The sequence below is a fragment of the Streptomyces odontomachicola genome (assembly GCF_039605595.1).
Classification (GTDB): Bacteria; Actinomycetota; Actinomycetes; order Streptomycetales; family Streptomycetaceae; genus Streptomyces.
On sequence record NZ_JBCFOK010000028.1, the window covers coordinates 1 to 57,394 of the forward strand.

General features: G+C 73.1%; 46 protein-coding genes (1 of these 46 cut by a window edge). 23 read left to right on the forward strand and 23 right to left on the reverse strand.

Features of this window, described 5'->3' with window-relative positions:
• Positions 1–1,501: serine/threonine-protein kinase (locus ABEE00_RS33920; RefSeq protein ID WP_345749640.1), on the reverse strand; the 1,501-nt coding region annotated here is incomplete at its 3' end.
• Between the two features lie 70 nt (positions 1,502–1,571).
• Between ABEE00_RS33920 and ABEE00_RS33925 the strand changes: the two genes are divergently transcribed.
• Positions 1,572–2,633, forward strand: coding sequence for an ATP-dependent DNA ligase (locus ABEE00_RS33925; RefSeq protein ID WP_345749641.1), 1,062 nt, complete (start codon positions 1,572–1,574; stop codon positions 2,631–2,633).
• A gap of 330 nt (positions 2,634–2,963) precedes the next feature.
• Here the strand turns inward: ABEE00_RS33925 and ABEE00_RS33930 are convergent, their stop codons facing one another.
• The 3 genes from ABEE00_RS33930 to ABEE00_RS33940 all read right to left on the reverse strand — a co-directional run bounded on the left by ABEE00_RS33930 (position 2,964) and on the right by ABEE00_RS33940 (position 5,986).
• Positions 2,964–4,445 (reverse strand): FGGY-family carbohydrate kinase, encoded by a 1,482-nt coding sequence (locus ABEE00_RS33930; protein ID WP_345749642.1) that lies wholly within the window; start codon positions 4,443–4,445, stop codon positions 2,964–2,966.
• Between the two features lie 84 nt (positions 4,446–4,529).
• Complete coding sequence (locus ABEE00_RS33935; RefSeq protein WP_345749643.1) at positions 4,530–5,354, reverse strand: DeoR/GlpR family DNA-binding transcription regulator; 825 nt, start codon at positions 5,352–5,354, stop codon at positions 4,530–4,532.
• Positions 5,351–5,986, reverse strand: coding sequence for a histidine phosphatase family protein (locus ABEE00_RS33940; protein WP_345749644.1), 636 nt, complete (start codon positions 5,984–5,986; stop codon positions 5,351–5,353). Before ABEE00_RS33940 ends, ABEE00_RS33935 begins: the two co-directional genes overlap by 4 nt.
• A 158-nt stretch (positions 5,987–6,144) precedes the next feature.
• Between ABEE00_RS33940 and ABEE00_RS33945 the strand changes: the two genes are divergently transcribed.
• From ABEE00_RS33945 to ABEE00_RS33955, 3 genes are all read left to right on the forward strand, one after another.
• Positions 6,145–7,611, forward strand: a complete 1,467-nt coding sequence (locus tag ABEE00_RS33945) for an FGGY-family carbohydrate kinase (RefSeq protein WP_345749645.1) — start codon at positions 6,145–6,147, stop codon at positions 7,609–7,611.
• A 484-nt stretch (positions 7,612–8,095) separates the two neighbouring features.
• On the forward strand, positions 8,096–8,611 hold the full coding sequence (locus ABEE00_RS33950; RefSeq protein WP_345749646.1) for a lytic polysaccharide monooxygenase auxiliary activity family 9 protein: 516 nt from the start codon (positions 8,096–8,098) through the stop codon (positions 8,609–8,611).
• Between the two features lie 254 nt (positions 8,612–8,865).
• A complete protein-coding gene (locus ABEE00_RS33955; RefSeq protein WP_345749647.1) occupies positions 8,866–11,517 on the forward strand; it encodes a PA14 domain-containing protein in 2,652 nt (883 codons plus the stop codon).
• A gap of 152 nt (positions 11,518–11,669) precedes the next feature.
• Here the strand turns inward: ABEE00_RS33955 and ABEE00_RS33960 are convergent, their stop codons facing one another.
• Positions 11,670–12,758: a S1 family peptidase gene (locus ABEE00_RS33960; protein WP_345749648.1), complete on the reverse strand. Its 1,089-nt coding sequence runs from the start codon at positions 12,756–12,758 to the stop codon at positions 11,670–11,672.
• Between the two features lie 524 nt (positions 12,759–13,282).
• Here ABEE00_RS33960 and ABEE00_RS33965 point away from each other — a divergent pair.
• Positions 13,283–14,491 (forward strand): threonine synthase, encoded by a 1,209-nt coding sequence (locus tag ABEE00_RS33965; RefSeq protein ID WP_345749649.1) that lies wholly within the window; start codon positions 13,283–13,285, stop codon positions 14,489–14,491.
• Positions 14,492–14,507: 16 nt separating this feature from the next.
• On the opposite strand, the gene ABEE00_RS33970 is transcribed toward ABEE00_RS33965, so the two are convergent.
• Positions 14,508–14,876 (reverse strand): VOC family protein, encoded by a 369-nt coding sequence (locus ABEE00_RS33970; protein ID WP_345749650.1) that lies wholly within the window; start codon positions 14,874–14,876, stop codon positions 14,508–14,510.
• 222 nt (positions 14,877–15,098) lie between these two features.
• Between ABEE00_RS33970 and ABEE00_RS33975 the strand changes: the two genes are divergently transcribed.
• Positions 15,099–16,271: a CaiB/BaiF CoA transferase family protein gene (locus ABEE00_RS33975; RefSeq protein ID WP_345749651.1), complete on the forward strand. Its 1,173-nt coding sequence runs from the start codon at positions 15,099–15,101 to the stop codon at positions 16,269–16,271.
• On the opposite strand, the gene ABEE00_RS33980 is transcribed toward ABEE00_RS33975, so the two are convergent.
• Both ABEE00_RS33980 and ABEE00_RS33985 read right to left on the reverse strand, forming a co-directional pair.
• Positions 16,268–17,479 carry an acetyl-CoA C-acetyltransferase gene (locus tag ABEE00_RS33980; RefSeq protein ID WP_345749652.1) on the reverse strand — a complete coding sequence of 404 codons (1,212 nt, stop codon included), beginning with the start codon at positions 17,477–17,479 and terminating at the stop codon, positions 16,268–16,270. The genes ABEE00_RS33975 and ABEE00_RS33980 overlap by 4 nt on opposite strands.
• 270 nt (positions 17,480–17,749) lie before the next feature.
• Entirely contained in the window at positions 17,750–18,640 is an 891-nt protein-coding gene (locus tag ABEE00_RS33985; protein ID WP_345749653.1) for a LysR family transcriptional regulator, read from the reverse strand.
• Positions 18,641–18,776: 136 nt separating this feature from the next.
• Between ABEE00_RS33985 and ABEE00_RS33990 the strand changes: the two genes are divergently transcribed.
• The 4 genes from ABEE00_RS33990 to ABEE00_RS34005 all read left to right on the forward strand — a co-directional run bounded on the left by ABEE00_RS33990 (position 18,777) and on the right by ABEE00_RS34005 (position 23,372).
• The gene (locus ABEE00_RS33990; protein ID WP_451918739.1) at positions 18,777–19,694 is read left to right on the forward strand and encodes a CoA transferase subunit A; all 918 of its coding nucleotides are present in this window, start codon (positions 18,777–18,779) and stop codon (positions 19,692–19,694) included.
• The gene (locus ABEE00_RS33995) at positions 19,691–20,458 is read left to right on the forward strand and encodes a CoA-transferase subunit beta (RefSeq protein WP_345749655.1); all 768 of its coding nucleotides are present in this window, start codon (positions 19,691–19,693) and stop codon (positions 20,456–20,458) included. Before ABEE00_RS33990 ends, ABEE00_RS33995 begins: the two co-directional genes overlap by 4 nt.
• A gap of 54 nt (positions 20,459–20,512) precedes the next feature.
• Positions 20,513–22,000: a 3-hydroxyacyl-CoA dehydrogenase gene (locus ABEE00_RS34000; protein WP_345749656.1), complete on the forward strand. Its 1,488-nt coding sequence runs from the start codon at positions 20,513–20,515 to the stop codon at positions 21,998–22,000.
• 199 nt (positions 22,001–22,199) lie between these two features.
• Positions 22,200–23,372, forward strand: a complete 1,173-nt coding sequence (locus ABEE00_RS34005) for an acyl-CoA dehydrogenase family protein (RefSeq protein WP_345749657.1) — start codon at positions 22,200–22,202, stop codon at positions 23,370–23,372.
• A gap of 42 nt (positions 23,373–23,414) precedes the next feature.
• On the opposite strand, the gene ABEE00_RS34010 is transcribed toward ABEE00_RS34005, so the two are convergent.
• A complete protein-coding gene (locus ABEE00_RS34010) occupies positions 23,415–25,055 on the reverse strand; it encodes an IclR family transcriptional regulator domain-containing protein (protein WP_345749658.1) in 1,641 nt (546 codons plus the stop codon).
• Positions 25,056–25,197: 142 nt separating this feature from the next.
• Between ABEE00_RS34010 and ABEE00_RS34015 the strand changes: the two genes are divergently transcribed.
• A complete protein-coding gene (locus ABEE00_RS34015) occupies positions 25,198–26,400 on the forward strand; it encodes a 4-hydroxybenzoate 3-monooxygenase (protein WP_345749659.1) in 1,203 nt (400 codons plus the stop codon).
• A gap of 83 nt (positions 26,401–26,483) precedes the next feature.
• Positions 26,484–27,947, forward strand: coding sequence for an aldehyde dehydrogenase family protein (locus ABEE00_RS34020; protein WP_345749660.1), 1,464 nt, complete (start codon positions 26,484–26,486; stop codon positions 27,945–27,947).
• Positions 27,948–28,002: 55 nt separating this feature from the next.
• Here the strand turns inward: ABEE00_RS34020 and ABEE00_RS34025 are convergent, their stop codons facing one another.
• The 4 genes from ABEE00_RS34025 to ABEE00_RS34040 form a co-directional block, all read right to left on the reverse strand.
• On the reverse strand, positions 28,003–29,781 hold the full coding sequence (locus tag ABEE00_RS34025; protein ID WP_345749661.1) for a GMC family oxidoreductase: 1,779 nt from the start codon (positions 29,779–29,781) through the stop codon (positions 28,003–28,005).
• A gap of 34 nt (positions 29,782–29,815) precedes the next feature.
• On the reverse strand, positions 29,816–31,732 hold the full coding sequence (locus ABEE00_RS34030; RefSeq protein WP_345749662.1) for an AMP-dependent synthetase/ligase: 1,917 nt from the start codon (positions 31,730–31,732) through the stop codon (positions 29,816–29,818).
• A 65-nt stretch (positions 31,733–31,797) separates the two neighbouring features.
• Positions 31,798–33,117 (reverse strand): acetyl-CoA C-acetyltransferase, encoded by a 1,320-nt coding sequence (locus ABEE00_RS34035; protein ID WP_345749663.1) that lies wholly within the window; start codon positions 33,115–33,117, stop codon positions 31,798–31,800.
• 499 nt (positions 33,118–33,616) lie between these two features.
• A complete protein-coding gene (locus ABEE00_RS34040) occupies positions 33,617–34,234 on the reverse strand; it encodes a TetR/AcrR family transcriptional regulator (protein ID WP_345749664.1) in 618 nt (205 codons plus the stop codon).
• A 159-nt stretch (positions 34,235–34,393) separates the two neighbouring features.
• Between ABEE00_RS34040 and ABEE00_RS34045 the strand changes: the two genes are divergently transcribed.
• The 4 genes from ABEE00_RS34045 (at position 34,394) to ABEE00_RS34060 (ending at position 37,228) form a co-directional block, all read left to right on the forward strand.
• Entirely contained in the window at positions 34,394–34,852 is a 459-nt protein-coding gene (locus ABEE00_RS34045) for an SCP2 sterol-binding domain-containing protein (RefSeq protein WP_345749665.1), read from the forward strand.
• A 12-nt stretch (positions 34,853–34,864) separates the two neighbouring features.
• Positions 34,865–36,079: an acyl-CoA dehydrogenase family protein gene (locus tag ABEE00_RS34050; protein WP_345749666.1), complete on the forward strand. Its 1,215-nt coding sequence runs from the start codon at positions 34,865–34,867 to the stop codon at positions 36,077–36,079.
• A 66-nt stretch (positions 36,080–36,145) separates the two neighbouring features.
• Positions 36,146–36,565: a hypothetical protein gene (locus ABEE00_RS34055; protein WP_345749667.1), complete on the forward strand. Its 420-nt coding sequence runs from the start codon at positions 36,146–36,148 to the stop codon at positions 36,563–36,565.
• 72 nt (positions 36,566–36,637) lie between these two features.
• A complete protein-coding gene (locus ABEE00_RS34060; protein ID WP_345749668.1) occupies positions 36,638–37,228 on the forward strand; it encodes a dihydrofolate reductase family protein in 591 nt (196 codons plus the stop codon).
• A gap of 27 nt (positions 37,229–37,255) precedes the next feature.
• Here the strand turns inward: ABEE00_RS34060 and ABEE00_RS34065 are convergent, their stop codons facing one another.
• Both ABEE00_RS34065 and ABEE00_RS34070 read right to left on the reverse strand, forming a co-directional pair.
• Entirely contained in the window at positions 37,256–38,014 is a 759-nt protein-coding gene (locus ABEE00_RS34065) for an IclR family transcriptional regulator (protein WP_345749669.1), read from the reverse strand.
• Entirely contained in the window at positions 38,011–39,543 is a 1,533-nt protein-coding gene (locus ABEE00_RS34070; protein ID WP_345749670.1) for an MFS transporter, read from the reverse strand. Before ABEE00_RS34070 ends, ABEE00_RS34065 begins: the two co-directional genes overlap by 4 nt.
• Positions 39,544–39,666: 123 nt before the next feature.
• Here ABEE00_RS34070 and ABEE00_RS34075 point away from each other — a divergent pair, with 123 nt between their 5' ends.
• The 3 genes from ABEE00_RS34075 to ABEE00_RS34085 all read left to right on the forward strand — a co-directional run bounded on the left by ABEE00_RS34075 (position 39,667) and on the right by ABEE00_RS34085 (position 42,299).
• A complete protein-coding gene (locus tag ABEE00_RS34075) occupies positions 39,667–40,620 on the forward strand; it encodes a 2-hydroxyacid dehydrogenase (protein ID WP_345749671.1) in 954 nt (317 codons plus the stop codon).
• 32 nt (positions 40,621–40,652) lie between these two features.
• Positions 40,653–41,069: a cupin domain-containing protein gene (locus ABEE00_RS34080; protein ID WP_345749672.1), complete on the forward strand. Its 417-nt coding sequence runs from the start codon at positions 40,653–40,655 to the stop codon at positions 41,067–41,069.
• A 147-nt stretch (positions 41,070–41,216) separates the two neighbouring features.
• Positions 41,217–42,299 (forward strand): Acg family FMN-binding oxidoreductase, encoded by a 1,083-nt coding sequence (locus tag ABEE00_RS34085; protein ID WP_345749673.1) that lies wholly within the window; start codon positions 41,217–41,219, stop codon positions 42,297–42,299.
• A 38-nt stretch (positions 42,300–42,337) separates the two neighbouring features.
• Here ABEE00_RS34085 and ABEE00_RS34090 read toward each other — a convergent pair whose 3' ends face one another.
• Positions 42,338–43,003: a TetR/AcrR family transcriptional regulator gene (locus ABEE00_RS34090; RefSeq protein WP_345749674.1), complete on the reverse strand. Its 666-nt coding sequence runs from the start codon at positions 43,001–43,003 to the stop codon at positions 42,338–42,340.
• A gap of 134 nt (positions 43,004–43,137) precedes the next feature.
• On the opposite strand from ABEE00_RS34090, the gene ABEE00_RS34095 reads away from it, so the two are divergent.
• From ABEE00_RS34095 to ABEE00_RS34105, 3 genes are all read left to right on the forward strand, one after another.
• Positions 43,138–44,622: a cytochrome P450 gene (locus ABEE00_RS34095; protein ID WP_345749675.1), complete on the forward strand. Its 1,485-nt coding sequence runs from the start codon at positions 43,138–43,140 to the stop codon at positions 44,620–44,622.
• Between the two features lie 149 nt (positions 44,623–44,771).
• Positions 44,772–45,518: a FadR/GntR family transcriptional regulator gene (locus tag ABEE00_RS34100; protein WP_345749676.1), complete on the forward strand. Its 747-nt coding sequence runs from the start codon at positions 44,772–44,774 to the stop codon at positions 45,516–45,518.
• Positions 45,515–46,795: a CynX/NimT family MFS transporter gene (locus ABEE00_RS34105; protein WP_345749677.1), complete on the forward strand. Its 1,281-nt coding sequence runs from the start codon at positions 45,515–45,517 to the stop codon at positions 46,793–46,795. Before ABEE00_RS34100 ends, ABEE00_RS34105 begins: the two co-directional genes overlap by 4 nt.
• 357 nt (positions 46,796–47,152) lie before the next feature.
• Here ABEE00_RS34105 and ABEE00_RS34110 read toward each other — a convergent pair whose 3' ends face one another.
• The 5 genes from ABEE00_RS34110 to ABEE00_RS34130 form a co-directional block, all read right to left on the reverse strand.
• Positions 47,153–48,544, reverse strand: coding sequence for an NADP-dependent succinic semialdehyde dehydrogenase (locus tag ABEE00_RS34110; RefSeq protein WP_345749678.1), 1,392 nt, complete (start codon positions 48,542–48,544; stop codon positions 47,153–47,155).
• 67 nt (positions 48,545–48,611) lie between these two features.
• Positions 48,612–50,567 carry an aconitate hydratase gene (locus ABEE00_RS34115; RefSeq protein WP_345749679.1) on the reverse strand — a complete coding sequence of 652 codons (1,956 nt, stop codon included), beginning with the start codon at positions 50,565–50,567 and terminating at the stop codon, positions 48,612–48,614.
• 210 nt (positions 50,568–50,777) lie between these two features.
• The gene (locus ABEE00_RS34120; RefSeq protein ID WP_345749680.1) at positions 50,778–52,109 is read right to left on the reverse strand and encodes a cytochrome P450; all 1,332 of its coding nucleotides are present in this window, start codon (positions 52,107–52,109) and stop codon (positions 50,778–50,780) included.
• Between the two features lie 236 nt (positions 52,110–52,345).
• Positions 52,346–53,287, reverse strand: a complete 942-nt coding sequence (locus tag ABEE00_RS34125) for an ATP-grasp domain-containing protein (RefSeq protein WP_345749681.1) — start codon at positions 53,285–53,287, stop codon at positions 52,346–52,348.
• Between the two features lie 73 nt (positions 53,288–53,360).
• Positions 53,361–54,461 carry an NADH:flavin oxidoreductase/NADH oxidase gene (locus ABEE00_RS34130; protein WP_345749682.1) on the reverse strand — a complete coding sequence of 367 codons (1,101 nt, stop codon included), beginning with the start codon at positions 54,459–54,461 and terminating at the stop codon, positions 53,361–53,363.
• Between the two features lie 223 nt (positions 54,462–54,684).
• Between ABEE00_RS34130 and ABEE00_RS34135 the strand changes: the two genes are divergently transcribed.
• Positions 54,685–55,053, forward strand: a complete 369-nt coding sequence (locus tag ABEE00_RS34135) for an ArsR/SmtB family transcription factor (RefSeq protein WP_345749683.1) — start codon at positions 54,685–54,687, stop codon at positions 55,051–55,053.
• 116 nt (positions 55,054–55,169) lie between these two features.
• Here the strand turns inward: ABEE00_RS34135 and ABEE00_RS34140 are convergent, their stop codons facing one another.
• Positions 55,170–56,783, reverse strand: a complete 1,614-nt coding sequence (locus ABEE00_RS34140; protein WP_345749684.1) for an amidohydrolase — start codon at positions 56,781–56,783, stop codon at positions 55,170–55,172.
• A 366-nt stretch (positions 56,784–57,149) separates the two neighbouring features.
• Positions 57,150–57,394: the final stretch of an APC family permease gene (locus ABEE00_RS34145; RefSeq protein ID WP_345749685.1), read on the reverse strand. 1,228 nt of this gene lie beyond the right edge of the window; 245 of the gene's 1,473 nt are visible here — the last part of the coding sequence; its start codon lies beyond the right edge, outside the window; the stop codon is at positions 57,150–57,152.

Genomic DNA, 57,394 nt, shown 5'->3' on the forward strand with positions numbered 1-57,394 from the left:
TGGGGGTGGTGGGCGGCTCGGGGGGGCGGTGTCCGTGGCGTGCCACCATCCCGCCGCGGGGGGCGGGGGCCCCCCCCACCACCGCGACGGCGGCCGACCAGGCGAGCACGCGCGCGCCGCGGCGCCGCGGCTTCCCGGGCGGCCGCACCACGGTCCCGTGGGGGTCGCCCGCCACCGCCGAACCGCCCGTCGCCGAGCCGTCGTCGAGCACGGGCACGGGGCCGGCGCCGTACCCGGGGCCGGAGTTGTGCGAAGGCTGCGAAGGTTGCGCGCCGGGTGTGTGACGCGTGTAGCCCGGGCCCGTGTGGGTGCCCGCATGGGCCGGATCGCCGGGGTTGCCCGGGGTGCTTCCGTGCCCGTGCCCCGTGGCGCTTCCGTGTCCCGTGGTGCTTCCGTGCGCGGTGACCGGCTCCTCGACGGAGGTGCCCGCCGCTGCGGGAGAGGGCGCGGACACGGCGGAGTTCCGGCCGTGGTGCTCCCCGCGGCCGTACGTGGTCGTGGCCTCCGAACCCGTCGCGGAACCGGTCGCGGAGCCGGCCGCCGTACCTGGCGCCGCGCCCGCAGCGGAACCGGCCGTCGCACCTGCCGCCGCGCCCGTCGCCGATTCCGGCGCGGGGGCCGGGACCTGGGTGTGTTCCTCGGTGCGCCTGCCGCCTCCGTACGCGTCGCGCAGCAGCCGTTCGGCCTCCTCCAGCGCGGGGCGCTCCTCGGGGTCCTTGGCCAGCAGCCGTTCCAGCACCGGGGCGAGGACGCCCGCGCGCTGCATGGGGTGCGGCTCCTCGGTGGCCGCCGCGTACGCGGTCTCCAGCCAGGTGTCCCGCTCGAACGGCGTGCGCCCCTCCACCGCCTCGTACAGCGTGGCGCCCAGCGCCCACACATCGGCGGCGGGAGTCGAGTCGGCGCCGTGGAAGCGCTCCGGCGCGGTGTACGCCATGGAGCCCACGAACTCACCGGTCCGGGTGAGCGTCGCCGTCCCGGAGGCCGCGGCGATCCCGAAGTCGGTGAGCACGGGCCGCGCGCCCTCCTCGGAGAGCAGCACGTTCGCGGGCTTCACATCGCGGTGCAGCACCCCGGCGGCGTGCGCGGCGCGCAGGGCCGAGGTCATGGCCAGCGCCGTGCGCACGGCCGCGTCGGGGGAGAGCGGGCCCTGCTCCTTGAGCGCGTCGCCGAGGGAGCGGGCGGGCACGTACTCCATGACGATGCACGGCAGTCCCGAGTCCTCGACGACGTCGTGCACCACGATCACGTTCGGGTGGCTGATGCGCGCGGCGCTGCGCGCCTCGCGCCGGGTGCGCTCCAGCAGGCGCGCCCGCTCGTCGTCGTCCAACTGCGGTGGCAGCCGCAGCCGCTTGACCGCGACCCGGCGGCCCAGCAGACCGTCCTCGGCCAGCCAGACGGTGCCCATGCCGCCGTGCCCGATCCGGTCCGTGAGGCGGTACCTGCCCGCTATCTCCGGCTCGCCGTCACTCTCCACGTAACTCAGCTTCCCCCAGTGGCACATGCGTACCCCGGTACCTTAACGGCCCCTCCCCGGCAGGCGGCCTCCGGGCGCCCGGCGCAGAATCGCGGATATGGATCTTCCGGTCATGCCGCCCGTGAAACCGATGCTGGCCCGCGCCGCCGAGCGCATTCCCGAGGGGATGCAGTACGAGGCGAAGTGGGACGGCTATCGCGGTCTGGTGTTCAGGGACGGCGACGAGGTGGAGATCGGCAGCCGCAGCACCAAGTCGCTGTCCCGCTACTTCCCCGAATTGCTCGCGGCATTCCGCGCCCGGCTGCCCGAACGGTGCGTGCTGGACGGCGAGATCGTCGTCGCGCGCGACGGGCGGCTGGACTTCGACGCGCTCCAGGAGCGTGTGCATCCCGCGGCCTCCCGTGTACGGAAGCTGGCCGTCGAACTCCCCGCCGCCTACGTGGCCTTCGATCTGCTGGCCCTGGACGGCGAACGGTGGCTGGAGCGGCCGCTGAGCGAGCGGCGCACCGCGCTGGAGGAGGCGTTGGACGGGGTGGAGGACCCGGTGTTCCTCGCGCCGGCGACGTACGACATCGCGGTGGCGCGGGACTGGTTCGGGCAGTTCGAGGGCGCGGGTCTGGACGGGATCGTGGCGAAGCGGCCGACGCTGCCGTACCGGCCGGGGGAGCGGGCGATGACCAAGGTCAAGCACGAGCGCACGGCGGACTGCGTGGTGGCGGGGATGAGGGCGCACGCTTCGGGGGAGGGGCTCGGGTCGCTGCTGCTCGGGCTGTACGACGACGGGGGAACGCTTCACTACGTGGGCGCGTGCGGGGCGTTCAGCGCGCGTGAGCGGGTGCGGCTGTGGGGCGAGCTGCGGCCGCTCGCCGTTGATCTCGACGGGCATCCGTGGGCGGCCTGGCAGAACGCGGCGGCGCACGAGACGGCGCGGCTGCCGGGGGCGCCGAACCGGTGGAGCGGCGGCAAGGACCAGTCGTGGGTCCCTTTGGAGCCTTCGCTCGTGTGCGAGGTCGCCTTTGACCATGTGCAGGGAATGCGGTTCCGGCATACGGCCGTCTTCCGGCGGTGGCGGTCCGACCGTTCGCCGGAGAGCTGCGGGTTCGGGCAGGTTCGGGAGCCCGTGCGGTATGACTTGGCGGCGGTTTTGGGCGCTTCTTGATTTGACCGCCGGTCGGGTCCGCTTCTTGTTGCTTTCCGCTGCGGCGGGATGTGGGTGGGTGGTTGCGCCCGACTTCTGAGTTACGGCCCGCCCTACGACGCTCCGCGCCTCCGGTCGGGCCTTGCTCTGGTCTGCGGCGTCCGCGGGTTGCGTACGAACGAGCAGTCGCGACTCGCTGTGGGGTTGCCGCGCCGCGGGCTCCGCACTCGCCCCCCCCGTACGAGCTGTGGGCAATCGTTCCGCAGGGGCGGAACGGGTGGGCACAGCGGACGTAAGACCCCGCTCCCGCGCCACCCCGCTCCCAACGGGGCCCGGGGCGAAGCCCCGCGTTCAGAGCCAGTTGCGAGTGCTCAGCTCCCGTACGAAGTGGGCGTAGGACTCCTCCAACGCCGCCCCCTCCCGGGGATCCGGGTCCACCACGGTGCCGGGCGCCGTCATCGCCGCGGCCGCCTCGGCCAGCGAGCCGTGGAGGGTGCCGGTTGCGGCCAACAGGGCCGCTCCCAGTGCCGTTTCGGCGCGGGGCGCCACCCGCAACGGCATGCCCAGTACGGACGCCCGGATCCGCGTCCACAGCTCGCTGCGACTCCCGCCCCCGGCCGCGTACAACGGCCCCTCGACCGCCGTACCGAGCCCCCGTACCCGCTCGACCGCCAGCCGTTCCAAGAAGGCGACCCCCTCCAGCGCCGCCCGGTGCCGGTCCGCCTCGTCCTCCGCCGAACCCACGGCGAACCCCCGCGCCGCCCCGCTGAGGAACGGGAAGCGCTCGCCCTCGCGCCGCAGCGGATAGCGGACGTGCGAGGCCGGCCCCCGTGCGGCGGCGGCCGCGTCCAGCGCGGCGAGGCGGTCGCGCGGAACGTCGGCCAGCGCCTCACCGCCCGTGTTGGACGCCCCGCCGGGCAGCCACCACCCGTCCGGGTGCCGGTGGCTGTAGACCGCGCCGGCCGGGTCGGTGAGCAGCTCACGGGTGACGCCCTTGAGCACGTACGTCGTCCCCAGCACCCCCACGAACTCCCCCGGCCGCACAGCCCCCGTGGCCAACTGCCCGGCACACCCGTCCGTCATCCCGAGGCGCACCGCGCAGCCCTCGGGCAGCCCCGTCTCGGCCGCGGCCTCGGCGCACACCCGTCCTGCGCCGGTCGCGGGCGGCCGCACAGCGGGCAGCCACCCGGCGGGAACGCCGAGCGCGTCGAGCACCTCGGCGGGCCACTCGCCGCGCAGCGGGTCGTAGCCGGTCTTGAGCGCGTGGCTCCAGTCGGCGGGAACGGGCCCGCCGGTGAGCGCCCGGCCCAGCACCTCGGGGGTGTGGAGGATGAGGCGCGGGGTGTGTTCGGCCTCGGGCCGCGCGTACCAGGCGACGCGGCCGAGCGCCGCCGTCGGCCCGACGGTGAGCCCGAGCGCGGACCAGCGTTCGGCGCCCGACTCCTGTGCGCGGGCGTTGAGTTCGGCCCCGCGGCGGTCGTCGTACATCAGCGCCGGGCCGAGCGGTACGCCGTCCGCGTCAGCCGCGACGAACGTGCCGGAGGTGGCGGAGACCGCGACCGCCCGCACCTCGCGGCCGCGCCCGGGCAGCGCCGAGGTCGCCTGGCGCAGCGCCTCGGCCGTGGCGGGCCACCACGCGCGCGCGTCCTGTTCGCTGCGGCCTCCCTCGCGTACCGGTGCCGGCAGCGGCGCCCCGCCCTCCGCGACGATCCGGCCCTCCGCGTCGGCGCAGACCACCCGCACGTTCGCGGTGGCCACGTCGACGCCCGCGACGACGGGTGCGCCAACGGGGCCGCCGGAGGCGGGAGTTCGGGTTGCTGAGCCTTCGGTCACGGCGGAGATCCAATCGTGGGGGAGCGGGGGTGTTACCACGTGTGTGAAATTAACGCGGGTGGCTTTACATCGGCGTCGGCGGATTCACCGCGCGCTCGCCACCCGTACGTCCGTCTGCTTGCGCAGCTCCGCGAGCAGCGTGCCGTCCACGCCCCCGTCGACGATGACGTGGTCGAAGTCCCCTACGGGGCACAGCCGGTGGAGCGCGGTGCGCGCCGTCTTGGAGTGGTCCATCAGCAGGGCCGTACGCGTCCCCGCACCCAGCATCGCGCGCTTGACCAGCACCACGTCCTGCTCCTGGTGGTAGGTCATGCGGCCGTTCATGGCGGAGGTGCTCACCAGGACGAGGTCCACCGCCATCGCCTGGACCGCCTCCACGCAGGGCACCCCGAGATAGGAGTCGTGGGTGTGCGAGTACTCGCCGCCCAGCGCGATCAGCCGCACGTCCTCCTGCCCGGCGAACACGTCCACCACCCGGCGCGCGTTCGTCAGCACCGTCAGCGGGCCCGTGCCGGGCAGCAGCCGCGCCAGCGCGAGCGCCGTCGTGGAGTCGTCGAGCATCACCGACATACCGGGTCCGACCAGCGCCGACGCCTCCCGCGCGATGGCCTCCTTCTCGGCGGTGTGCACGCCGAGGCGGTAGTCGAGGTTGCTCTCGAAGACGCTGGAGGGCAGCGCCGAGACGCCGCCGCGGAAGCGGCGCAGGACGCCGCGCCTGGCGAGTTCCTCCAGGTCGCGGTGGACCGTCATCACGCTGACGCCGGTCAGTTCGGCGAGCTCGGCGACGGTCACCGTGCCGTGCTCCAGCACATGGTCCGAGACCACCCTGCGGCGCTGCTCCTGCGAACGGGCCGACCCCGCGGGCGCGCGACCGCTCGTGCCGCGAGCAGCCATTTCGCGATCACTCATGCCGCCGCTCCCGTCGGCAGGTTGAGGGCGCGCAGCGCCGCGCGCCCGCACTCGGCGCCGTCGAGCTCGATCTCCGTCACCGCCGCGTTGTCCAGCCGCGGCAGCACCAGCCTGTAGCGGCCCAGCGGGATGCCCAGCAGCGAGCAGAGCGCGATGCGCAACGCCGTGTTGTGCGCCACCACCAGCACCGTGCGCCGCTGGTCAGGGGGTGTTTCGGCCGCGAGCCCGCGCAGCGCGCCGCACACCCGCGCCGCCACCTCGTCCACCGGCTCCGAACCGGGGAACGCGCCCTCCCGCGCGTCCTCCCTGAACGCCCGCAGCCGCTCCGGCGACTCGGCCTCCATCTCCCCGACCGTGCGCCCCTCGCCCCAGCCGAAGTCCATCTCCCGCAGCCCGTCCAGCACATGGGGCTCAAGGCCCAGCGCCTCGGCCGCCGGCCGCGCCGTCTCCCTGGCGCGGCTCATGGGGGAGCAGGCCAGCGCGTCCACGCCGCGCCGCGCCGCCCACGCGCCGAGGCCGCGCGCCTGGCGCTCCCCCTCCTCGGTCAGCGGGACATCGGTGATCCCCGCATAGCGGTTCTCCGCGTGCCAGGTCGTCTGGCCATGGCGTACGAGCAGCAGCCGGGCGGTCATACGGCCCGTCCTTCCCTGGGTGCGGGGGCCGCCGACCGGTGTCCGCGCTGGTGCGGGCGGTCCGACCCTTGCCTACTTCACGTCGTCCGCGTTAAATCTAACAGCACCTGTGTGGCGAAGGAGCCCCCAGGGCGCACGGCGGAACGGAGAAGCGGGACATGGGCCACATCATCGGCGTCGACATCGGCACGTCCGTCACCAAGGCCGTGGCCTTCGACCGCGACGGGCGCTCCGTGTGCACGGCGTCCCGCCGCTCCACGGTCGAGCGGGCGCCGGGCGGGATCGTCGAGCAGGATCTCGACCAGGTGCTGGGCTCGGTGGGCGAGGTCGTACGGGAGGTCGCGGCTCAACTTCCCGCCCTCCCCGACGCGTTGGCGCTCACCGGGCAGGGCGACGGGCTCTGGCTGCGGGACGCCGAGGGGCGGCCGGTGCGGCCGATGATCTCCTGGATGGACGGCCGCGCGGCCGGTACGGTCGCCCGCTGGCAGGCGGACGGCACGGTGCGGGAGGTGTACGGGCACACCGGTTCCGGAATGTTCCCCGGCTGCCATGCGCCGCTGCTCGGCTGGCTGGCGGAGCACGAACCGGAGAGCCTGGAGCGGGCCGCGGTCGCCGGGTACTGCGTGGACGCCGTCGCCCAGCACCTCACCGGCGTGATCAGCGTGGACGCCTCCGATGCGACGCTTCCCTTCCTCGACCCGGTGAGCCGTACGTACTCCCGCGCGGCCCTCGAGGCGTGCGGCGTCGCCGGCGCGGCCCGGCTGCTGCCGGAGCCCGCCGCGCCCGGCACGGTGCTGGAGCTGGGGCGGCGCGGTTCCGAACTGCTGGGGCTGCCGCGGGGGTTGCCGGTCACCTCGGGCCCGTACGACCTGCCCGCCTGCGCGATCGGGAGCGGGGTGCGGGGCGTCGGCGAGGGGCTGCTGACTGTGGGCACCACGCTGGCCTGCCAGGTGATGGCCGACCGCGCGGAGCCGCGCGCGGGGGACGAGCCGGCCGGGATGTGGCTGTGCACGCCCGACGAGGGGCGATGGCTGCGGGCCATGCCGGCGATGACGGGGACGGCGGGCATCGACTGGGCGCTGGCGACGGTGGGCGCCGACACCTCGGACCTGGAGGGGATGCTGCGGTCGAGCCCCGCGGGGGCGGCGGGGGTCACGGCGCTGCCGTTCCTGTCCGAGGCGGGGGAGCGGGCGCCGTTCGTCGCGCCGGGTGCGCGGGCGGGCTTCGCCGGGCTGAGCCTCGCGCATGGGCCGGCTGATCTGGTGCGGGCCATGTGCGAGGGGGTGGGGTACGCGGCGCGGCACTGTCTGGAGGCGGCCGGGTTGTCCGGGGAGCTCGCCGCGTGTGGTGGGGGTACGCGGTCGCGGGGGTGGATGCGGGTGTTCGCGGGGATTCTGGGGAGGCCTGTGCGGGTGCCGTTGGAGGCCGAGGTGGGGGCGAAGGGGGCGGTCGTGGTGGCCCGCCGGGCCCTCGGCGACCCCGTGGACGAGGCCGTGTGGCACGCCGACTACGAGGTGATCGAGCCGGAGTCCGCCAACGTGGCGTTGTACGAGGCGGGTTACGCGCGCTACCGCGAGGCGATAGACCGCGAGCGGCCGTCGTGGGGCGCGGCCCCCGCGGCGTAACCGGGGCTTCGCCCCGGGCCCCGTTGGCAACGGGGTTGCGTGGGAGCAGGGGGTGCAAGTCCGGTTGTGCCCACCCGTTCCGCCCCGACGGAACGAATGCCCACAACCTCGTACGGGCACCGGAGCGGAAGCGGAGGCCCGCAGCGAGACGCGGGGCGCGGCGACCAGCAGCGCGGCGCGGCGGCTCGTTCTTTCGTCACCCGCGGACGCCGCAGACCGGAGCAAGGCCCGACCGGAGGCGCGGAGCGTCGTAGGGCGGGCCGTCACTCAGAAGTCGGGCGCAACCACTCACCCAACTTCCGCCGCAGCGGAAAGCAACCACACGCCAAGCGGCCGGCGGTCAAAAAGTGAAGTACATGCAACGCGTGGTCTTGACCAATTAAGGGCGGGCGCTAAAGTCTAGACCTATCGCGACACCGGGGGCGCCAGCCCCCAACGCATGCGGAACCACCCCATGGAACTCCCCTCCCGTGAAGGAGTTGGCATGCACAAGAAGCGCAAGCTCGCGGCCCTGCTCGGGGCCGGGATCGCACCGGTGCTCGTGCTCACCCTCCCCGTCGGCCAGGCCAGCGCGCACGGCTGGGTGACCTCCCCGCCCAGCCGGCAGGACCAGTGCGCCAAGGGCACGGTCTCCTGCGGGCCCATCAAGTGGGAGCCGCAGAGCGTGGAGGGCCCCAAGGGCCTGAAGAGCTGCAGCGGCGGCAACTCCCAGTTCAAGGAGCTGGACGACGACAGCAAGGGCTGGAAGGTGACCCCGGTCGGCCAGACCACGAGCTTCACGTGGAAGCTGACGGCGCGTCACGCGACCAGCACCTGGCAGTACTACGCAGGCGGCAAGAAGATCGCCGAGTTCAACGACGGCGGCAAGCGCCCCGGCGAGACCGTGACGCACCAGGTCAACTTCGGCGGCCTGACCGGCAAGCAGAAGGTGCTCGCCGTGTGGAACATCGCCGACACCGCGAACGCCTTCTACGCCTGCACGGACGTGAAGGTCGGCTGACGCGCCGACGGAACCAGCGCACATCTGGCCCTCCCACAGAGCGCTTCCCTCTCGCCGCTCGCGCGCGTCCCCGGTGCCGCCGGACCCTCCCCGGTCCGGCGGCACCGTCGTATGCCCGGACACGCAACTCCCCCTCGCAGCCTGTTACTTCACGTTGATTTCTGACGTTCGGTCTTGACGCCTTCTGTTTGCGGTGCCTGAATGTGCACGCAGCTTTGCGAGCACCTTCCGTTTCACCCGTTTCAGGAGGACGTGTGCGCAGATCCCCACACCCGGGCCGGAGAGCCCCCGGCCGCAGACTCCTCGGCCCCGTACTGGCATGCGCGCTGGTCGCGGGGCTGCCCGCGGTCACGGCCGCCGCACCGCAGCCGCAGAAGCACGAGACCCGCAGCGCCCAGGCGAAGACCCAGGGCCTCAAGGCCGACTACTTCACCCACAGCGCCCCCGGCGCCTTCGACTTCGCCTCGTACAAGGCCACAGGCGTGGACCGGAACCTCGACCTCAAGGACCTGGAGCCGCGGCTCGGCGCGGCCACGGGGCAGACCGACCACGTCAGCGTGCGCTGGACGGGCCGCATCGACGCGCCGCGCTCGGAGGCGTACACCTTCACGATGACCGGCGACAACGGCTTCCGGATGTGGATCGACGGCAAGCAGGTCATCGACCACTGGGTGGACGACTGGGACAAGCCGCAGACCAGCGAGCCGGTGAAGCTGGACGCGGGGAAGCACGACATCAGGGTCGACTACTTCGAGCACGAGGGCGGCTCCAACCTGCACCTGGACTGGCAGAGCCCGGGTCAGCAGCGGCAGCCCGTGCCGGCCGACGCCTTCTCGCTGCCGGAGGGCTACACCGACGACCGTCCGGACAGCGCCTCCGTACGCGCCGACGGCCGCACCCTCGCCATGGACTTCCCCCGCGAACTCCGCGCCCCCGGCAAGGAGTTGACCCGTCACCTGCGTGCCGTCATCGGAGGCGCCGAGTGGCCGCTCGGCGGCGTACGGGCCGACCCCCGCGACCCGCGCAGGCTGCTGCTCACGCTCAAGGAGCCGGTGGTCGGGCGCGGTGGCACCGCGGAGATCTTCTACGACGGCAAGGGCGGGCTCGCGGAGAAGGACGGCAGGGCGCTGGACGCGTTCTGGGCGAGCGGTTCCAACAAGTCCGAACACCAGCTACGGACGAAGTGGGCGGCGAAGGTCGACAAGAACAACCCGCACCCCGAATACCCGCGCCCGCAGCTCGCCAGGAAGCAGTGGAAGTCGCTGAACGGGCAGTGGCAGTTCGCGGGCGCGCGGGAGGGCGAGCGGCCCCCCTTCGGCCGGAACCTGAAGGAGCGGATCACCGTCCCGTACCCGGTCGAATCGGAGCTCTCCGGCGTCGGCCGGCACGAGGAACGCATGTGGTACCGCCGCGACTTCACCGTCCCCCGCGACTGGAAGCCCGGTGACGGGCAGCGGCTGCGGCTCAACTTCGAGGCCGTGGACTGGCAGTCCGAGGTGTACGTGAACGGGAAGCGGATCACCGCGCACAAGGGCGGCTACGACCACTTCTCCGCCGACGTCACCGACGCTCTCAAGCCCGGCGCGAAGAAGCAGGAGCTGGTCGTGGGCGTGTACGACCCCACCGACGCGAAGAACGGCCCCAACCCGCCGGCCGGCAAGCAGCGCCTCGACCCCAGCGGCATCTTCTACACGCCGAGTTCGGGCATCTGGCAGTCGGTGTGGATGGAGCCGGTCGCCGAGTCCGGGTACGCGGAGGACCTGAAGCTCACGCCGGATGTGCAGGGCGAGAAGCTGAGCGCGGAGGTACGGGGCAACCGCGCGGGACTGCCGGTGACGGCCACCGCGTACGACGGCGGGCGCAAGGTCGGCGAGGCGCGCGGGCGCACGGGCGAGGGCGCGCTGTCGGTGCCCGTGCCGAAGCCGCACCTGTGGTCGCCGGACGATCCGCACCTGTACAAGCTGAAGGTACGGGTCGGAAGCGGGGCCCGGGCAGACGCGGTGAACAGCTACTTCGGTATGCGCAGCGTCGGCGTGAAGGAGATCGCCGGGCACAAGCGCACCGTGCTCAACGGCAAGCCGATCTTCAACATGGGCACCCTCGACCAGGGCTTCTGGCCCGACGGCCTGCACACGGCTCCCACCGACGAGGCGCTGGCGTACGACCTCAAGATGCACAAGAAGCTCGGCTACAACACCGTGCGCAAGCACATCAAGGTCGAGCCCGCGCGGTGGTTCTACTGGGCCGACAAGCTGGGGCTGATGGTCTGGCAGGACATGCCCGCGATGGCCAACGACCGCACGCCGTCGGCCGCTTCCCGTACCCAGTACGAGAAGGAGATGCGGACCATGGTCGAGCAGCACCACAACAGCCCGTCGGTGACCACGTATGTGCCGTTCAACGAGGGCTGGGGGCAGTACGACCAGGCGCGCATCGCCGACCAGGTCAAGGCGTGGGACCCGACGCGGCTCGTGGACAACATGAGCGGGCACAACTGCTGCGGCGCGGTCGACGGCGGCAACGGCGACCTCTCCGACATCCACGCCTACCCGGGGCCCGGCGACCAGAAGGCCGGGGAACAGCGCGCCAAGGTCACCGGCGAGTACGGCGGCCTCGGGCTCGCGGTGCCGGGGCATGCGTGGCCGGTGCAGCACACGTACGTCGGGGTGAAGCCGGAGGAGTACACCGGCGAGTATCTGAAGCTGCTCGCCGCGGTGAAGAAGCGGGCCGTGTGCGACGGGGTGACCGGGGCCATCTACACGCAGATCAGCGATGTGGAGGGCGAGTTGAACGGGCTGATGACCTACGACCGGCGCACCCTCAAGGCGGACCCGGAGCGGCTCCGCGCCGCGCACCGGGAGCTGCTGCGGGAGGGGGCGTCGCCGGGGCAGTGCGCCCGGCGGTGAACTGCCTGTGGTCTACGCCTCGTTGAGGTGCGGGGCCCGGTCCGGGTGACCGGGCCCCGCACCGTGTGCCCCGTGCGCGGGCGGGGGCGCGGGGAAGCGTCCGCGTTCCGGGGCGTAGGGGTGGGCCCTTGCGGCCCTCGGTGGCCTGTGGGTCAGCCGAGTCGGGAGCCCGTCGCCTTGAGGGCGGTCGTGACCGGCTGGAAGAACGTCTGGCCGCCCTGCGTGCAGTCGCCGCTGCCGCCCGAGGTGAGGCCGACCGCCGCGTCGCCCGCGAAGAGGGAACCGCCGCTGTCGCCCGGTTCGGCGCACACGTCGGTCTGGATGAGGCCCGAGACGACCTCGCCGTCGCCGTAGTTGACCGTCGCGTCCAGGCCGGTCACCGTGCCGCCGGTCACGCCCGTCGTACTGCCGCTGCGCTGGACCTCCATGCCGACGGATGCGTTCGCCGCGTGCGTGATGGGCTGCGTCCTGCCGCCGCCGAGTGCGACTTCGCTGGGCGGTCGCGCCGCCTGGTCCGCGTACGAGACGAGGGCGAAGTCGGTCCTCGGGAACGCGGATTCCGCGACCGTGCCGAGGGGCGCGCGGCTTTGCTGGTCGGCGCTCCAGGTGCGGGAGGCGTTGCCGCAGTGGCCCGCGGTGAGGAAGGCGGGGGCGCCGGCGCGGGTCACGTTGAAGCCGAGGGAGCAGCGGGCGCCGGCGCCGAAGATGGGGTCGCCACCGCGTGCTGTGCTGCCATGCGTGCCGGTCGCCTTGGTTGTGCCCTTGTACGGGCGGAAGGCGCCCTTGGAGCGCTGCACTGTCATCGTGCGCTGCCGCTGTGCGGCGGCCCTGTTGAGGGTTTCCATGCCTGTGCGGGTGACCGTGCGGTCGGCGCTGACCACGACCTTGTTGGTTCTGGGGTCTATGGACCAGGCCGTTCCGGGGACGGCTGCTTCGTGGCGTAAGTAGGCCGCTGTGCTGCGGAGTTCGGCACCGCTGTTGGCCACTATGCGTGCTGCGCCGCCGTGCTTCCGTACGGTGGCGGCGGTGTGCGGGTCCAGGACGTTCATCACGAGCTGCTTGCTGTCGGCGTCGAAGTACCAGCCGGCTTGTCTGGCGCCGAGTTCGGAGGCGAGGCCCGTGCCGAGCCGCGCCGCGTCGGGCGCGCTGAGTCGGTGGGCGACGTCCGGTGTTCCGGCGTTGGCGTACGGGAGCAGGGCCGCCGCGGCGGCGAGTGCGGCTGCTGCGGCTGTGCCGATCACGTACGGGCGTTTGCTCCTCCGGCGGTGGCCCACTGCGGACACCTCTTCCCTGTGGGGCGGGTCGGGTGAACAGGGTCACCGGCTGGGGAGGTGGGTGGTGAGTCACGCTCACGTTATGCGTGCCACTGCGTGGGGCTGGGGCCGCTCGTGTATGGTTCCGCCGCGATGTGACCGCCGACGGCCGCCGAACGTGGTTGCTTTCCGCTGCGGCGGGATGTGGGTGTGTGGTTGCGCCCGACTTGTGAGTTACGGGCCGGGCTACGACGCTCCGCGCCTCCGCCCGCCCCTCGCCCGGTCTGCGGCGTCCCCGGGTGACGAATGAACGAGCGTCGCGCCCCGCTGCCGGCCGCCGCGCCCCGCGATTCGCTGCGGGGTTCGCTTCCGCTCCGGTGTCTGTACGAGGTTGTGGGCATTCGTTCCGCTGGGGCGGAACGGGTGGGCACAACCGGACTCGCGCCCCCTGCTCCCGCGCAACCCCGTTGCCAACGGGGCCGGGGCGGAGCCCCGCCTCGTACGCTTCCCGGATGACCCAGGAACGCTCGCTCGCCACCGACCAGCTCTCCCTCGGCGACCCGGGGATCCGCTATCCCCTGTGGCCCCCGCTGACCAGCGGCTGCCCCCGTACCAGCACGGACGACCTCGCCTACCCGGTCGAGGTCGACTACGCGTACGACGACGTGGACCGCGACGCCCTGCGTCGCACACAGAACGGCCCCGGCCTGGACCGGTGGGCCCCACTGCTGCCGCCCCTGACCGCCCCGGGCCTCGGCGAAGGCGGGACGCCGCTGATCGACATCGGCCACGACACGTACATCAAGGACGAGTCCCGCAACCCCACCTGGAGCCACAAGGACCGGCTCAACCGTGTCACGGTGAGCGCCGCCGCCGGCGTGGGCGCGCCCGGCGTGGTCGTCGCCTCCTCCGGCAACCACGCCGCCTCGGCCGCCGCCTACGCGGCCCGCGCCGGACTGCGCTGCGTCGTGCTCGCCTCGGCCGGCATGCCCCCGGCGGTCGCCTCGTTCGTCGCGGCGTACGGGGCCGTGCTGCTGCCCGTACCGGCGGAGTCACGGTGGCCGCTGATGCGGCGGATCGTGGAGCGCTGCGGGCTGCACCCGGTCAGCAACCTCACCGCGACGCACACGGGCCACGGCTTCGGGCCCGAGGGGTACAAGACGGTCGCGTACGAGATCTTCGCCGAACTGGGCGCCCCGGCGGCCGTGTTCGCCCCCGTCGGCTACGGCGAACTCCTCTTCGGGATCTGGAAGGGCTTCGCCGAGCTGCGCCGCCTCGGCCTCGCCGACCGCGTGCCGCGCGTCTTCGGCTGCGAGCCCGCCGTGGGCGGACCGCTCGCCGCCGCGCTGCGGCAGGGCCGCCCCGCGGCGCGGGTGGAGGTGGGCGAGACCGACGCGTACGCCATCGACACCCCGGTCGGCGGCTACCGCGCGGTGCGCGCCGTCAAGGAGAGCGGCGGCGAGGCGCTGCTGGTCGGCGACGGCCAGATGCGCGCCGCACAGCGGGAGTTGGCCGGTCAGGGCATGTGGGCCGAGCTGTCGTCGGCGGCGGGGCTCGCCGGGCTCAGGGCGTACGGGGAGGTGGAAGGGCCCGTGGTGTGCGTCTCCACCTCCAGCGGCTTCAAGGACCGCGGCGTGGCCTCCGGGTCGCCGGAGGCCCTGGACCCGTCGTGGGAGGCGGTGCTCCCGAGGCTGCGGGAAGCGGGCATCCCCGGCGCCTGAGCCCCGCCCCTGCCCCTCACTCCGTATGGCAGACGGCCTCCACGTTGTTGCCGTCGGGGTCGCGTACGAAGGCCCCGTAATAGTGGGCGTGGTATTCGGGGTGCACGGCCGGTGCGTGCAGGGACTCGTAGCCCGCGTCCACCGCAGCCGCGTGGAAGGCGTCCACGGCGGCGCGGTCGGGCGCGGCGAACGCGATGTGCGCCTCGCGGGGCGCGCCCTCGCCGGTCGCCGGGATGATCCAGAACGTGTGCCCGCCCTCGGTCCCGAAGCTGACGAACTCGCCGAACTCCTTGGTGCGCCCGCCGCCGAGCGGGGCCAGCACCGTCTCGTAGAAGGCCGCGTTGGCGGCCACGTCGCGTACCTGGAGTGCGATGTGGTCCAGCATCCGCCGAGCCTCGCACGCCGGATGCCGGGTGTCGCGGGAATTACGGGCCATGCGCGGGCCACGCACCGACCCCGCACGGACCACGTAGCGACTCCGCACGGACCCCGTACGAGCCATGTACGCGGTGGAGCGGCCGATTCCGTGGAGTTGGACGACGCGGAGGATTGGACGCGGGGGAGCGGTGGGGAAGCATGCGCGGGACCGCCGGAGGAGGGAGACCGCGTGGGACTGCCGCTCGAAGGTGTGCTGGTGGCCGACTTCAGCAGGGTGCTGGCCGGGCCGCTGGCCACGGCGACGCTCGCCGACCTGGGCGCCGAGGTCGTGAAGGTGGAGCGCCCCGGGGCCGGGGACGACACCCGGCAGTGGGGGCCGCCGTTCGCGGCCGACGGCACGGCCGCGTACTTCGACGCCGCGAACCGCTCCAAGCGCGGACTCGCCCTGGACCTCGGCGACCCTCGCGACGCGGAGATGGCACGGGAGCTGGCGCGGCGGGCCGACGTCCTGGTGGAGAACTTCCGGCCCGGCGCACTCGCCAAGTACGGCCTGGACGGCGCGAGCGCCCTGGCCGCCAACCCCGGCCTCGTCTACTGCTCCATCAGCGGCTTCGGCTCCGGCGGCGGCGCCTCGATGGGCGGGTACGACTTCGTGGTGCAGGCCGTCGGCGGGCTGATGAGCATCACAGGCGAGGCGGGCGGCGAACCGGTGAAGGCCGGCGTGGCGCTGGTGGACGTGCTGACCGCCAAGGACGCGGCGACCGGCATCCTCGCCGCGCTGCGGCACCGCGACCGTACGGGCGAGGGCCAGGTGGTGGAGGTGAACCTGTTGTCCTCACTGCTCGGTTCGCTGGTCAACCAGGCGTCCGGGCACCTGCTCACCGGGCGCGACCCGGCGCCGATGGGCAACAGGCACCCGAGCATCACCCCGTACGAGACCCTGACCTGCGGCGACGGGCTGCTGGCCGTGGCCGCGGGGAACGACCGCCAATTCCGGGCCATGGCCGGTGCGTTGGGGGCGCCAGGACTGGCCGACGATCCCCGCTTCGCGCGCAACGCGGACCGGGTCGCGCACCGCGAGGAGCTGGTCAAGGCGCTGGAGGAGCTGCTGGTCGCCGACACCGCCGACAACTGGACGCGGCGGCTCGGCGCGGTCGGCGTCGCGGCGGGACCGGTCAACTCCCTCTCGGAGGCCTTCGCCCTCGCCGAACGGCTGGGCCTCGACCCGGTCGCCGAGGTCGGCGAGGACCGGGTGCCGCAGGTGCGCAGTCCGCTGCGGATGTCCGGTACGCCGGTGAACCCGCCGTCGGCGCCGCCGCGGCTGGACGAGCACGGGGCGGTGCTGCGGGAGTGGCTGGGGGACGGCGGGGCCGGCCGGATGCCCCCGCCCCGCAGCAGTTAGGCCCGCTCGAAGATGGCGGCGAGGCCTTGTCCGCCCCCGATGCACATGGTCTCCAGCGCGTAGCGGGCCTCGCGGCGGTGTACCTCGTACGCGAGGGTGCTGAGGATGCGCGCGCCGGTCGCGCCGACGGGGTGGCCGAGCGAGATGCCGGAGCCGTTGACGTTGATCCGCTTCTCGTGGTCGTCGTCGGTGAGGCCCAGCTCCCGTGTGCAGGCGAGGACTTGGGCGGCGAACGCCTCGTTCAGCTCGATCAGGTCCAGGTCGGCGAGGGTGAGTCCTGCGCGGTCAAGCGCTGTGCGGGTGGCGCCGACCGGGCCCAGGCCCATGGTCGCTGCCGGTACGCCGGCGCGGGCGAAGGAGACCAGCCGCAGGAGCGGGCGCAGGCCGAGGCGTTCGGCGGTGGCGGCGCTGGTGACGAGGCAGGCGGCAGCGGCGTCGTTCTGCCCGCTGGCGTTGCCCGCGGTGACGGTCGCCTCCGCGTCCTGCTTGCCCATCACCGGGCGCAGCCCGGTCAGTTGCTCGGCCGTGGTGTCGGGGCGCGGATGCTCGTCCGTCTCCACGACGGTCTCGCCCTTCCGCGTCCGTACGGTGACCGGAACCGTCTCCTGCGCGAATCTCCCCTCCGCTGCGGCTCGGCCCGCGCGCTGCTGGGAGCGCAGGGCCAGCTCGTCCTGGTCGGCGCGGGAGATCCCGTACTCCCTGCGCAGGTTCTCGGCGGTCTCGATCATGCCGCCCGGTACGGGGTGGTGTACGCCGCCCGCGGTGACCCTGCCGCGGGCGAGGGAGTCGTGGAGCTGGAGTCCTGGGCCCTTGATGCCCCATCGGCCCTCGTGCGTGTAGTACGGGGCCGCGCTCATGACCTCGGCGCCGCCGGCGACGACGACGTCGCTGAAGCCGGAGCGGATCTGCATGGCGGCGTCCAGGACGGCTTGGAGCCCTGAGCCGCAGCGGCGGTCGATCTGGACGCCGGTGACGGTCTGCGGCAGTCCGGCGTCGAGGGCGGCGACTCGGCCGAGGGCAGGGGCGTCGGAGCTCGGGTAGGCCTGGCCGAGGATGACCTCGTCGATCTGTGCGCCGTCGAGGTCTGCGCGGGTGACGATCTCCGCGATCAGGCGGGCGGCGAGGGCGGCCGGGGTCTGTGTCGCCAGCGCGCCGCCGAAGCGGCCGATGGGCGTGCGGAGGGGGTGGCTGATGACGATGTCGGTCACGCCATGACCCTTGCACCTGCGGTGCGGGCGGTCCAATACGCGTTACGTCTCGGTGTGAGACGGGGCTCCGCCCCGGGCCCCGGTTGGGTGCGGGGCTGGGTGGGGTGCGGGGGCTTGCGTTCCGGTGTGCCCACCCGTTCCGCCCCTTGCGGAACGACTGCCCACACCTCGGTGGGGGGGAGCGGCGAGCAACCCACAGCGCTCCACCACCCACACAAATCCCGCCGCAGCGGAAAGCAACCAGAAGCGGGCCCGACCGGCGGTCGGAGATCAAGGCGACGGCAGCGCGCGCGACGCCACATCCAGCACGGCCCGCAAAGCCGCCGACGGATTGTCCGGCCGCCAGGCCAACGCGGCCTCCAGAACAACAGGCGGCCCCGACAACGGCCGGTACACCAACCCCGTCTGCTGAATGTGCATGCAGGAGGACAGGGTCAGGGTGACCCCGACACCCATCGCCACCAGCGCCAGAATCGTGTACGAGTCTGGCGCTTCCTGCACCACCCGCGGCCCGAACCCCGCCTCCTCGCACGTCCGCAACGTACACGCGCGCAGACTCGACCCCGCGTTGGCGGGAAAGCTCACGAACGGCTCGCCCGCCAGATCGGCCACGGCGATCCGCTCGCACCGCGCCAGCCGGTGATCGGCGGGCAGCGCACACACCAGCTCCTCGCGCCCGATGAGCCGGGTCCGTACACCGGGCCGGTCGGCAGGACGGCGTACGAAGCCGAGGTCGAGCGACCCGTCGGCGACCCGAGCCAGCGCCTGGTCCGCGTAGGTCTGCCCCTGCATGACCAGCTCGATCCCGGGATGCGCGGCCCGCACCGCGCGGGTCAGCAGCGGCAGCGTGCTGTGGCTGGACGCGCCCGCGAAGCCGACGCTGACCCGCCCGTACTCGCCGCGTCCCGCCGCCCGCGCGACCCGCCCGGCGATCTCCAGGTCCTCCAACACGGTGCGCACGGGCCCCAGAAAGGCGTCTCCCGCGCTGGTCAGCCGCACCGACCGCGTACTGCGCTCGAAGAGCTGGACGCCCAACTCCCGCTCCAACTGGCGGATCTGCTGGCTGAGCGGCGGCTGCGCCATGTGCAGCCGCTTCGCCGCGCGCCCGAAGTGCAGCTCCTCGGCGACGGCCACGAAGGCGGACAGATGGCGCAGCTCCACCGTGCCGACCCTCCCGCCGCCCCGCCTCGATTGAGTGTTCCCACGTCTCAAACTGACCCTAATTCGGTATTGGACCCCGATCAATGGGCGCTGGCAGCCTCGGGCCGTGGACAAGACCCACAGGACCCACAAGCTCATGACGCTGCGGGAGGCGGTGGCCGCGTACGTACGGGACGGCGACACCCTCGCACTGGAGGGCTTCACCCACCTCATACCGGTCGCGGCAGGACACGAGATCATCCGGCAGCGGCGGCGCGACCTGACCGTGGTGCGGATGACCGCGGACATCGTCGTCGACCAGATGCTCGCGGCGGGCTGTGTGAAGCGCCTGGTCTCGGCGTTCGTCGGCAACTCCTCCGCCGGCTCGCTGGGCGAGCTGCGCAGACGGGTGGAGCGCGGCGAGCCCGAGCCGCTGGAGTTCGAGGAGTACAGCCACTACGGGCTGGTGTGCCGCTACCTCGCGGGGGCGCAGCGGCTGCCGTTCTACCCGCTGCGCTCGTACGGCGGCAGCGACCTGCCCTCGGTCAACCCCGCGCTGCGCAAGGTCACTTCGCCCTACCCGGGCCCCGACGGCGGCGAGGAGCAGGTGTACGTGGTGCCGCCGCTCACCCCCGACGTGACGATCGTGCACGCGCAGCGCGCCGACCGGCACGGCAACGTACAGATCTGGGGCCTGACCGGCGTACAGGCCGAGGCGGTGTTCGCCGCGCACAGGGCGATCGTCACCGTCGAGGAGGTCGTCGAGGACGACGTGGTGCGCTCCGACCCGAACCGCACCGTGATCCCCGCGCACGCGGTGGACGCCGTCGTGCCCTGCCCGCGCGGCGCGCACCCGTCCTTCGCGCAGGGCTACTACGACCGCGACAACGCCTTCTACCGCTCCTGGCCGCAGACCAGCGGCGACCCCGAACGGCTGGCCGCCTGGCTGGAGGAGTGGGTGCACGGCACCGAGGACCACACCGCGTACGCGGAGAAGCTGGGCGAGGAGCGTTGGCGCGCTCTGGCGGTCGGCCCGGCCCCGAGCGAGCCGGTGGACTACGGGAGGCGGCTGTGACGCATCCGGAAGCGACCCCCTCCGAGCTGCTGACCGTGGCCGCCGCTCGCGAACTCGCCGGTCGCCGGACGGTCTTCGCCGGCATCGGCCTGCCCACCCTCGCCGCCGCGCTCGCCCAGCTCACCGTCGCGCCCGGTCTGGAGACGGTGTACGAGTCGGGGGTGTGCGGCGCGCATCCCGAGCGGCTGCCGGAGACCATCGGCGACGCGGTGCTGATCACCGGTGCCGAGGCGGTGCTGCCGATGGCCACGCTGTTCGGTTCCGTGCTGCAGGGCGGGCGCATCGACGTCGGGTTCCTCGGCGCCGCGCAGATCGATAAATGGGGCAGCCTCAACACCTCGGTGATCGGCGACTGGGAGAGCCCGAAGGTGCGGCTGCCCGGCCCCGGTGGCGCGGCGGAGGCGATGGCGGGCTCCCGCGAGGTGTTCGTGGTGATGCGCCGCCACACCCCGCGTTCCCTCGTACGGACGCTGGACTTCTGCACCTCGCCGAGTCCGGACCGCGCACGCGAGGACGGCATCGCCCCGTACGGCGCCGGGGTGACTCGCGTGATCACCGAGCTGGGCGTGCTGGCCAGGGGCGGCGTGGGCGAGGAGCTGCGGCTGGCCGCCGTACAGCCGGGGGTGAGCGTGCGGCAGGTGCGGGAGGCGACCGGCTGGGATCTCGCGGTGGACGGCGGGGTACGGACGATTCCGGCGCCGGAGGAGGCCGAACTGCGGCTCCTGCGCCACGATGTCGATCCGGAACGGGTGTATCTGCGCTGATCCCGGCCGTGGGAGCCGGGGCGCGGACGAGGGACGAAGGGGAACGGGTACGGGATGCGGATCAGGGTTGTCGGTGCGGGAGTCATGGGGCGCGGCATCGCGCAGTGGGCCGCGGTCGCCGGGCACACCGTCGAACTCGCCGACGCGCGCCGCGAGTCGGTGACCGAGGCGTGCGCGTTCGTCGCGGGCATGCTGGAGCGCGCGGTGGCGAAGGGCCGGATGAGCGAGGCCGAGGCGGCGGAGACGCGGGGGCGCCTGCACGAGCTCGACTCCCCGTACGCGGCCCCGTGCGCGGAGGGCGCGCCCGAGCTGGTGATCGAGGCGGTGCGGGAGGACCTGGAGACCAAGGCGGAGCTGTTCACCGGGCTGGAGAAGGTGCTGCCCGCCGCGACGGTGTTCGCCACCAACACCTCCTCGCTGGCGGTGACGGAGCTGGGCGCGCGGCTGGCCGATCCCTCGCGCCTGGCCGGGCTGCACTTCTTCAACCCGGTGCCGCTGATGAAGATCGCCGAGGTGGTTCCGGGTGCGGCTACGCGTGCCGACGTGCCGGGCATGCTGCGGGAGTTCGTCGAGGGCTGCGGGCACCGGGCGGTGACCGTCGCGGACACGCCGGGCTTCCTGGTGAACCACGCGGGCCGGGGCCTGGTCACCGAGGCCCTGGCCCTGCTGGAGGAACAGGCCGCCGAGCCGGTGGACATCGACCGGGTGGCGCGCGACGTGCTCGGGCTGCGCATGGGCCCCTTCGAGCTGATGGACCTGACCGGGCTCGATGTGACCGCCTCCGTGATCGAGACGGTCTGGCGCGGCTTCCACCACTCCGACAGGCTCCGCCCGTCCTACCTCACCGCGAACCGCGTCACCGCGGGCCTCCTCGGCCGCAAGACGGGCCGGGGTTGGTACGCGTACGACGCCGAAGGCAAGCAGCAGGTGCCGCCGGAGGAGGCGCTGGGCGGCGATGCGGGCCGAGCGGTGACCGTGGCCGGGCAGGGTGCCGAACTCCAGGAGTTCCTGGACGCTTTGGGTGTGCCGCGCGGCAGCGCCGGTGACGACGCACTGGTCCTGGTCCCCACCTGGGGCGACACCGTCGCGGGCGCGGTCGCGGAGCACGGCCTGCCGCCGGAGCGGACCGTGGGCGTCGACCCGCTCTCGCTGGGCACCGCGCGCACGGTCCTCGCGGTGACCCCGGCGACCGGCCAGGACGCGCGACGCGACGCGGCAGCCGTCCTCGCACGAGGAGGGTCCGCGGTGACCGTCGTACGGGACACGGCAGGCTCGGTCGCACAACGCCTGCTCTCCTCCGTGGTGTCGGTGTCCGCGTCCATCGCCGAGCGCGGCATCGCGACACCCGCAGACATCGACCTCGCCGTGAAGGCGGGCCTCGGCTACCCGTACGGCCCCTTGGAGTGGGCCGAACACATCGGCACAGCCCGCCTCTTGACCCTCCAACGCACTCTGCACGCCACAACAGGCGACCCCCGCCACCGCCCCACCCGCTGGCTCACGGAACGCGTGCAACTGGGCCTCCCCCTGACCGCAGGCTGACACCGAAGGCCGCCCGAGGCGCGCTGCCGAGCAAGGGCGGGCCGGAGGCGCGGAGCGTCGTAGGCCGGCCCGTAACTCACAAGGCCACAGCAACCACCCACCCGAATCCCGCCGCAGCGAGAAGCAACAAGAAGCGGTTCCGACCGGCGGTAACAGCACGAAGCAACCCCCACCCGCCAGCAAGGAGTGACGCACACCCATGGACGCGCCCACCGACATAAGGGACTTCGGGCTCACCGAGACGCAGCGCGACTTCCGCCGCCTCGCCGCCGACTTCGCCGACGCGGAGATCACACCCCACATCCAGGAGTGGGACCGCGCGGAAGAGGTGGACCCCGGCATCGTGAAGCGGCTCGGCGAGCTCGGCTTCCTGGGGCTCGCGCTGCCCGAGGCGTACGGCGGCGTCGAGGCCGACATGCTCTCGTACGTGCTGGTCACCGAGGAGCTGGGCCGCGGCGACTCCTCGGTGCGGGGCATCGTCTCGGTCTCCCTCGGCCTGGTGGCGAAGACGATCAACTCGCACGGCAGCGAGGCGCAGAAGGCCCACTGGCTCCCGAAGCTCACCGCGGGGGACGCACTCGGCTGCTTCGCGCTCACCGAGCCGGGCACAGGCTCGGACGCGGGCTCCCTCCAAACCCGCGCACGCCGGGATGGCGAGGACTGGGTGATCGACGGCAGCAAGATGTTCATCACCAACGGCACTCTCGCCGACGTCGCCCTCACCTTCGCGCGCACGAGCGAGAACGGTGTCACCGCCTTCCTGGTCCCGACCGGGACCCGAGGCTTCTCCGCCTCCGTGATCAAGGGCAAGCTCGGCCTGCGCGGCCAGGCCACCGCCGAACTCGCCTACGACGGCGTACGGGTGCCGGACTCCGCCCGCCTCGGCGAGGTGGACCGCGGCCTGGGCATCGCCCTCGGCGCGCTCTCCCGCGGCCGGATCTCGGTGGCGGCCGGCTCGGTCGGCCTGGCGCAGGCCGCACTCGACGCGGCCGTCCACTACACCCGGGAGCGCGAGCAGTTCGGCAAGCCGGTGGCCTCGTACCAGCTCGTGCAGGAACTCCTCGCCGACTCGGCCGTGGACATCCGCGCGGCGCGGCTGCTCACCCACCAGGTGGCGCGGATGGCGGACGCGGGCATGTCGCCGAAGCAGTACGCGACGGAGGCGTCGGTCGCGAAGTACCACGCGAGCGAGGCCGCCGTCCGGGTGAGCAACAACTGCCTCCAGACCTTCGGCGGCTACGGATTCATCGACGAGTACCCGGTCGGCAAGTACCTGCGCGACGCCCGCGTCCTGACCCTGTACGAGGGCACAAGCCAGGTCCAGAAGCTGATCATCGGCCGCGCGCTGACCGGCATCGACGCGATGACCTAGGCGCGAAGGGAGCGAAGGAGGCGAAGGGCGCGAAGGGCGCGCTCACGGCACCCGTACCCGCTGGTGGCGCCCCGCCGTGCGCAGGTCCGCCTCGATCGCGGCCGCCGTCGCCCGCAGCTCGGGCAGCAGCGCGTCGCGCGTCGCGTCGAGCGGCTGCTCGCCCGCGTGCTGCGCCACGTTCAGCGCGGCCACCACCCGGCCCTCCGGGTCACGCAGCGGCACGGCGACCGAGCGCAGCCCCTCCTCCAACTCCTGGTCCACGGCGGCGTACCCGTCCCAGGCGGCACCCTCCACGCGGCGCTCCAGCTCCGCGCGCGAGGTCACGGTGTGCCGGGTGAGGGGCCGCGCCCCGTCGAGCGCCGGGCCGCGACGGTCCGCGTCAAGACCGGCGAGCAGCACGCGGCCCATCGCGGTCGGGTACGCGGGGAAGCGGGTGCCCACGGCGATGTCCGCGCTCATGATGCGCGAGGCGGCGACCCGCGCCACGTAGCGGATGTCGGTGCCCTCCAGCACGGTCACGGAGGCCGACTCCCGTACGCGGCCGACGAGTTCGGCGAGGTGCGGCCGCACGATGCCGCTCAGCGAGAGCCCGGTGAGGCGCGAGTAGCACAGCTCCAGCACGCGGGGCAGCGGGCGGAAGAGGCCGCCGTCCGAGGCCGCGTACCCGAGGTGGCACAGCGTGAGCAGCGAGCGGCGTGCCGTCGCGCGCGGCACCCCGGTGGCCTCGGCCAGCGCGGAGAGCGGCAGCCCCGGACCGTGCGCGGCGCCCAGCGCGCGGAGCACCGCGAGCCCGCGGGCCAGCGACTGGAGATAGCCGGAGCCCAGCTCGGCCTTGCCCTCGACGGGAGGTCGCGCCGCCAACTGCGGTGCTGCATAAGGGAGTTGAGGTCCGGCCTCAAGTGACCGCGCCATTCCCGAAGCCGCCTCCCGCAGCTCGGGCAGCACCGCGTCGGCGAGGCTCCGCGCCGTGTGCCTGCTGGTGTGGCTGACCGCGCTGAGCGCACAGGACGTGCCCCCGCCCGGACCGCGTACCGGCACCGCGACCGCGACCAGACCCGGCTCGATGAGCTGGTCGTCCAGCGCGGCCCCCGCCTCGCCGGCCCGCTCGGCGCGGCGCTTGAACTCCTTCTCGCACTCCGGTTCCGCGCGCCGCGGCACCGCGGGGAAGCCCAGGTCGTACGGGTCGGCCTCGTGCCGCGCGCGCCACGCGTCCCACCGCTCCCCGTCCCAGCCGGACGCGAACAGGGCGCCGGGCGCGCAGCGTTCGGCCGGCAGCGCGTCGCCGATGCGGAAGGCGAGCGCCATGGAGCGGCGCCGGGTGGACTGCGCGATGAACCGCACCCCGTCGCCGTCCGGCACGGCCAGGGAGACCGATTCGTCGAGGCGGTCGGCCAGCCTGCCGGCGCGTGCGGCGAGCGCGTCGGGCAGCCCGCTCGCCGAGAGGTACGCGTTGCCGAGCTCCATCAGGGGCGTGGCGGGCTCCGCGGTCCTGCCGTCGAAGCGTACGTAGCCCAGCAGGTCGAGGGTCGCGATGATCCGGTCCACGGTGGAGCGGGCCAGCCCCGTGGCGCGGGCGAGGTCGCCGGCGCGTGCTCCGCCCTGCTCCCGCGGCTGCCGGGCGAGGGCGCGCAGGACCGCGAGACCGCGCTCCAGCGGGCGCACCGGGACCCCGGACTCCGTCATCGCCGGCCCTCCTCCACACCGTTGACACCGCACCCTGTCGGGCGGAGACTCCGCCGTAATGTGCTGAACGAAAGTTCACCAGGCGAACGCCATCCTGTGAACCCCCTGCCGCACCACGCCGCCACCGCACGAAGGGAAACCGATGCGCACCACCGTCGGCATCATCGGAGCCGGTCCCGCCGGGCTGCTGCTCGCGCGCCTGCTGCACCGCGCGGGGATCGACTGCACCGTGCTGGAGGCCCGCGAGCGCGCGTACGTGGAGCAGCGGCAGCGCGCCGGGATCCTGGAGCAGGGCACCGTCGACGTGCTGCGCGAGTGCGGCGCGGGGGAGCGGATGGACCGCGAGGGGCTGCGGCACGACGGCATCGAGCTGCGCTTCGGCGAGACGGGCGCGCGGCGCAGGCAGCGCATCGACTTCCCGGGCCTGACCGGCGGCCGCTCGGTGATGGTCTATGCGCAGACCGAGGTCGTGAAGGACCTCGTGGCGCTGCACGCCGAGGCGGGCGTGCAGGTCCTGTTCGAGGCGAAGGCGTACGCGGTCGAGGGCGCTGACACCGGCAGCCCGCGCATCCGCTTCACGCGCGAGGGCCCCGAAGGCGACGGCGCGGACGAGGTTCTGGAGTGCGACTACATCGCGGGCTGCGACGGCTTCTGGGGCGTGGCGCGGGAGACGGTTCCCGCCGAGCGCTCCCGGGTCTTCGAGCGCGAGTACCCCTTCGGCTGGCTCGGCATCCTGGCCGATGTGCCGCCCTCCCACGAGGAGTTGGTCTACAACCGGCACGAGCGCGGCTTCGCCCTCCTCAGCATGCGCAGCCCCAAGGTCTCCCGGCTCTACCTCCAGGTGCCGGCCGACACCGACCCGGGCGACTGGACGCACGAGCAGATCTGGGACGAGCTGGCCCTGCGCCTGGAGACCGGCGACGGCTGGACCCTGGAGCGGGGCCCGATCACCTCGGTCTCGGTCACGCCGATGCGCAGCTACGTGCACGAGCCGATGCGGCACGGGCGGCTGTTCCTCGCCGGGGACGCCGCACACATCGTGCCCCCGACAGGCGCCAAGGGCCTCAACCTCGCGGTCTCCGACGCGGTCACCCTCGCCCGCGCGGTGATCCACGCCAGGGACACCGGGTCGGACGAGCTGCTCGACGCGTACTCCGAGACCTGTCTGCGGCGGGTGTGGCAGGCCGAGCGGTTCAGCTACGCCATGACCACGATGCTGCACCGCGACCCGGACGCGACCCCGTTCGACGACCGGCTGCACACCGCCGAGCTGGACCGCATCGCCTCCTCCCGCGCGGCCGCCACCGACCTCGCGGAGAATTACACGGGCCTCCCCATCGGCTGAAGCCACCGGACCCCACCGAGGCCCGCCGGCCGGCCCCGTACGAGAGCGCACGCACCACCCGCACCACCAGAGGAGAACTCCCCATGACCGTCCAGCGGAACCTGTTCATCGGCGGCGAGCACACCGCGGCCGAGGGAGGCCGTACGACCGCGGACGTCGGCCCGTACACGGGCGAGGCATACGCGCAGGTCGCGGCCGCCGCGCCCGCCGATGTGAAGCGGGCCGTGGACGCGGCCGACGCAGCCTTCGCGGACTGGGCGGCGACCGGGCCCGGCACCCGGCGCGGCATCCTGCTCAAGGCGGCGGACCTCATGGAGAGCCGCGGCGAGGAGGCGGTCGCGCTGATGGCCGCCGAGTGCGGCGGCACCCGGCCCTGGGCGCTGTTCAACGTGCAGCTCGCCGCGGGCATCCTGCGCGAGGCCGCCGCCGCCGTGACCGCGCCCCGCGGCGAGGTGCTCAGCGCGCCCGACGGCGACGGCACGCTCAGCCTCGCGGTGCGCGAACCCCTGGGCGTGGTCGCCGCGTTCGCGCCCTGGAACGCGCCGCTGATCCTCGGCACCCGCGCGGTGGCGGCCCCGCTCGCCGCGGGCAACACCGTCGTGGTCAAGCCCAGCGAGGACGCGCCGCTGGCCTGCGGCTACCTCATCGCCGACGTGCTGCACGAGGCGGGGCTCCCGGCCGGAGTGCTCAACGTGGTCAGCAACGACCCGGCGGACGCGGCGGACGTCGCCGAGACGCTGGTCGGCGACGCCCGCGTGCGCGCGGTCAACTTCACCGGCTCCACGAACGTCGGCCGCATCATCGGCAACCTCGCCTCGCGCCACCTCAAGCCCGCCGTCCTCGAACTCGGCGGCAAGAACTCCATCGTCGTCCTGGAGGACGCCGACCTCGACCACGCGGTCTCGGCCGCCGCCTTCGGCGTGTTCATGAACGCCGGGCAGATCTGCATGTCGGGCGACCGCGTGCTGGTGCACGAGTCGCTGGCCGAGGAGTTCACCGAGCGCTTCGCGGCGAAGGTCGCCGCGCTCCCGCAGGGCGCTCCCACCGACCCCGAGACCGTGATCGGCCCGCTGGTCAGCGCCGACGCGGCCCAGCGCGTCGCCGCCCTCGTACGGGACGCGGTCGGCAAGGGCGCCAAGGTGCTCACCGGCGGCGGCGAGCCGGAGGGCGCGGTGCACCCGGCGACCGTCCTCACCGGAGTCACCGAGGACATGGACCTCTACTACGGCGAGGCGTTCGGGCCCGTGTGCACGGTGCGCGCCTTCGCCGACGACGCCGAGGCCGTACGCCTGGTGAATGACACCGAGTACGGCCTGACCTGCGGCATCCTCACCGAGAACGGCACGCACGGCCTGAACGTCGCGCGCCGCGTGCGCACCGGCATCGTGCACGTCAACGACCAGTCGGTCGCCGACGAGCCGCAGGTGCCCTTCGGCGGCGTGAAGTCCTCCGGCTACGGCAAGTTCGGCGGCCGCTGGGGCGTCGACTCCTTCACCGACACGCGCTGGGTGACCCTGCACACGGAGCGCCCGCAGTACCCCTTCTGAGAGGGCCACGCAGGAGGGCCCGGCGGAGACACGTACCGCCGGGCCCCGCCCGCTCTCACACCTCTCGCTCCCCGCTGCCCCGCACCTTCGGCACCGGCAGCACCAACTGCCCGAACGCGCCCTCGGGGACGGCCGGTTCGCGCGGCGGCACCGGCGCCAGCCGCGCATAGTCCGCGCCCTGCTCGGGGCGCGGGTCGTCCTCTCCCTTGTTGGGCCACAGGGACATGGCGCGCTCGGCCTGTGCGGTGATCGTGAGGGAGGGGTTCACGCCGAGGTTCGCGGAGACCGCGGCGCCGTCCACCACGGAGATTCCGGGATGGCCGTAGAGCCGGTGGTAGGGGTCGACCACCCCGTGTTCCGCGTCCGCGCCGATCGGGCAGCCGCCCAGGAAGTGGGCGGTGAGCGGCATGTTGGACAGCTCGCCCACGTTGGTGCCGGCGAAGCCGTTGATGCGCTCGGCCAAGTGCCGCACGGCCTCCGCCCCTTCGGGAATGTGCACGGGGTTGGGGGCGCCGTGCCCCTGCCGCGCGGACAGCAGCCCCTTGCCCCACCCCTTCTTCTTGCGGAACGTCGTGAGCGAGTTGTCCAGCGACTGCATCACGAGCCCGATGATCGTCCGCTCCGACCAGCGGTAGGTGGAGGCCACCCGCGCCACCAGCGCCGGATGCCGGAGATAGGCCCCGGTCGCCACGAGCCACTTGGGCAGCTTGCCGCCCACCTTGTACTGCGGCACGCAGATCAGCGCCATGAGGTTGGAGCCCTTGCCGTACCGCACGTTCTCGATGTGGGTGCTGTCGTTCGGATGGATCGAGGACGAGATGGCCACGCCCTTGGTGAAGTCCAGCTCGGCGCCCTTGCCCGCGCGCTTGCGGTAGCGGCGCGGGAAGGTGATGGCGCCGACCAGCGACTCGGAGTTGGTGCGGGTCAGCTCGCCGAGCCTGGGCGAGAGACGGGGGAGGCGCCCCTCGTCCCGCATCCGGTGCAGCAGCGTCTGCGTGCCGTACGTGCCGGCCGCGACGACCACCCTGTGGCACCGCAGCACCGAACCGCGGCCCCTGCGGCGCTTGTCCGTGGGCACGGTGGTGACCGCGAAATCCCCGTCCGCGCCCTCGTCGATGCCGGTCACCGTCGTCATGGGGTGGATGACCGCGCCGGCCTTCTCGGCCAGGTACAGGTAGTTCTCGTTGAGGGTGTTCTTGGCGCCCACCCGGCAGCCCGTCATGCAGCTCCCGCACTCCACGCACGCGGTGCGCGCGGGTCCCGCGCCGCCGAAGTACGGATCGGGCACCTCCTCGCCGGGCCGGGCCCCGCTCTTGCCCTCCGCGTCGTCCCCGTCCCCGAAGAAGACGCCGACCGGCGTGAGATGGAAGCTGTCGCCGACGCCCATCCGCTCCGCCGTGTCCTTCAGATAGCGGTCGGCCTCGGTGGTCGTGGGATTGAGCCGTACGCCGAGCATGCGCTGCGCCTGGTCGTAGTACGGCTTCAACTCCGCCTGCCAGTCGGTGATGTGGCCCCACTGCCGGTCCTGGAAGAAGGCCGGTGGCGGCACATACAGCGTGTTCGCGTAGTTCAGCGAGCCGCCGCCCACCCCCGCACCTGCCAGGATCATGACATTGCTCATCAGGTGGATGCGCTGGATCCCGTACATGCCCAGGCGCGGCGCCCACAGGTAACCGCGCAGGTCCCAGGAGCTCTTCGGCAGCGAATCCCGGGTGAAGCGGCGCCCGGCCTCCAGGACGCCGACCCGGTACCCCTTCTCCGTCAGCCGCAGCGCGGACACGGCGCCGCCGAACCCGGAGCCGATCACGATCACGTCGTAGTCGTACTGCGTCATTGCAGTGCAACCCCTCTCAGCTCGGGGACAGGTCTCAGCTCGCGTACAGGGCCTCGATCTCGTCCGCGTACGCCTCGGCAACGGACTTCCGCTTGATCTTCAGCGAGGGCGTGAGCAGCCCGTTCTCCTCGTTGAACTCGCCCGGCACGATGCGGAACCTGCGGATCGACTCGGCGGCCGAGACCGACGCGTTCGCGTAGTCCACCGCCTTCTGCACGTCGGCGATCATCTCCGGGTCCTCGCACAGCTCGGCGAGCGGCGTGTCAGCGGGCCGCTTGCGCACCGCGAGCCAGTGCTCGACCGCGTCCGGCTCCAGCGTGACCAGCGCGGACACGAAGCGCCGCCCGTCGCCGATCACCATGCACTGGCCCACGGGCGGCCTGCTGCGCAGCTGGTCCTCCAGCGGCGCGGGGGAGACGTTCTTGCCGCCGCTGGTGATCAGGATGTCCTTCTTGCGCCCGACGATCGTGAGGTACCCCTCGTCGTCCAGCTCCCCCAGGTCCCCTGTCGCGAACCAGCCGCCGTCCAGGACCTCTTGCGTGGCACCCGCGTTGTTCCAGTACGCGGTGAAGACCACCCCGCCCTTGAGCAGCACCTCGCCGTCCTCCGCGATCCGCACCGCCGTGCCCGGCACCGGCTGGCCCACGGTGCCCGGGCGCGGGCGCAGCGGCGGGGAGATCACGGCCGCCGCCGTGGTCTCGGTCAGCCCGTAGCCCTCGTAGATCAGGATGCCGCTGGCCAGGAAGAACAGGTTGAGCCTGCTGTCCAGGGGCGAGCCGCCGGAGATCGCGTACCGCAGCCTGCCGCCCAACTCCTTGCGTATCCGCCGGTAGACCAGCAGGTCGTAGAGCCGGTGCGCGGCGCGCAGCCCGAGTCCTGGTCCGGGGCCCGTGCCGTGCAGATTCCCCAGCAGCGCTTCCGCGTACCGCACCGCGATCCCGTCGGCGCGGTCGAACGAAGAGCCGCGGCCCATCTTCTCCGCCATGGCGCGCCCGGTGTCGTGGATCTTCTCGAAGAGGTACGGGACCCCGACCACGAACGTGGGCCGGAAGCTCTTGAGTTCGGGCCGCAGCTCGTCCGGCTTGATGCTGGGGCAGTGCCCGAACTCGATGCGCGCCCGCATGCAGGAGATCTGGATCGTGCGCCCCAGCACATGGGCGAGCGGCAGGAACAGGAGCGTGGACGCCTCCTGCCCGGTGATCTCCGTGAACACCGGGTGCAGCAGCTCGATCGTGTTGCCCGCCTCGGCCAGCAGATTGCCGTGGGTGAGCACGCAGCCCTTGGGCCGCCCGGTGGTTCCCGAGGTGTAGCAGACGGTGGCGATGGTGTCCGGGGTGAGGGCCGAGCGCCGCTTGTCGACCTCCTCGTCGGACACCTCCCGCCCCGCGGCGGTGAGTTCGGAGAGCGCGCCGCCGTCCACCTCCCACATCCGCGGCGCCTCGGGGAGCGCCGCGCTGCCGTCCAGCGCGGTGCGCGCGTTCGCGTCGGTCTCCACGACCATGTGCCGGGCGCCGGAGTCGCCGAGGATCCAGGCGATCTGGTCGGCCGAGGACGTCGGGTACACGGGTACGGACTGCCCGCCGGCCGCCCAGATCGCGAAGTCCAGCACGCACCACTCGTACCGGGTCCGGCACATCAGGGCGACCCGGCCGCCGGGCTCAAGACCCGAGGCGATCAGCCCTTTGGCGACGCCCGTGACCTCCTGCGCGAAGGCCGCGGCCGTGACCGGGCGCCAACTCCCGCCCTCCTTGCGGCGGACGACCACGTCCGAGGGCGCCTCGACCGCGTTGGCGAAGGGGATGTCGGCCGCGCTGCCCGAGGCCTCCGCCTCTACCAGCACCGAGGTGCGCGCCTCACGAACCACCCCCTCCTCCCTGGTCAGCTCGACGGAGACGCGCCCGGCGAGATCCGTGCGCTGCTTCGCCGTCCTCAGGTCCTTCCGTACGCCCATGTTCAGCTCCTGTTCGCGGCTCGCGGGGAGGGGGAGTGGTGCGGGGTGTTGGAGAGGGCGCCGCCTCAGGCGGTCTCCAGCAGGGCGGTCACGCCCTGGCCGCCCGCCGCGCAGATCGAGACGAGCCCGCGCAACGGGCCCTCGCCCTCGCGCTGCCCGGCCCTCTCGTGCAGCAGCTTCGCCAGGGTGGCCACGATGCGGCCGCCGGTCGCCGCGAAGGGGTGCCCGGTGGCCAGCGAGGACCCGGCGACGTTGAGCCGCTCCCTGTCGATGCCGCCGAGCGGCTTGTCCCGGCCCAGCCGCCGCTCGCAGAAGTCCTGGTCCTCCCAGGCGGCGAGGGTGGCCAGCACCTGCGAGGCGAAGGCTTCGTGGATCTCGTACAGATCGAGGTCCTCGAGCCGCAGCCCGGCGTCGTCCAGCAGCCGGGGCACGGCGTACGCGGGCGCCATCAGCAGTCCGTCGGGACCGTCGACGTAGTCCACGGCGGCGGTACGCGAGGTGGTCAGGTACGCCAGCACCGGCAGCCCGCGTTCCGCCGCCCACTCCTCGGAGGCGAGCAGCACGGTGGAGGCGCCGTCGGTCAGCGGGGTGGAGTTGCCCGCTGTCATGGTCGCGCCCTGGCCGGTCTCGCCGTCCCGCGTACCGAAGACGGGCTTGAGCTTGGCCAGCTTCTCGGCGCTGCTGTCCGGGCGGAGATTCTGGTCCCGCTCAAGGCCCTTGAACGGCGTCAACAGGTCGTCCAGGAAGCCGCGTTCGTACGCCGCCGCGAGCTTCTGGTGGCTGGCAGCCGCCAGTTCGTCCTGCGCCTCCCGGGTGATGCCCCACTCCCGCGCGGTCCGCGCGGCGTGTTCACCCATCGAGAGCCCCGTCCGCGGTTCGGCGTTGCGGGGGATGTCCGGTACGAGGTGCTGCGGGCGCACCTTGGCGAGGGCCGCGAGCCGCTGGGGCAGCGTGCGTGCCCGGCGGGCAGCGAGCAGTGTTCGCCTCAACTGGTCGTTCACGCCCAGCGGCGCGTCGCTCGCGGTGTCCACGCCGCCTGCCACGCCGGCCTCGATCTGGCCGAGCGCGATCTTGTTCGCGACGAGGATCACGGCCTCCAGGCCCGTGCCGCACGCCTGTTGGATGTCGTACGCGGGGGTGCGCGGGTCGAGGGGGCTGCCGAGCACGGTCTCGCGCGCCAGGTTGAAGTCCCGGCTGTGCTTGAGCACCGCGCCCGCGACGAACTCGTCCAGCGCGGCCCCGCCGAGCCCGAAGCGGTCGGCGAGGCCGGTGAGCGCGCTGGTCAGCATCTCCTGGTTGGAGGCGGTCGCGTACGGCCCGTCCGAGCGGGCGAAGGGGATGCGATTGCCTCCGACGATGGCGACGCGTCGCCCGGTCGATGCCATGGGTGCCACTCCTGGGGCGCGGGTGCGGGTTACTTACTCCGGGGTCAACTTACTTATGCGTAAGCGGAAATCAATCCCTCAAGCAGAATTGACCGCTACCGCGGCCCCGCCGACCGCTGCGGCCCCGCCGCAGACCCCGTGGCCCGTGCGCAGACCCCGCTCGGTGGTGCGGACTGCGCCGCCCTGCGTGCGCGGGCCTCGCTGCTACCGCCGACAGCTATTGCTGAACTCGCCTTCCGCCGCGGCGGATCAGGGGTTCCCCGACCAAGGGGCAGCGCGGCCTGCCGCGGGGCGCCGTCGGCGCGAAATCCTCGTGCCGGCCGGCGCAAGAAACCTCTTCCGCCGCAGCGGGACGCAACCACAAGAGGTGCGGCCGGCGGTGACAGCGCGGCGCTCGCGCGTCGGCGGCGGGGCAACCCGCCTGCGCCCCGTAGCGGTCAGCAACCACGCGGGGGCGGGGCCGTCGGCGGTAGCGCCGCCCGCTCGCGCCCCGTAGCGGTCAGCAACCGCGCGCCGGCGGGGCCCACCGGTCGCCGCGGAGCGCATCCCGCATGCCGACCCACACCATGTTCATCAGGCGCGAGGTGACCCGCTCCGGCGTCTCGCCTGGATGTCGGTCCATCCAGTCCGTGAGCTGGTCGGCGGCGCCGACCAGCGCATGCGCGACGAAGTCGGTCTGCTCCTCGCCGAGTTGCCGCGGCACGCTGTCCCGCACGAGCCCGGCGACCTGCTCCAGCACGGCACCCCGTACCGCACCCAGCTCCTCGTTCGCCGCCTCGCTCACCCGCGCGGCCTGCCGGTGCAGCACCACCCACGCCTCCCGGTGCTCGGCGACGAACGCGAAGAACGCCACCAGCCCGGCCCGCAGTCGCAGTTCGGGCGAAGCCGCCGGCGCCTCACCGTCCGCACGCAGCGCCGCCTCGCGGAAGGCCGCCCCAAGGCGCCCCGCCTCACGCCGTACGCAGGCGAGGAACAGGCCCTCCTTGGAGTCCAGATACAGGTACACCATCGGCTTGCTGATCCCGGCGAGCTCGGCGATCTCGTCCACCGACGCCGCGTGGTAGCCGCGCTCCGAGAACACCCGCACCGCCACGTCGATGATCTGCTGCTCCCGCACCTCGCGGGGAACTCTCCGCCTGCCGCGCCGTTTCCCGTTCGCGTTCCCGCTCACTCTTGCCCGCCCGTCCGCGCTCGCTTATCTTACCCCGTAGTAAGTTTACTTCGTAGTAAGAACCTTGCCCACCCGCACACGCACGTACAGGAACAGGGAGCTGTGATGGCCGACATCGCCGACGAGCTGGCGGGTCTCGACTTCGCCGCGGTCTCGCCCGAGGAGTTCGCGCGCATCGTGAAGAAGACCTCAGCGAAGGACATCGCGAAGATCATGCAGGGGGACATGCGGCAGCGGGTGCTGGGCGAGGTCTTCGGGCGCATGGAGCGGCAGTTCAGGCCGGACGCCGCCGGAACGCTGGAGGCGGTCATCCGCTGGAAGGTCACCGGCGAGGAGGAGACGGTGTACGAGACCCGCATTGCCGAGGGCACGTGCAGCGTCACCGAGGGCCGCAGCGACGCCGAGCCGCGGGTGACGCTCGTGATGGGCGACGCCGAGTTCCTGAAGCTGGTCTCCGGCAACTCCAACCCGGTCACGATGTTCATGACCCGCAAGCTCAAGGTCGCCGGGGACGTCGCCCTGGCCTCCGGGCTGACCCGCTACTTCGACATCCCGAAGGCCTAAGGAGCGCGCGCCATGAGCGGATTCTCCCTCGAACTCTCCGAGGACCAGCGGGACCTGCGGGACTGGGTGCACGGCTTCGCCGCCGACGTCGTACGCCCGGCAGCGGCCGAATGGGACGAGCGGGAAGAGACCCCGTGGCCCGTCATCCAGGAGGCCGCGAAGATCGGGCTGTACGGATTCGAGTCGCTGGCCGACATGTTCGGCGACCCCAGCGGGCTCTCGCTCCAGATCGCCAACGAGGAGCTGTTCTGGGGCGACGCCGGCATCGGCATGTCCCTGTTCGGTACCTCGCTCGCCGTCGCCGGGATCTTCTCCTCCGGTACGCCGGACCAGCTCGCCGAGTGGGTGCCGCAGTGCTTCGGCGACGAGTCGGACCCGAAGCTGGCGGCGTTCTGCGTGTCGGAGCCCGAGGCCGGTTCTGACGTCTCGGCGATGCGTACGCGGGCGCGGTACGACGAGGCCAAGGACGAGTGGGTGCTGCACGGCCAGAAGGCGTGGATCACCAACGGCGGCATCGCCAACATCCACGTGGTCGTGGCCTCCGTCGATCCCGAGCTCGGCTCCCGCGGCCAGGCGGCCTTCATCGTGCCGCCCGGCACCCCCGGCCTGGAGGGCAACCGGAAGATCAAGAAGCTGGGGCTGCGGGCCTCGCACACCGCCGACGTGTTCCTCGACGAGGTGCGGGTGCCGGGAAGTTGCCTGCTGGGCGGCAAGGAGAAGCTGGACGCGCGGCTCGCGCGGGCGCGCGAGGGCGGCAAGGCCAAGGGCCAGGCGGCCATGGCGACCTTCGAGGTCAGCCGCCCGACGGTGGGCGCTCAGGCGTTGGGCATCGCCCGTGCCGCGTACGAGTACGCGCTCGACTACGCCGGTGAGCGGGTCGCGTTCGGCCGGCCCATCATCGAGAACCAGTCGATCGCCTTCACCCTCGCCGACCTCCGTACGGAGATCGAGGCCGTACGCCTGCTGATCTGGCAGGCGGCGTGGATGGCCCGCAACGACAAGCAGTTCACGGCAGGCCAGGGCTCCATGTCCAAGCTCCGCGCCGGCGAACTGGCCGTCACCGCGACGGAGAAGGCCGTCCAGGTACTCGGCGGCGCGGGCTACAGCCGCGAGCACCCGGTGGAGCGCATGTACAGGGACTCGAAGATCTACACAATCTTCGAGGGCACCAGCGAGATCCAACGCCTGGTGATCGCGCGCGCGATCTCGGGCAAGCACATCAAGTGAGCTGAGCCGGGCGGGGCCGAGGGGGCTGGTGTCCTCCGGCTCCGCCAGGTCGGTGAGAATGCGGACATGAACCGATTAGCCCGCTCGGCGACCTACGGCCTCGCCGTCGCCATGCTGCTCCTCTCCGCCTGCTCGGCCGGCGGCGCCGAGGAAGACCCCGACGACCTCGCCCGCTGGGACGCCCGCCCCACCCGCACCAGCCCCGCGCCGCCCTCCGAGGCCTCCCGACTCGCCGACCGCTACCGGAATTCCGGCGGAACGAAGGACGTGTACGGGATCCGGCGCACCTACGTCGCGGACAACGTGCCCCTGCTCACCGTGTGGACCCACAACCGCGACGACAGCGCCGAGGTATTCGACCCCCTCAAGGATTCGATCACCTACTTCCTCCAGGCCAAGGAGGGAATCCCCTTGAAGAGGGGCTACGTGATGGACGTGTACGGCCCGGACGGTTCGCTGCAGCATCGGATGGACGCCCGAATGTAGTTGCCTCAGCCGGAGCTTGGCTTATTCTCCCTCCTGGCCCGTCCGCGGTGGATTGGTCAGGAGGGGTGGGGCATGCGGAAGTTGAGTTACTTTGTGGCTGCTTCGGTGGATGGGTTCATCGGGGAGCCGGGTGGGGACGCGGAGTTCTTCGCCGAGTATGTGGATGAGGAGTATCTGCGGTTCCTGCGGGAGGAGTTTCCGGAGACGCTCTCCACGCCGGGGCGGAAGGCGCTCGGGCTCGACGGGCTGGAGAACCGGCGGTTCGACACCGTCATCCAGGGCAGGGCCAGTTACGACATCGCGCTGCGGATGGGCGTGACCAGCCCGTACGCGCACATGCGGCAGTACGTGGCCTCCCGTACGCTCGGCGACTCGCCCGATCCCGGCGTGGAGATCATCGCGACCGGGCTGCTGGAGAAGGTCCGCGCGCTCAAGGCCGAGGACGGCGACCTCGGCATCTACCTGTGCGGCGGCGCGCACCTCGCGGGCCAGCTCCTGGACGAGGTGGACGAGCTGGTGGTCAAGACGTACCCGGTGGTCCTCGGCAGCGGGATGCCCATGTTCGGCGCGGAGTTCGGACGCGTTCCCTTCTCCCTCGACACGGACGCGGTGCGGGTCTTCGGGAACGGCGTCGTGGTGCGGACGTACACCAGGATCCGCTGACCCTCCCGGGGCCGGGGCCGGGCCCGCTCAGCCCATGTGCGGCGCGATGTCCTCGGCGCAGACGCGGAGTTCGGGCGCGTGTGCGCGGAGGGCCTCCGGCGGGGTGAGGACGAGGGTCGCGCCGAGGGAGACCGCCAGGTGCGGGGGCTCGTCGGGGGCGCCCGGCACCACGGAGGCGATCGCGTGCACGCCCGCCTCGTTCTCCTCCCGCACCTCGGCCCAGCCGCGCTCCCGCGCCTGCGCCAGTTCCGCGCGGAGCGCGTCCGGGTCGGTGACGGTCAGCGGCGTGACCCGGGACAGCGGCCCGCGCAGCAGCTCCTCGCGCTCGGCCTCGGGGAGTCCGGCCACCAGGGCCTTGCCCAGCGCCGTCGCGTGCCAGGGATTGCGGGTGCCCTCGGCGCTGCGTAGCTGGAGGTGCTGGGTGCCCTGCACGGTGAGCACCAGCAGGACGTCGCCGCCCTCCAGGATCCCGGCGATCGCGGGCAGCCCGGTGCGCGAGGCCAGCCGCCGCATGGGGAGCGCGGCGGCCGAGTAGCCGGCGGGGGAGCGCTGGAAGGCGCGGGACAGCTCCAGCACGCGCACGCCCAGCGCATAGCGGCGGGCGTCCTCGTCGTACGTGACGAAGCGCTCCTCGGCCAGCCGCCCCAGCAGCCGGTGCGTGCTGCTCACCGGCAGTCCGGCGGCGCGCGCCGCCGCGCTGACCCCGAGCCCCGAGGGGTGCCCCGACAGCACGGTCAGCAGCCGCAGACCGCGGCCCAGCATGTCGTCGCCGGACGTTCCGCTCACGCGCTTCCGCTCCCCTCCGAGTGCTCCCGCACAGGCTCCGGCACCGTATCCGCCGCGCCGGCCGCGCCCGCACGCGACTCCTGTGCCTGGCCCGCACGCGGCTCCTCCGCCGCACCTGTACGCGACTCCTCCGCCTCGCCCGTACGGAGCTCCCGCACCCCCTCCGCCTGTGCGGCCGTACGCGGCTCCCGCACCGCATCCGTACGAGCCTCCCGCGCCGCATCCGTACGCGGCTCCCGTACCCCCGCCATCAGGACGGCCGAGGTCAGCGTGCACACGGCCATCAGGCCGAAGGCTCCCGCGTCGCCCAGCCCGGTGCCGCGCACCCAGCCGACCAGATAGGTGCCGGCGAACGACCCGAGCGCGCCGAAGGAGTTGACGCACGCGATGGCCGCGCCCGCGACTCCGGCGGGGGCCAGCTCGGAGACGAGCGCGAAGTAGGGGCCGTACGGCGCGTACATGCACAGCCCGGCGACCGCCAGCAGCGCGAAGGCGAGCGGGAAGTGCGAGCCCGCTGCCCAGGAGGCGAACAGCGCGAGACCGCCCGCGCCCAGCCACGGCCACACCGCGGCGCGGCGGCGCCCGGAGCGGTCCGAGACGCGGGAGTTGACCAGCATGGCGATGGCGGCGAGCGCGTAGGGGACGGCCGACAGCATGCCCGTGGCGCCGATGCCCTCGCCCGAGCCCTTCTTGATGATCGCCGGGAGCCAGAAGACGAAGCCGTACATGCCGAAGGACCAGAAGAAATATTGAGCCGACATCAGGAGTACGGGCCGGGAGCGCAGCACCTTGGCGTACTCCGCGCGGGGGCTGCCCAACGCGCGCCCCTGAGCTGCCCGTTCGGCCTCCAGTACCGTTTCCAGACCGCGGCGCTCGGGCTCCTTGAGCCAGCGCGCGTCCGCCGGGCGGTCCTTGATCAGCCGCAGGCAGAGCAGCCCCCATAGCACCGAGGGCACGCCCTCGATGACGAACATGGCGCGCCAGTCGGTCGCCGACACCAGCCACCCGGAGACCGCCGACAGCCACATGACGGTGACCGGATTGCCGAGGATCAGCAGCGTGTTGGCGCGGCCGCGCTCGCCCTTGGTGAACCAGCGCCCCAGCAGCATCACCATCGAAGGCAGCACCGCGCCCTCGACCACGCCCAGCATGAAGCGCACCGCGATGAGCTGCCCCGGGCTGCTCAACAGGCCCTGGAGCACGGCCAGCAGGCCCCACGCCACGGTGGACCAGGCGATCAGGCGCCGGGCGCTGCGCTGCTCGGCGTAGATCGTGCCCGGTATCTGGAAGAGGAAGTAGCCGAGGAAGAAGGAGGCGGCGATGAGCGAGTCCATGCCCGCCGACAGGTGCAGCTCCTCCGCCATGCCGCCGGCCGAGGCGATCGCGTAGTTGGACTTGTCCAGATACGCGAGGGAGTAGGTGACGAACGCGATCGGCATCAGATACCGCGCGCGGGACGAGGACCAGAAGCCGCCGGCGGAGCCGGGCGCTTCCTGCGAGCCGGTGGGCGGCGATGACGGCGCTGTCATCCGTACCCCCTCTTTTCCGTGACATGGAAATTGTTTCACTGAGCGGGAAGACGTTACGAGCGCGGATCCGGCCGGTCAATGGCCGGAAGCCGGTGAGGGCAGCGAAGAGGAGAGCGGCGCGGGATGACCGACAGCAGCGAAGCGGGGGCCAGGGATGTCGACGTACTGGTGCCCTGGGCGGGCCTCGACGACGGGCGGTACGGGCCGTGGCCGGAGAACGCCAGGATCCACGTGTGGGACGGCGTCGCCGAGCCGCCGCCCGCCGGGGAGCTGGAGAGCGTCGGCCTGTGGGTGATGCCGTACGCGGTGCCGGACGCCGCGCGGCTGCTGCCCCGGCTCCCGGCGCTGACCGCGGTGCAGTCCCTCAGCGCCGGAGTGGAGAAGCTGCTGCCCAAGCTGCCCTCCGGGGTCGCCCTGCACAACGGGCGCGGCCTGCACGACGCCAGCGCCGCCGAGCACGCGCTCGGGCTGATCCTCGCCGCGCAGCGGGAGATCCCGCGCTGGGCCGCCGACCAGCGCGAGGGCCGCTGGGAGCCGCACTTCACACGCTCGCTCGCCGACTGCCGGGTGGCAGTGATCGGGTACGGGTCGATCGGCGCGGCCCTGGAGCGGCGGCTCCTCGCCTGCGAGGCCCGGGTCGTGCGGGTGGCCCGCAGCGCGCGCCCCGAGGAGGGCGTGCACCCCGTCTCCGACCTGCCCCGGCTGCTCCCCGACGTCGACATCGCCGTGCTCGTGCTGCCCGAGAACCCGGGCACCGAGGGGCTGTTCGGCGCCGCCGAGATGGCCGCGCTCCCGGACGGCGCGCTCGTGGTGAACATCGGCCGCGGCCGCACCCTGGACACCGGGGCGCTGCTCGCCGAGGCGCGGACCGGGAGGCTGCGCGCCGCGCTCGATGTGACCGACCCCGAACCGCTGCCCGCCGAGCATCCGCTGCGCGAGGCGCCCGGCGTGCTGATCACCCCGCATGTGGCGGGCGGCGCCGCCGCGTTCGGGCCGCGCGCCGCGCGCCTGACCGTCGCGCAGGTGCGGCGCTACGCGGCGGGAGAACCGCTGGCCAACAGGGTTCCCGGCACCTGATCCGTACAGGGGTGCTGCTAGCGTCCCGGCTTATGAACGACACCGTGTACGTGGGCAGCGCCGGCAAGGACGCCGCCCTGGACCGAGGCTGGCTGCTCGGGCACTTCAAGGACGTGGACGACCCCCGTCACAGCGAGGACGTGGAGATCAAGTGGGGCGTCCACCCGCCCGGCGACCGGCGCGCCCAGTGGGCCACCGGCGAGGTCCGCACGGCGCTGCTCGTCCTGATCAGCGGGCGTTTCCGGATGGAGTTCCCGGGCCGCGACGTGGTCCTCAGCGAGCAGGGCGACTACGTGGTGTGGGGCAAGGGCGTCGACCACTCCTGGGAGGCCGAGGAGGAGTCCGTCGTCCTCACCGTCCGCTGGCCCTCGGTGGCGGGCTACCGCGTACCGGACGAGGTCGGGGCGGGGTCCGGGGCGGGATCCGACGCGGAGGAAGGGGAGAGCTGAGCGCCTTCCCCTGAGCCGCCGTCCGGGACCTTCGGGTCCCCGGACGGGACGGAAGTCCCGCGCCACGGCGGGGTCTCCCGGGCGAACATCGAGTGCGCTTGAAGTTTTCCGCGCACCCGTGTGCCCCGCCCCGAGGAGACCGAGACCATGACGGCGACTGGCGCGTCCGCCGCACGCCCCGTGGACGCCGCGCTCGTGAGGGAGCTGGTGGCCGCCGCGACGGCGGCGCCGTCGATCCACAACACCCAGCCCTGGCGGTTCCGCTGGGCCGAGCGTGCCGGGGTGCTCACGCTGTGCGCCGCCGGCGGCCGGCGGCTGTCCGAGGCCGACCCGCAGGGCAGGGCGCTGCACGTGTCGGCGGGCGCCGCGCTGTTCAACCTGCGCGTCGCGGCCCTGCGGCACGGCCTCGCGCCGCAGGTCGGGCTGCTGCCCGGGCGCGACCCCAGGGCGCTCGCCGAGGTGCGGCTCGCGCACGGCCGCGTACGGATGGACGGCGCGGGGCGCCCGGGTCTGTACGAGGCGCTGTGGCGCAGGCACTCCAGCAGGCGCCCCTTCACCGGCGCCCCGGTGCCCGCCGTCGTGCGCACCGAGCTGTCCGGCGCCGCGCGGGCCGAGGGCGCGCGGCTGGAGTTCACCGCACCCGAGGAGACCGCCAGGCTGCTGGCGCTGACCCGGGAGGGCGAGCGGCGCAACGGCGCGGCCGCCGAACGCGCCGAGGAGAGCCGCCGCTGGGTCGAACAGGGCGCGCACGGCGGCCTGTTCGGCCTTCCCCCGGACGGCCTGGGCACACGCGACACCCACGAGCGGCTGCCCCTGCGCGACTTCACCGCCGAGGAACACGGGGTGGGGGACGGGGCGGGATACGGGACGGGTTACGGGGTGGAGCACGGCTCCGGGCGCGCGGGGGAGCGGGGTGCCGAGAGCTTCGAGGAACACCCGCAGCTCGCGGTGGTCCGCACCCGGCACGACGGACCCGTCGACTGGCTGCGCGCGGGGCAGGCGCTGGAGCGCGCGCTGCTCCAGCTCACCGCCGAGGGCCTGTGCGCCTCGCTCTTCCACCAGGCCCTGGAGTGGCCCGACCTGCGCGCCGCCCTGCGCGGCCCCGTACCGCCGGCGGACAGGGGGATGCCGCGCCCTCCCCACGTACAGATGCTGCTGCGCATCGGCTACGGGAGCACCCGCCGCAGCTCGCTGCGCGCTCCCGTGGAGGCGGTGCTGGAGTACGAGTGAGGCGCGCGTACGCGCAGGTGGCGGGCCCACGGGGCGACCTACGGGGTGACCGCTCCCAGCAGTGCCCGTGCGCACAGCTCCCGTACCTCGTCGCGCGGCATCTCCGGTTCGTCCAGCCACTCCAGGCAGACCGACACCAGGAAGGCGAGCCAGCCGCGCACGGCCAGGCGCAGTCCGGCGGGGTGGCCGGCGCCGGGGCCCGGCGCGAACTCCGGGTCGGCGGCGAGCGCTTCGAGGATCTGGCGCTCCTGCGCGGCCAGGCCCTCGCGGTAGACGCGGCGCACCGCGGGGTCGCCCGCCGCGTCGGCGCGGTGGAAGGCGCGGAAGCCGTGCGCGTTGCGCTCCACGTACTCCAGGAAGGTGTCCAGGCCCGTGCCGATCTGCTCGCGCACCGGCACCCCGGGAACGGCCTGGGTCAGCCGCAGCATCCGCTCGCTCTCGCGGTGCACCACCGCGGCGAAGAAGTCCCGCTTGGTGGGGAAGTAGTGGTACATCAGGCCGCGCGAGACGCCCGCGAGGGAGGCCACCCGCTCGATCAGCACGTCGTCGTACGGGCTCTGCGCGAAGAGCTGCGAGCCCACGGACAGTAGCTGCTCCCTGCGCTCCGCGGTGCTCAGCCTGCGCCGCGCGCCGTCCCGCCCGCCGTCACGCGCGCCGTCCCCCGTACGCCGGCCCCGCTGCTCTCTTCCCTGCTCAACGGCCATGCGGCAAACGGTACTTGACGCCGTACTCGGCCTGGCCGGAAACTGGACGCGTTATTGAACCCGTGTGTAATAGCGGGCCCGCCGTCCGGCACGGGCCCGCGGCGCAGGGGCGAGCAGGGAGGGCATCAACGGCGATGGCGCAGACACAGCAGGCGGCGGACGGCGACACCGGGCACGCGGGGCAGGCGGAGCAGGGAGCCCCGCTCCCGAAGGGCTTCCGCAGCGCCGAGCAGGGCTGGCCCGAGCTGCACCGCATCCCGCACCCGCCGCGCCGCGTCCCGGTGATCGGCGATGTGCTGGGCGCCAACGTCCGTACGCCGGTGCAGGATTCGATGAAGCTCGCGCGTGAGCTCGGCCCGGTCTTCCGGCGCAAGGGCTTCGGCAAGGAGATCGTCTTCGTCTCCGGCGCCGAGGAGGCGGCCGAGCTCTCGGACGAGTCCCGCTTCGCCAAGCACGTCGGCCTCGGCGTGGCCAACCTGCGCCCGGTCGCGGGCGACGGCCTCTTCACGGCGTACAACCACGAGCCCAACTGGCAGCTCGCGCACGACATCCTCGCCCCCGGATTCAGCCGCGCGGCGATGGAGGGCTACCACCCGCTGATGCTGGATGTGGCCCGCCGCCTCATGGCGCACTGGGACGAGCGCGAGGGAGCGGGCGCACCGGTGGACGTGCCGGGCGACATGACGAAGCTGACGCTGGAGACGATCGCGCGGACCGGGTTCGGGCACGACTTCGGCTCCTTCGAGCGGTCGCGCCCGCACCCCTTCGTGACCGCGATGGTCGGCACCCTGGCCCATGCGCAGCGCCGCAACGTCGTACCCCCGCTGCTCTCCCCGCTGATGCGCGGCGCCGAGCGGCGCAACGCGGCCGACATGGCGTACCTCAACCGCACCGTCGACGACGTCATCGAGCGCCGTCGTGCCGCAGGCGCGGAGAGTGCGACCGGCGATCTCCTCGACCGGATGCTGGAGACCGCGCACCCGGACACCGGCGAGCGGCTGAGCAGCGAGAACATCCGCCGCCAGGTGATCACCTTCCTCGTCGCCGGCCATGAGACCACCTCGGGCGCGCTCTCCTTCGCGCTGCACCACCTCGCCCGGAACCCGGCCGTGCTGGAGCGGGCCCGCGAGGAGATCGACCGCGTCTGGGGCGATGTGCCGGAGCCCGCGTACGAGCAGGTCGCGAAGCTGCGGTACGTACGGAGGGTGCTGGACGAGGCGCTGCGGCTGTGGCCCACGGCGCCCGCCTACGCGCGCGAGGCCACCCAGGACACGGTGCTCGGCGGGCGGCACCCCATGCGCCGGGGCGCCTGGGCCTTGGTGCTGACCCTGATGCTGCACCGCGACCCCGCGGCGTGGGGCGAGGACGCCGAGAGCTTCGACCCGGACCGGTTCGCGGCGGCCGCGGTGCGGGCCCGTCCCGCGCACGTCTACAAGCCCTTCGGCACCGGGGCCCGCGCGTGCATCGGCCGCCAATTCGCGCTGCACGAGGCCACGTTGGTGCTCGGTCTGCTGCTGCGCCGCTACGAGCTGCACCCCGAGCCCGGTTACCGGCTGCGGATCGCGGAGCGGCTGACCCTCATGCCGGAGGGGCTGCGGCTGCATCTGGGGCGGCGCTGAGCCTCGTTCCTCCCGGCTGCCGGGTCGTCGTCGCGCAGGTCAGGGCGGCGGCCCGCATTTGACGTCGGAAACATGGGATGTTCCCATCATTGGCGCAATCGTTGAGTGGTGCACCTGGCAACGTGCGCCGAAAAGGAGAGGGCGGCCGCATGCCCCTGGAGGCGACGCCACGGTCCAACCTCGTGGGCTCCGTCATCGAGCAGATGGAGGGGCTCATCGGCGGAGGAGAGTGGCCGGTCGGCGAGAAGATCCCGCCCGAGCCGGCGCTCGTCGAGCAGCTCGGGGTCGGCCGCAACACCGTGCGCGAGGCCGTGCGCGCGCTGGTGCACACCGGGATGCTGGAGCCCCGCCAGGGCGACGGCACCTATGTGCGTGCGGCCAGCGGGCTCGGCGCCGCCGTGCGCCGCAGGCTGCGGCACGCCGCCGAGCTGGAGGCGTACGAGGTGCGCGCGGCCCTGGAGCGGGACGCCGCGCGGTACGCGGCGCTGCGCCGCACCGACGAGGACCTGGCCGCGCTGCGCGAGGCGCTCGCGGTGCGCGACCGCACGTGGGCCGGGCAGGACGCGGACGCCTTCATCGAGGCGGACATGGCGTTCCACCGCGCGGTCGCCGCGGCGGCGCGCAACAGCGTGCTGGCCGATCTGTACGGGCAGTTCAGCGACGGGCTGCGCTCGACGCTGCAGTCGGTGATCGGCTCGCCGCTGCCGGAGGCCGTGCGGCACCAGTTCGACGCGCACGCCGAGATCGTCGCGGCCATCGAGGCGCGCGATCCGGACGCCGCCGAGCGCGCCGCGCTCGCCCACCTCAACGAGGCGATGGACGCGCTGCGCGGGCTCCCGTCCGAGGACGGCGCTGCCCGCGGCCCGGGGGAACACACAGGAGACGAGGAACAGTGAGCACACAGCAGTCGGCCCAGGAGCCGCAACCGGCAATATCCGAGCGGGAGCGCGCGGCACCCGAGACCGCGGCCGCCGCTCCCGCGCACGGCGGCGCGACCGGCCGCCGCGCGCTCTGGCTCGGCGCGGGCATCGTGCTGCTCGCGCTCAACCTGCGCCCCGCGCTGGTCGCGGTCTCGCCGCTCGCGCCCGACATCCGCGCGGGCGGCATGTCGGCCACCGTCGTCAGCATGCTGACCTCGCTGCCGCTGCTGTGCTTCGGGCTGCTCGCGCCGATCGCGCCGCGTATGGGGCGGCGCTTCGGGATGGAGCGTTCGCTGCTCGCGGCGATGGTGCTGGTCGTGGTGGGTACGGCCGTACGGCTGGCGGACTCCGAGATCGCGCTGTTCGGCGGCAGCGTGGTGATCGGCGCGGGCATCGCGATCGGCAACGTGCTGCTGCCGAGCCTGATCAAGCGGGACTTCCCGCACCGGGTCGGCTCGATGATGGGCGTGTACTCCATGACCCTCTTCACCGGCGCCGCCGCTGCCGCGGGGCTCACCGTGCCGATCCAGAACGCCTCCGGGCTCGACTGGCGTCTGCTGCTGGCCTGCTGGGGGCTGCTCGCCGTGCTGGCCGCGGTGGTCTGGCTGCCGCAGCTCCGCAGCCGTACGCGGGTGCCGGCCGAGGCGGCGCGGCAGGCGGCGCACCCGGTCAAGGGCCTGTGGCGCTCGCCGCTGGCCTGGCAGGTCACCGGCTTCATGGGGCTCCAGTCGCTGAGCTACTACGCGGCGACCGCGTGGCTGCCGAGCATGCTGGAGGACGCGGGCATGGGCTCGGGCAGCGCCGGGTGGATGCTGTCCTTCTCCTCGCTGCTGGGCATCGCGGGCTCCTTCCTCGCGCCGGTGCTGGGCGAGCGGCGGATGCGGCCCGGCTCCGTGCTGGCGCTGGGCACCGCGATGGTGGCGGCCGGCTTCGTGGGGATGCTGGTGGCGCCCGTCGGCGGCGCGTACGTGTGGATGGTGCTGCTCGGCCTGGGGCAGGGCTTCTCGATCAGCCTGTCGCTGCTGTTCATCGTCCAGCGCGCCCCGGACACCCGTCACTCGGCCCAGCTCTCCAGCATGGCCCAGTGCTACGGCTACGTACTGGCCGCGACGGGTCCCGCGGTGCTGGGCGCGGTCCACGACGCGGTCTCCGGCTGGACGATTCCCCTCGTCCTGCTCCTGGCCCTGCTGGTGCCCCAGCTCCTGTCGGGCCTGGGCGCGTCGAGGAACCGCCACGTGGCGGGCACGGCGTAAGCAACTCGCCTGCCGCAGCGGCGAGTTGCCCCGTCGCCGCGACGGGCCGGCCGCCTTCGCTGCCGCGGGACACCCCTTTCCCCGCCGCAGCGGCGAGCAGCCCGGCGGACCCGGTCGGCGGTGACAGCGCGATCCGCGCTCGGCCGCCGACGGCCCCCGCTGTGGGCGCGTTCCGCTGCGGCGGGAAGGGTTTTCTCCCGCCGGGGGAGGCGGGGAGTCCTCCCGTTGTGGCGGGAAGGGCTTCCCCCGCCGGGGAGGTGGAAGGGGCTCTTCCGCTGCGGCGGGCAGGGGCGTCCGCCGCAGCGGGACAAGGAGCCGGCCGGCGCGGCCAGCAGCGGAAGGTGACGGGCGAGTGGGTCAGGCGCCGAACCACACCGTCGTCACGTTGCAGAACTCGCGGATCCCGTGACCGGACAGTTCGCGGCCGTAGCCCGAGCGCTTCACTCCGCCGAACGGCATGCCGGGGTGGGACGCCGTCATGCCGTTGAAGTAGACGCCGCCCGCCTGGATGTCGGCGACGCAGCGCTCCTGGTCGGCCTCGTCCCGCGTCCACACGTTGGAACTCAGGCCGAAGGACGTCTTGTTGGCCACCTCGACCGCCTCGTCCAGGTCCCGCACCCGGTACAGCGTGGCGACCGGACCGAACGCCTCCTCCTGGTCGATCCGCATCTCCGGCGTGATCCCCTCCAGCACCGTCGGCTCGTAGAACCACCCCTCGCCGCGCCCCTCGGGCCGCCGCCCGCCGCACCGCACGGTGGCGCCCGAGCGCCGCGCGTCCTCGACGAGTTCCTCCAGGTCGGCCCGGCCCTGCTCGCTGGAGAGCGGCCCCACGTCCGTGGACTCCTCCATCGGATCGCCGACCCGCAGCGCCTCCATGCCCTCGGTGAAGCGCCGCGCGAACTCCTCGTACACGTCCTCGTGCGCGATGAACCGCTTGGCCGCGATGCACGACTGCCCGTTGTTCTGCACCCGCGCGGTGACCGCGACCTGCGCCGCGCGCTCCACATCGGCCGAGGGCAGCACGATGAAGGGGTCGCTGCCGCCCAGTTCCAGCACGGTCTTCTTGATCTCGTCGCCGGCGGTCGCGGCGACCGCGCGCCCCGCCGGCTCGCTGCCGGTGAGGGTGGCGGCGGCGACCCGACGGTCGCGCAGGATCTTTTCCACAGCGCCGGACCCGATCAGCAGCGTCTGGAAGCAGCCCTCCTCGAACCCGGCCCTGCGGAACAGGTCCTCCAGATACAGCGCGGTCTGCGGCACGTTCGAGGCGTGCTTGAGCAGCCCCGTGTTGCCCGCCATCAGCGCGGGCGCCGCGAAGCGGACCACCTGCCAGAGCGGGAAGTTCCACGGCATCACGGCCAGCACGGGCCCCAGCGGCCGGTACCGCACCAGCGCCTTGGAGCCCCCGCTGTCCTGCACGTCGGACGGGTCGGGGTGCTCGTCGGCGAGCAGACCCTCGGCACGGTCCGCGTACCAGCGCATCGTCTTGACGCACTTGGCCGCCTCGGCGCGTGCCGCCTTCACGGTCTTGCCCATCTCGGTGGTCATGGTGCGCGCGATGTCGTCCGCGTCCTCCTCCAGCAGCTCGGCGGCCCGGCGCATCAGGCCCTTCCTGTGCTCGAAACCGGTCTTGCGGTGCCGCTCGAACGCCGCATGCGCGCGCTCGACCCGCTCCGCCACTTCCGCGTCGGTGTGCGCCTCGAAGGTGCGGAGCGTCTTGCCCGTTGCCGGATCGACGGTGGCGATGGCCATGGGGTGCCTCCTGGAAGTCGTACGGGGAAGTCGCACGGGGTGGGGTGTGCGTACGGGGTGCGGGCGGTCAGTCCTCGGCGAGCGCGGGGATGATGCCGCCCGCCAGCAGGGCGTGCCGCTGCCGCGCGGAGAGCCGGTGCCGCACGGCGTACTCCTCGCCCCGCGTGGTGTTGCGCAGCCGCAGCGCGGAGCCGGACCCGTCGTCCAGGGCCGCGCGCAGGCCGTCGAGCCGCAGCGTGTCGCCCTCGGAGATGCGCTCCCAGTCGCCGGGGTCCTCGAACTCGAGGGCCAGCACGCCGAAGTTGGCGAGGTTCTGCCAGTGGATGCGCGCGAAGGACTTGGCCACCACGGCCCGCAGCCCCAGATGCCGGGGCGTGATCGCGGCGTGCTCGCGCGAGGAGCCCTGGCCGTAGTTGTCGCCGCCCACCACGAAGTGCGGCCCGTCGTGCGCGCGCGCCTTCTCCGGGTAGTCCGGGTCGAGCCGCGTGAAGGTGAAGTCGGCGAGCTTGGGGATGTTGGAGCGGTACGGCAGGGCCCGCGCGCCCGCGGGGGAGATCTCGTCGGTGGACACGTTGTCCCCGGCCCGCAGCAGCACCGGGCCCTCCAAGGTGTCGGGCAGCGCGTCGAGTTCGGGCAGCGCGGAGATGTTGGGCCCGCGCTCCAGCTCCAGGTGCCGGGCCTCCTCTGCCGGCGGCGGCTCCTCCAGCATCCCGGTGTTGACGCTGACCCGCTCGGGCAGCGGCAGCTCGGGCGGCTCCATGCCCTCCTTCGCCGCCCAGTCGCGCGGATCGGTGATCACCCCTGTGAGCGCGGACGCCGCGGCCGTCTCCGGGGAGCACAGCCACACCGCGTCGTCCTCGGTACCGGAGCGCCCGGGGAAGTTGCGCGGGAACGTCCGCAGCGAGTTGCGCCCGGCCGCCGGCGCCTGGCCCATGCCGATGCAGCCCAGGCAGCCGCTCTGGTGCAGCCGCGCGCCCGCGCCGATCAGGTCGAAGGTGCCGCCCGAGCGCGTGAGGTCCTGGAGGATCTCCCGCGAGGTGGGGTTGATGTCGAGGCTGACCCCGGGAGCGGTGCCCCGGCCCCGTACCATCGCCGCCGCGATCAGGAAGTCCCGCAGGCCCGGGTTGGCCGAGGAGCCGATCACGCACTGGTCCACCCGCTCACCTGCCACGTCCCGCACCGGCACGACCTTGTCCGGCGAGGAGGGCTTGGCGATCAGCGGCTCCAGCGAGCCGAGGTCGATCTCCTCGGTCAGGTCGTAGGAGGCGTCGGGCTCGGCGGCCAGCGGTACGAAGTCGTCCTCGCGCCCCTCGGAGCGCAGGAAGTCGCGCACCGCCTCGTCGGAGGGGAACACGCTGGCGGTCGCGCCCAGTTCGGCCCCCATGTTGGCGATCACATGGCGGTCCATCGCGGACAGCGAGCCGAGCCCGGGGCCGTGGTACTCCAGGATCTTGTTGACCCCGCCCTTCACGCCGCGCCGCCGCAGCAGCTCCAGGATCACGTCCTTCGCGCTCACCCACGGCGGCAGCTCGCCGGTCAGCCGTACGCCGCAGATCTCCGGCATCCGCAGGTAGAGCGGGCGGCCCGCCATGGCCAGCGCCACCTCCAGGCCGCCCACGCCGATCGCGAGCATGCCGAGCGAGCCCGCGGCGCAGGTGTGGGAGTCGGATCCGGCGAGGGTCTTGCCCGGGATGCCGAAGCGCTGCATGTGGGTGGGGTGCGAGACCCCGTTGCCCGGCTTGGAATACCAGGCGCCGAACCGTCGCGCCGCCGAGCGCAGGAACGCGTGGTCCTCCGCGTTGCGCTCGTCGGCCTGGAGGATGTTGTGGTCCACGTACTGCACGCTGACCTCGGTACGGACCCGGTCCAGGCCCAGCGCCTCCAGCTCCTGCATCACCAGCGTGCCGGTCGCGTCCTGGGTGAGGGTCTGGTCGACCCGCAGGCCGATCTCCTCGCCCGGCTCGGCGCGCCCCTCCGCCAGGTGGTCCTCGATGAGCCGCTGCGCCGCGGTGCCCCGTGCCATGGGTGTGCTCCTTCCGCCGGCAGTCCGGGACCCCACCTTCGGGCCTCGGACCGCGTCCCGTCGCCCGGCGGGACGCGTGTTCCCGGCGAGTGCCCCGCTCGGCGGAGGGCGATTCAGCCGCGTACGGCCGAACCGGACCGTGCGGACCGGTCGTGCGGACCGGTCGTGGAGCCCGGCCGCGGAAGGCCCGAGCTGGACCGGGGCGGCGGCTCAGCCGAGCGTCACGGGCAGCGAGTCCATCCCGTACACGATCGACAGCTTGCGGAAGGACAGCTCGCGCTCCGGCACCGCGAGCCGCATCTCCGGGAAGCGGCGCAGCAGCGCGGGGTAGGCGGCGCGCAGCTCCATGCGGGCCAGCTCGGCGCCGATGCAGCGGTGCAGACCGTGGCCGAAGGCGAGGTGCGGCAGCTTGCCGCGCGCGGCGTCGAACTCGCCCATGCCGAGGAACCGTTCATGCCCGGTGCCCGCGCCCCGGGCCTGCGTGATCGCCTCGTCCCGGTTGGCGCGCAGCAGCGAGCAGAGCACGATGTCGCCGCGGGAGATCAGCCGGCCGCCGATCTCGACGTCTTCCACGGCGAAGCGCGGGAACGCCATCTGCACCACCGACAGATAGCGCAGCAGCTCCTCCACCACGTCGTCCACGGTCTCGTCCTCGTCCCGCACGGCGCGGAACGCCTCCGGATTCCGCAGCAGTACGAGGGTGCCGAGCGCCAGCATGCTCGCGCTGGTCTCCAGTCCGCCCGTGAGCACCCCGTCCGCGAGGCCGACCAGCTCCGCGTCGCTCACCTCCTCGCCGTGCTCCTGGACGATCATGCCCAGCAGCCCGTCGCCGGGGTCGCGGCGCTGGCCGTCCACGATGTGCTGGAGGTAGTCGTTGGAGGAGGTCATCGCGCCGAACGCGGCGTCGATGCCGTCCAGCAGGTCGAAGCGCTGGGTGCTCAGCCGCTGGAACTCCGCGCGGTCCTCGTACGGCACGCCCAGCAGCTCGCAGATCATCAGCGACGGGATCGGCCACGCGTAGTGCTCCACCACGTCGACCTGGCCGTGCGCCGCCGCCTTCTCCATGGCGTCGAGCTGCTCGGCGACGATGGCGTCGATGCGCGGGGCCAGCCGCTGGATCCGCCGCACGGTGAACTCGGGCGTGAGTATCCGCCGCAGCCGGGTGTGGTCCGGCGGGTCGGCGAAGCCGAGGCCGCCCGGATTCGGCTTGCGCATCGCCTCCGGGGTGCCGGAGAGGGTGGTGAAGTCGTTGCTGAACGCGTGCGGGGCCGCCAGCACCTGGCGCACCTCCTGGTACCCGGTGACCAGCCAGGCGTCCATCCCGAAGGGCAGCGTGACCTTGGTCATCGGCTCACCCGTGGCGTCCCCCGCCGCGCCAGGTACCGGGTCCAGGCCCTTCCGCTTGAAGTGCGTCAGCACATCCTCCGGCACCAGGGCCAGGGTGGAGGAATCGATGCCCTTCCGGCCGATCCGTTCCACATACTTCCGCCCCAGCCAGCCGCCGAGGCGGTCACGCAGCATCGTCATCGGCCGCGCCGTCATCCGGTCCCTCCCTCCGCCCGGGCGCGGCGGCGGCAGACCGTCCTCGGCCTGTACGGAGTTGTGCGGCCCATGCCGGGCACAACGATGCCCCCATCACCCGGACACTCACGCTCGTCGTGTCGATCACATCGTGCCGCGCGCGGCGCGGCGGCCCTTCATCGGGGTCTCACGTTGCGGACTCCGCGGGCGGTTCCGCGAGGGATTCCGTGGGGGTCGCGTACGGGCGCGTACGCGGCCTAACCGGCGCTGTCCGTACGGGAGTTGGCGCGGGAGCCGGTGCGCGGAGCGGTGCGGGAAGCGGCGCCGACGAGGGTTTCCGCGACCACCGGCAGTGAGTCCGGGATCACACGCAGGAAGAGGTTGGGCTCGATGAGTTCCAGCTCCATCAACTGCGGCGAGCCCAGGTCGTCGTCGGCCAGGTCGACGCGCGCGTACAGCAGCTCGCCCGTGCCGGCCGCCTCGGGGACGGCGGCCAACGCCTTCTCGGCGACGGCCAGTTCTGCGTCGGTGGGCGTCCACGCGCGCAGGCCCGGGTGCGCGGTCTTGCGCGCGTCGTACGCGGTGCCGTGCTCCAGCACCGCGTTCTTCCGCACGGCGTGGACCAGCCGGCCGCCGTAGAACACGAGGGCGCGCTCGCCGCTGGTGTCGATCCGCCGCAGGTACGGCTGCACCATCGCGGTCAGGCCCTCGGCGTGCATGCGCCGCACCTGCGCGAGCGCCTCGTCCTCGTCCTCGGGCCGGTAGCGCGCCGCGTACCGGGCGCCCGCGCCGGTCGTGGGCTTCACCACGTACTCGTGGCCGGCCGGCAGCTCCACGGGGTCGCCGGGCGCCATGTACCGCGTGGGCACAGCGGGCACGCCGCGCTCGGCCAGTTCGCCGAGGTAGCGCTTGTCGGAGTTCCAGCGCAGTACGGAGGGCGGGTTGGCCAGCGTGGTGCGGGAGGCCGCGTGCTCGGCCCACGTCAGGAACTCCTCTACGCGGAGCACGTAGTCCCAGGTGGAGCGCAGCACGGCGAGGTCGAACCGCCCCCAGTCCACGCCAGGTTCGTCCCAGTACACGACCTCGGGCACCCCGCCCGCCTCGCCGACGGCCCGCTCCAGCTCCGGCAGATCGTGATCCGTGTTGATCTCGGGCCGGGGGCGGGCGGTCACCAGGGCTATGAGGGGGTTGTGCGACACGAGTGCTCCTTGGGGCGGCGGGGAGGGGAGCGTAACTCCCCACCCCGCCCCGCCGGAAAACCCGCGTCGCCGCTTACGAGCGGTGGTACTGGACCGGGGTCGCGACCTCGCCGCCCAGTTCCTTCGCCGCGTGGCGCGCCCAGTACGGGTCGCGGAGGAGTTCGCGGCCCAGGAGGACCGCGTCGGCGCGGCCCGCGGCGACGATCTCCTCGGCCTGGTGCGGCTCGGTGATCAGGCCGACCGCCGCGACCGGCAGGTCGGTCTCGTTCCGCACCCGCTCGGCGAAGGGCACCTGGAAGCCGGGCCCCGCGGGGATCTTCGCGTCCGGCACGCTGCCGCCTGTCGACACGTCGAGCAGGTCGACGCCGCGTGCGTGCAGCTCCTTGGCGAAGCGCACCGTGTCGTCGCCGGTCCACCCCTCGCGGCCGTCCTCGTCGTTCTCGCTGAGCCACTCGGTCGCGGAGATCCGGAAGAACAGCGGCAGCTCCTCGGGCCACACCGCGCGCACCGCGTCCACGACCTCCAGCGCGAACCGCGTACGGCCCTCGTACGAGCCGCCGTACTCGTCGGTGCGCCGGTTGATGTGCGGCGAGAGGAACTGCCCGATCAGGTAGCCGTGCGCCCCGTGCAGCTCGACCACCTCGAAGCCCGCCTCCAGGGCGCGGCGCGCGGCGTCAGCGAAGTCCCTGACTATCCCGGCGATCTGCTCCTGGGAGAGCTCGTCGGGCGCCGTCGACGCGCCGTCGAAGGCGACGGAGCTCGGGGCGACCGGCGTCCAGCCGTGCTCGGCCTCCGGCGCGATCGGGGCGCCCCGCTCCACCCAGGTGCGCTCGGTCGAGGCCTTGCGCCCCGCGTGCCCGATCTGGATGCCCGGCACCGACCCGTGCGCCTTGAGGAAGGCGGTGATCCGGCGGAAGCCCTCGACCTGCTCGTCGTTCCAGATGCCCAGGTCGTACGGGCTGATCCGGCCCTCCGGGCTGACCGCGGTCGCCTCGGCCAGGATCAGTCCCGTGCCGCCGGTGGCGCGCGCCGCGAGGTGCGTGAAGTGCCAGTCGGTCGGCACGCCGGTCAGCGGGCCCTCGGGGGCCGCGCTGTACATGCACATCGGCGCCATCCACGCCCGGTTCGGGATGGTGAGGGACCGCAGGGTGTAGGGCTCGAACAGTGCGCTCACGGCGCGCTCCAATCGGTTGCCAGTCGCTTGTCTCCGGATGCGCGGGACGCTAAGTACGATAGCCCTCGTAGTACGGCGAGTGTCAAACTACGATGGCTCTCGTAGAATGAGCGCGGGCGTCGAGGGGAAGTTCACGGGCCGAAGTTCAGGGGCCGTCGTCGCCGGAGACCTGGCGACAGGCCGGGCGACAGACCGAGGGACACAGGGAAAGCGAGCCGCAGCCGTGCCGACCACCACGAACACCACCGCCGTACGCAAACTCCCGCACCCCGAGCGGGAGGAGATCCGCCTGGAGGCGGTGCTGCACGCGCTGGCGGACCCGATGCGGCTGCTCGCGGTGCGCAACCTCGCGGTGTACGGGGAGGGCGAGGGCCAGGGCGCCACCTGCTCCCAGGTGGACATCCCGGTGTCGCCCTCCACCAGCACGCACCACTTCCGGGTGCTGCGCGAGGCCGGCGTGATCAACCAGTGCTACCGCGGCACCGCGAAGATCAACTGCCTCCGCCGCGCCGACCTGGAGGCCCGCTTCCCCGGACTGCTCGACGCGGTGCTGGAGGCGGCGCGGCGGCAGCAGGAGCGGGACGAGGACTGAGCGCGGGCAGCGCGGACAGCGCGTGTGATACGGGCAGCACGAAGGGCGTCCAGCACGCGGCTGAACGCCCTTTCCGTGCGCGGGAGTTCCGTACGGGAGATTCCGTTTGGGGAAGGTCAGTCCTCCCCGCGGTGCACCACATGCCCGCCCGTCACGGTGACCCGTACCGGCGCCTCGCCCACCTCGTCCGGCGGCGCGGCGACCGGGTCCAGCGCGAGCGCGGTGAGGTCGGCGCGGTAACCGGGCGCGATCCGGCCCGCCTCGTGCTGCTCGCCCGCCGCTGCCGCCGCGTGCGAGGTGCAGCCCTCCAGCGCCATGAGGCCGGTCAGCGCCTGCTCGGGGGTCACCGGTGCGGTGTCCAGCGCGCCGGGCAGGCGCCGCAGCCTGGCCGACGCCAGCACCTGGCGCGGGTCGAAGTGCGCGATCGGCCAGTCCGAGCCCAGCGCCAGCACCGCACCGGAATCCCGCAGGTCACGGCAGCGCCACGCGCGTGCGGCCCGCTCCTCGCCGACCCGTCGCGACCACTCGTCGGTGTGGTCGGCGCGGGTGTACGCGGTGTGCGGCGGCTGCATGGACGCGGCCACGCCCAGCTCCGCGAAGCGGGCGATCTGGTCGTCGGGCAGCGTTTCGATGTGCTCGATCCGGTGCCGACCGCGCTGCTGTTCGCCGAGCGCGGCGACGGTGTCCAGCACGTGCCGTACCGCGTGATCGCCGATCGCGTGCGTGGCCGTGCGCACGCCGGCCTCGGCCAGCTTCCGTACGGCGCGGGCGTACTCCTCCGGGTCCGGCCAGAACGCGTCCGTGCCCTGCCCGTGGCAGTCCGCGTGCTCCAGCCACGCCGTGCCGCCCTCGACGGTGCCGTCCATGAAGAACTTCACGCCGCCCACGCGCCAGTGCCGGCCGGCGCGCCGCTGGAGGCTGACCAGTTCGTCCAGTTCGCCGGGGCCGTCGCCTGGCATGCACCAGGGCGCGAGCCGCAGGCGTACGGGCAGCACGGTGCCGCCCGCCTCGATGTCCGCCAGTAGTCCCGGAACGTGTTCCTGCATGTCCATCACGTGCGTGCAGGTCATGCCGGCCGCGGCCATCCGCTCCAGTTGCGCGAGGAGTTCGGCTTTCCGGTCCTCCGCCGACGGGTGTGGCAGTACGGGGTCGAGCAGGGCCATCGCGGCGTGCTCCACCAGGTGTCCGGTGGGGCGGCCGTCCTCGTCGCACACGACCTCGGCGTGCTGGGTGAAGCGGCGCGGGCCGTCGATGCCGGCTGCGTCGAGTGCGGCTCCGCTGGCCAGTGCGGAGTGGCCGTCGTAGAGGCGGAGGAAGGCGGGGGCGCCGCCGAGCGCGTCCTCGATGAGGTCGCGGTGTACGGGGGCGCCGCCGAACACGTTGTGGTCGAGGCCGTGGCCGAGCACCCATCCGCCGGGCGGGGTGCCCTGGTTGGCCTTCGCGAGTGCGGCCCGCAGCCCGTCCAGGTCGCGGCACCCGGACAGGTCGTGGCCCGTTGCCATCTCCACGCCCCACACCGGGTGAGTGTGACTGTCCGTCAGGCCCGGGGTGAGGGTGGCGTTCTGGAGGTCCACGACCTCTGTGTGCGGGCCGCGCCAGTCCCGTACGTCGTGTTCCTCGCCGACCGCGGCGATTTTGCCGTCTGCGACGGCGACGGCGCGTGCGGCAGGTCGTGCGGGATCGAGGGTCCTCACGTTGCCCCCGGTGAGGACGAGGTCGGCTGCGGTCAACGTTCGCTCCTTGGGTGGATCTGTGCGGTCCGCGCTATGACCGCCGGTCGGCTGCGCTGCTTGTTGCTTCCCGCTGCGGCGGGATGTGGGTGGGTGGTTGCGCCCGACTTGTGAGTTGCGGGTCCGCCTACGACGCTCCGCGCCTCCGGCGGCCCCTTGCTTCGGTCTGCGGCGTCCCCGGGTGACGAATGAACGAGCCGTCGCGCCAGGTCTGTGCTTCCGCGCCCCGCGACTCGCTACTCCCTACTAGGTGTGGGCAATCGTTCCGCAGGGGCGGAACGGGTGGGCACACCGGAACCGCAGCCCGCCCGCGGCAGCGCCCCCGCGTCCAACGGGGCCCGGGGTCCAGCCCCGCGACACCCGGGCTCATGTTGCGGGGTCCTGGGCGAACTCCGCGTACACCGCGGGACGCCGACGCCGCAGGCGGAACGCGTACAGGACGCCGACCCCGAAGGCCGCGGGAACGGTCAACACCAGCACGGTGTTGGTCGCCGTCGACGCCTCCGTCATCAGCCCGGTCTTGGCGACGACCAGCCACAACGCCACAGCCATCAGCACGATCGCGGCGGCGGGCGCATACCGGGTGCGCCACTTGCCCTCCCCATGCGACA

What these genes read in the sequence shown, in the direction of transcription:
- ABEE00_RS33925 (WP_345749641.1), top strand. Translation starts at nt 1,572, where the DNA reads ATGGATCTTCCGGTCATGCCGCCCGTGAAACCGATGCTGGCCCGCGCC.
- ABEE00_RS33935 (WP_345749643.1), bottom strand. Translation starts at nt 5,354, where the DNA reads ATGAGTGATCGCGAAATGGCTGCTCGCGGCACGAGCGGTCGCGCGCCC.
- ABEE00_RS33940 (WP_345749644.1), bottom strand. Translation starts at nt 5,986, where the DNA reads ATGACCGCCCGGCTGCTGCTCGTACGCCATGGCCAGACGACCTGGCAC.
- ABEE00_RS33945 (WP_345749645.1), top strand. Translation starts at nt 6,145, where the DNA reads ATGGGCCACATCATCGGCGTCGACATCGGCACGTCCGTCACCAAGGCC.
- ABEE00_RS33950 (WP_345749646.1), top strand. Translation starts at nt 8,096, where the DNA reads ATGCACAAGAAGCGCAAGCTCGCGGCCCTGCTCGGGGCCGGGATCGCA.
- ABEE00_RS33965 (WP_345749649.1), top strand. Translation starts at nt 13,283, where the DNA reads ATGACCCAGGAACGCTCGCTCGCCACCGACCAGCTCTCCCTCGGCGAC.
- ABEE00_RS33970 (WP_345749650.1), bottom strand. Translation starts at nt 14,876, where the DNA reads ATGCTGGACCACATCGCACTCCAGGTACGCGACGTGGCCGCCAACGCG.
- ABEE00_RS33990 (WP_451918739.1), top strand. Translation starts at nt 18,777, where the DNA reads ATGACGCTGCGGGAGGCGGTGGCCGCGTACGTACGGGACGGCGACACC.
- ABEE00_RS34000 (WP_345749656.1), top strand. Translation starts at nt 20,513, where the DNA reads ATGCGGATCAGGGTTGTCGGTGCGGGAGTCATGGGGCGCGGCATCGCG.
- ABEE00_RS34005 (WP_345749657.1), top strand. Translation starts at nt 22,200, where the DNA reads ATGGACGCGCCCACCGACATAAGGGACTTCGGGCTCACCGAGACGCAG.
- ABEE00_RS34010 (WP_345749658.1), bottom strand. Translation starts at nt 25,055, where the DNA reads ATGACGGAGTCCGGGGTCCCGGTGCGCCCGCTGGAGCGCGGTCTCGCG.
- ABEE00_RS34015 (WP_345749659.1), top strand. Translation starts at nt 25,198, where the DNA reads ATGCGCACCACCGTCGGCATCATCGGAGCCGGTCCCGCCGGGCTGCTG.
- ABEE00_RS34020 (WP_345749660.1), top strand. Translation starts at nt 26,484, where the DNA reads ATGACCGTCCAGCGGAACCTGTTCATCGGCGGCGAGCACACCGCGGCC.
- ABEE00_RS34025 (WP_345749661.1), bottom strand. Translation starts at nt 29,781, where the DNA reads ATGACGCAGTACGACTACGACGTGATCGTGATCGGCTCCGGGTTCGGC.
- ABEE00_RS34030 (WP_345749662.1), bottom strand. Translation starts at nt 31,732, where the DNA reads ATGGGCGTACGGAAGGACCTGAGGACGGCGAAGCAGCGCACGGATCTC.
- ABEE00_RS34035 (WP_345749663.1), bottom strand. Translation starts at nt 33,117, where the DNA reads ATGGCATCGACCGGGCGACGCGTCGCCATCGTCGGAGGCAATCGCATC.
- ABEE00_RS34045 (WP_345749665.1), top strand. Translation starts at nt 34,394, where the DNA reads ATGGCCGACATCGCCGACGAGCTGGCGGGTCTCGACTTCGCCGCGGTC.
- ABEE00_RS34050 (WP_345749666.1), top strand. Translation starts at nt 34,865, where the DNA reads ATGAGCGGATTCTCCCTCGAACTCTCCGAGGACCAGCGGGACCTGCGG.
- ABEE00_RS34055 (WP_345749667.1), top strand. Translation starts at nt 36,146, where the DNA reads ATGAACCGATTAGCCCGCTCGGCGACCTACGGCCTCGCCGTCGCCATG.
- ABEE00_RS34060 (WP_345749668.1), top strand. Translation starts at nt 36,638, where the DNA reads ATGCGGAAGTTGAGTTACTTTGTGGCTGCTTCGGTGGATGGGTTCATC.
- ABEE00_RS34070 (WP_345749670.1), bottom strand. Translation starts at nt 39,543, where the DNA reads ATGACAGCGCCGTCATCGCCGCCCACCGGCTCGCAGGAAGCGCCCGGC.
- ABEE00_RS34075 (WP_345749671.1), top strand. Translation starts at nt 39,667, where the DNA reads ATGACCGACAGCAGCGAAGCGGGGGCCAGGGATGTCGACGTACTGGTG.
- ABEE00_RS34080 (WP_345749672.1), top strand. Translation starts at nt 40,653, where the DNA reads ATGAACGACACCGTGTACGTGGGCAGCGCCGGCAAGGACGCCGCCCTG.
- ABEE00_RS34085 (WP_345749673.1), top strand. Translation starts at nt 41,217, where the DNA reads ATGACGGCGACTGGCGCGTCCGCCGCACGCCCCGTGGACGCCGCGCTC.
- ABEE00_RS34090 (WP_345749674.1), bottom strand. Translation starts at nt 43,003, where the DNA reads ATGGCCGTTGAGCAGGGAAGAGAGCAGCGGGGCCGGCGTACGGGGGAC.
- ABEE00_RS34095 (WP_345749675.1), top strand. Translation starts at nt 43,138, where the DNA reads ATGGCGCAGACACAGCAGGCGGCGGACGGCGACACCGGGCACGCGGGG.
- ABEE00_RS34100 (WP_345749676.1), top strand. Translation starts at nt 44,772, where the DNA reads ATGCCCCTGGAGGCGACGCCACGGTCCAACCTCGTGGGCTCCGTCATC.
- ABEE00_RS34110 (WP_345749678.1), bottom strand. Translation starts at nt 48,544, where the DNA reads ATGGCCATCGCCACCGTCGATCCGGCAACGGGCAAGACGCTCCGCACC.
- ABEE00_RS34115 (WP_345749679.1), bottom strand. Translation starts at nt 50,567, where the DNA reads ATGGCACGGGGCACCGCGGCGCAGCGGCTCATCGAGGACCACCTGGCG.
- ABEE00_RS34120 (WP_345749680.1), bottom strand. Translation starts at nt 52,109, where the DNA reads ATGACGGCGCGGCCGATGACGATGCTGCGTGACCGCCTCGGCGGCTGG.